We start from the raw sequence: 40454 nt of genomic DNA on the forward strand, positions 1-40454 counted from the left end.
CACGCCGCTGCTGGTGCGCTGGGGCGGACGCGGCGAAGTCAAAACGCTGCGCAACGCCGAAGCGGTATCGCTGGCGCTGCCGCTGAGCGGCATTACGCTCTACTGCGGGCTCTACGTTAACGAACTGCTCTCACGCGTGCTGGAGCAGGAGATCCCTTTCTCCGAACTCTTCTTTGATTACCTCAACTGTATCCAGACGCTGGCAGCGGGCAGCGGCTCGCCGGAGCCGGCGCTGCGCCGTTTTGAGCTGGCGCTGCTCGGGCATCTGGGTTACGGCGTTGATTTCCTGCACTGTGCCGGCAGCGGTGAGGAGATCGATGACGCGATGACCTACAGCTACCGCGAAGAGAAAGGTTTTATCGCCAGCCTGGTGGTGAATCAGCGCAGCTTTACCGGCCGTGAGTTACGCGCCTTGTGGGAGCGTGATTTTCCCGATGTGGAGAGCCTGCGCGCCGCCAAACGCTTTACCCGCATCGCGCTCAAACCTTATCTTGGCGGGAAGCCTCTCAAGAGCCAGGAGCTGTTTCGCCAGTTTATCCCTAAAAAGCGGCCGGATGTGGCAAACGACTAGCGCTGGTCGTACCGCCTGATATGCTCATCGCGGTAAACTGCAAACCCACTGAACACATTTAAGGATTGTCATGGCTGAGTTGCTGTTAGGGGTCAATATCGACCACATCGCCACCGTGCGGAATGCGCGTGGCACACACTATCCCGATCCGGTGCAGGCAGCCTTTGTGGCTGAGCAGGCGGGCGCGGATGGCATCACCGTGCATTTACGTGAAGATCGCCGCCATATTACCGATCGCGACGTCCGTATCCTGCGTGACACCATCCAAACGCGCATGAATCTGGAGATGGCAGTCACGGAGGAGATGATCGCCATCGCCTGCGAGATCAAACCGCAGTTCGTGTGCCTGGTGCCGGAAAAGCGTCAGGAGGTGACCACCGAGGGCGGGCTGGATGTGGCCGGGCAGCAGGAGAAGCTCAACGCGGCAGTGAAGCAGCTGAGCGAAGCCGGCATTCTGGTCTCGCTGTTTATTGATGCCGACCACCGCCAGATTGAAGCGGCGGTTGCCAGCGGCGCGCCTTATATCGAAATTCATACCGGTGCCTATGCCGAAGCCCCGGAAGGGCTGGCGCGTGAGGCGGAGCTGGCGCGTATTCGCACGGCGGCGACCTTTGCGGCCAGCCTCGGTTTGAAAGTGAACGCCGGACACGGCCTGACCTACCATAACGTGCAGCCGATTGCGGCGCTGCCAGAGATTTACGAGCTGAATATCGGGCACGCCATTATTGGTCGCGCGCTGTTTAGCGGGCTGGCCGATGCAGTGACGGAGATGAAGCTGCTCATGCGGGAAGCGCGTCGCTAATGGCGATTCTCGGGCTTGGCAGCGATATCGTTGAAATTGAACGTATTGCCGGCGTGATTGCGCGCTCCGGCGATCGTCTGGCCCGCCGCGTGCTGAGCGCAGCCGAGTGGCAGCAGTACCAGGCGCATCAGCAGCCGGTGCGCTTTCTGGCCAAGCGCTTTGCCGTCAAAGAGGCGGCGGCAAAAGCCTTCGGCACCGGCATTCGCGGCGGCTTAGCGTTTAATCAGTTTGAAGTGTACAACGATGCGCTCGGTAAACCCGGCTTACGCTTTTTTGAACAGGCCAGCGTGATTGCCGATAAGCTGGGCGTCAGGCATGTGCACGTTACGCTGGCCGATGAGCGCCATTACGCCTGTGCAACCGTGATCATCGAAGATTAAGGGTGCAACACCACAAATTTCTCCCACAGTGCGTCGCGGCTCTCTGCGTGCTGTGGGTCTGAAATAATGGTGTTATCAATCGGGCAGACGCTTTGGCAGGTCGGCTCATCATAGTGACCCACGCATTCGGTGCAGCGGTTAACATCAATTTCATAAATTGCGTCTCCCATGCTGATTGCCTGATTCGGGCATTCCGGTTCGCACATATCGCAATTAATGCATTTCGCAGTGATCAGTAAAGCCATGGTTGCCGTTAGCGTGGTGAGTGAAGGCGCGCACCTTATCATAAAATGGCCGGCTGCGTCTGGCGGGTTTACTGTGCTGGATCAAACAACATCCAGAACGCGCTCATACACGGATGTAACTCTTTGGGGATAGGTTTTAGGATTAATCTGAGTTATCATTTTGTGCGGTAATGATGAACCTGAATACGTGTCCTAAGCAGCATGAAAATCAATAATCGATTAAAACAACGCTTACTCAATCAGCGCTGCATCGCATGCGGCAACCGGCGCAGCTTATGGGCGCGCTTTATCTCTGCTGATGCATGCCTGTGCGATGAGTGCCTGCACAAGCTGCAGCACAGCAGCCGTACCGCCTGTCGCCAGGACGATGCGTCGCGCCCGGAAACGCACCCTTCACTAACGCGGTGATTCTGGCCTTAAATCAGCTTTTTCACCAGCGCTTCGCTGTGACGAATATGGCTGGAGGCACGCTCCGGATCGTTCTGCACCAGCGCCATGAACAGCATATCCGTCAGTGCCAGCTGCGCGCTGGTAGAGGAGATAGCGGCGCTGCGTGTGCTCTGCTCTTCCGCCACGGTATACAGACACAGCGAAGCACACTGTTGCAGCGAGTTAGGCGTAAAGCCGGTAAACGCCAGCACATCGGCACCGATCGCTGCGGCTTCCTGAGCAGCCAGGTTAATTTCACGCCGCTCGCCGGTATAGGAGATCGCCAGCAGCACATCGCCCGGCGCCATAGCCTGAACGCTGGCTAACAGCGCGTGCATATCCTGCTCGGCCACGGCATTGATGCCAATCTTCATCAGCTTCCACGAGAAATCTTTCGCCACCAGCCCGGATGCACCGATGCCCACCAGCAAAATGCGGTTGGCATTCTTAAGCAGGTGCAGCGTCTCCAGCAGTTTCTCTTCACTATTAATATCCAGCGTGGCGCGAATCGCAGAAATTTTCTCCGCCAGCAGCTTCTCACCCACCACTTTTAGCGGGTCGTCACTAAGAATGTGATTATGGACGGTAATCGCATCGCGATCGGCCAGCGATTCGCTCAGCGCCAGCTTCAGCGCCGGAAAGCCTTTATACCCCAGCTTCTGGGCAAACTTGACCACGCTCGACTGGCTAACGCCAGACTCTTCCGCCAGCTTTTGTGAACTCAAATGCCGCGCCCGATCAGGCTGCGACAGCAAAAAATCCGCCAGCCGGCGCTCATTTAACGCCAGGCGAGGGTAGAGCTGGCGAATTCGCAGCAGTGAACTCATGTTCGGATCCTTAATCCACATTTCCGCAGCGGGCAGCGCCGCGCGAAGTGAAATCTCTGGTCAGGCCTGTCAGATGACAGCATATGGGCCAAGAGAATAAACTATTCAGCTGGCATTGTAGTCACCGGAATTAAAAATGACAGCTTTCTCCCTGGCTACACTGTAAGAGCAGGTACGGTTCGGTAAATAAAAGGAGCAAGGTTTGACTAAGGGTTCGCATCGTCGCGTAGTGTTTTTTGACCTCGATGGCACGCTGCATCAGCAGGATATGTTTGGCACGTTCATGCGCTACCTGCTGCGCCGCCAGCCGCTTAATCTACTGCTGGTCATTCCGCTGCTGCCGGTCATTGGCCTCGGCATGCTGATCAAAGGCCGTGCGGCGCGCTGGCCGATGAGTCTGCTGCTGTGGGCGATTACCTTTGGCCACAGCGAAGAGACGTTACGTCAGCGTGAAGCCGAATTTGCCAGCTGGTTTCGTGAGCGGGTGACGGCCTTCCCGGTAGTGCAGCAGCGCCTGACCGACTATCTCAGCAGCGAGGACGCGGATGTCTGGCTGATCACCGGCTCGCCGCAATCGCTGGTGGAGCAGGTCTACTTTGATTCGGCTTTTTTACCGCGCGTAAAGCTGATTGCCAGCCAGATGGCGCCAGGTCGCGGCGGGCGCGTGCTGTCAATGCGCTGTCTGGGCCATGAAAAAGTGGCCCAGCTGGAGGAGAAGATCGGCACGCCGTTACATCTCTATAGCGGCTACAGCGACAGCAAGCAGGATAACCCGCTACTGTTTTTCTGCCAGCACCGCTGGCGCGTCACGCCGCGCGGAGAACTGCAACAGCTGGAGTGAATCGCGTTACGATTCAGTCTATAATGCGCCGCCTTTTAATCCGCAGGAGCTGCCCGTTGAACCCACAAACTGATGAATACTGGATGCGTCATGCGCTGGTGCTGGCGCAACGCGCGTGGGAGCAGGGCGAAGTACCGGTTGGCGCGGTGCTGGTGCAGGGCGATAAAGTCATAGGAGAGGGCTGGAACCGGCCGATAGGGCAGTGCGATCCCACGGCGCACGCCGAGATCATGGCGCTGCGTCAGGGAGGGAAGATCCTTGAGAACTATCGCCTGCTCGATACCACGCTCTATGTCACGCTGGAGCCGTGTGTAATGTGTGCCGGTGCAATGGTGCACAGCCGCATTACCCGGCTGGTCTATGGCGCGAAAGATGAGAAAACCGGCGCGGCCGGTTCCCTGCTGGATGTGATTGGACACCCGGGCATGAATCATCAGATTGAGATAGCCAGCGGCGTGCTGGCAGAGGCGTGCGCTACCATGCTGAGTGACTTCTTCCGCATGCGTCGCGAAGAGAAGCGAGCGCTGCGTCAGACGCAGCGCGCAGGTTAATTCATCGCAATTTTAGGTTCGACCGCCGGGTAACCGGCACCCAGCTCGGCCTCCAGCGCCGACTGACGCGCTAAACGCTTCTCCTGCTCCTGCAGATAGCCCACCAGACTGATTTGATACTTTCTGATGTTCTCCACATAGTTATAGGCTTCATGGCCGCGCGCATAGCCATAGGTGGTTTGCGTGTAGTAGCGCTTCTGGCTCAACATAGGCAGGCGCAGCTTCACATCCGCCCAGCTATCCGGATTGCCGCCCTGTTTTTGCGTCAGCTTGCGGACATCCAGCATATGCGCGTAGCCCATGTTATAAGCTGCCAGCGCAAACCAGATGCGCTCATCCTCGGGAATGGTCTCCGGCACTTTCTCCATCATACGCTGCAGATACTCGCTGCCACCGCGAATGCTCTGCTCCGGGTCAAGGCGATCGTTAACATCCAGACTATCGGCGGTATTGCGCGTCAGCATCATCATGCCGCGCACGCCGGTCGGGGAGGTTGCCTGCGGATTCCAGTGCGACTCCTGATAGGAGATCGCCGCCAGCAGTCGCCAGTCCATGCTGGCGGAGTACTTCTCAAACAGCGGCTTGATGTCCGGCAGCGTATTATCGATCGCGCGCAGGAAGGTGCGGGTATCAACATAATCGAAGGTACCCACATGGCCGAGATACTTCTCCTCCAGCCGCGCCATCGCGCCCTCTTCACCCATCTGGCTGTAGAAGTCGAGCATCGCAGCGTTCAGGCTGTCATCCTCATTGCGCGGCAGATACCAGGTCACCGGCTCTTCGTCGGTGATATCAAACGCGACCGCCAGCTGCGGATGGATACGCTGCAGCAGGCCGATAGTGACGGAGTCGCCCACGGTGTAATCGAGCTTGCCGTCAGCCACCGCTTCCAGCAGCGCTTTTTGCCCCTGATCGGTCGAGATCGCCCAGTCAAGATCCGGATAACTGTCCGCTTTGGCGGAACGTAACGTTGACAGATAAGCGGAACCGGACTGCACAATCAGGCGGCCTTTCAGATCGCCAAGGTTCTTCGGCCGTGGCTTATCAATGCGGTAGACCAGCTGCTGTGACACCGAGTAGTAGCTTGGGCCACTCTGATAGTGGGCGAGGCGTTCGCCGTTGTATATCAGGCCAGCAGCCAGCAGGTCCGCTTTGCCGTCGTCGAGGTCATCAAACAGGTCACCGAGGTTAGGGCGCACCGTTACCTCGAGTTTGACGCCCAGATAATCGGCGAAGCGTTTCGCCAGCTCGTAGTCCATACCGGCTGGTGCATTATTGATGGTGTAGTAAGTCAGCGGTGAATTGACCGTACTGATGCGCAACACACCGCGTGATTTAATCTGTGATAACGCGTCTTTTCCGCCCCCGTACCAGGGGATGGAAGGCCACAGCGCCAGCGCAAGCAGCACGGTAACCAGACCGATAAACAGATAGTTTATTTTCAGGCGTTTCAAATAGTTGTCTCTTAATGGCTCACAGGCCTCTGTCTTTTAAAGGCAGTATTTATGTTGTTTTGCACTCCCAGAGCGAGGGGCATTTTGCGCAACAAAGCGGAGCAGGGCAACTTATATAGCAAGTTTTGCGCAAAATTCAGGCAAATCCTGAGGCTCAGATTTTCTGCGCAAACGGTTTCGTAACCGGTGCTGTTTCTCTATAATACCGCCCGTTTTCCCTGTTGCGCCCAATGAAGCGTCGCCCGGCGCTTCGAAGACGAGAGATCTTTAATGATGGAAATTCTGCGTGGTTCGCCCGCTCTGTCGGCATTTCGTGTAAACAAACTGCTGACCCGCTTTCAGGACGCTCACCTGCCGGTGAGTGATATTTACGCCGAGTACGTCCATTTCGCCGATGTCAGCGCACCGCTCAGTGCGGATGAACATGCCCGCCTGCAACGTCTGCTGAAGTACGGCCCTTCTCTCGCCGAGCACGCGCCACAAGGGCGTCTGTTGCTGGTTACACCGCGTCCCGGCACCATCTCGCCGTGGTCCTCTAAAGCCACCGACATCGCGCATAACTGCGATCTGCCGCAGGTACTGCGTCTGGAGCGCGGCATGGCGTTCTACGTGCAGGCGCCGCAGCTGAGCGAAGCGCAGTGGCAGCAGCTGGCAAGCCTGCTGCATGACCGCATGATGGAAACCGTCTTTACCGATCTTGATGCGGCGCAGCAGCTGTTCGCGCACCATGAGCCGCAGCCGCTGAAAAGCGTTGATGTGCTGGGCAGTGGCCGTCAGGCGCTGGAGCAGGCCAACAGCACGCTGGGCCTGGCGCTGGCCGATGACGAGATCGACTACCTGCTGGATGCCTTTACCAAACTGGGCCGCAATCCTAACGACATCGAGCTCTACATGTTTGCTCAGGCGAACTCAGAGCACTGCCGTCACAAGATCTTCAACGCCGACTGGATCATCGATGGCGAAAAACAGCCGAAGTCGCTGTTCAAAATGATCAAAAACACCTTCGAACATAATCCTGAGCACGTGCTGTCGGCCTATAAAGACAACGCTGCAGTAATGGAAGGTTCGGAGGTTGGCCGTTTTTACGCTGACGCGCAGCAGGGCGAATACGATTACCATCAGGAAGCGGCGCATATCCTGATGAAAGTCGAAACCCATAACCACCCGACGGCGATTTCACCGTGGCCGGGTGCCGCGACCGGCTCAGGCGGCGAAATCCGTGATGAGGGCGCAACCGGCCGCGGTGCCAAGCCGAAAGCTGGCCTGGTCGGATTCTCCGTATCCAACCTGCGTATTCCGGGCTTTGAACAGCCGTGGGAAGAGGATTTCGGCAAGCCGGATCGCATCGTTACCGCACTGGATATCATGACCGAAGGCCCGCTGGGCGGCGCTGCATTCAATAACGAATTTGGTCGTCCGGCGCTGAATGGCTACTTCCGTACCTATGAAGAACAGGTCAACAGCCATAACGGTGTTGAGCTGCGTGGCTACCACAAGCCGATCATGCTGGCCGGCGGCATCGGTAATATCCGTGCCGATCACGTGCAAAAAGGCGAGATCGTGGTCGGTGCCAAACTGATTGTGCTGGGCGGTCCGGCGATGAATATCGGCCTGGGCGGTGGCGCGGCGTCGTCGATGGCATCGGGCCAGTCGGATGCCGATCTCGATTTCGCCTCCGTACAGCGTGACAACCCGGAGATGGAGCGCCGCTGTCAGGAAGTGATTGACCGCTGCTGGCAGCTGGGTGAAGAGAACCCGATTCTGTTTATCCACGATGTGGGGGCGGGCGGTCTCTCCAACGCCATGCCAGAGCTGGTGAGCGACGGCGGCCGTGGCGGTAACTTTAACCTGCGCGATATCCTCAGCGACGAGCCGGGCATGAGCCCGCTGGAAGTGTGGTGTAACGAATCGCAGGAGCGCTATGTGCTGGCGGTTGCGCCAGAGAAGCTGGCGCTGTTTGATGCCCTGTGCCAGCGCGAGCGTGCACCTTATGCGGTGATTGGTGAAGCCACAGAAGAGCAGCACCTTAATCTGGCCGATACTCACTTCGACAACAAACCGATCGACATGCCGCTGGATGTGCTGCTGGGCAAAACGCCGAAGATGACGCGTGACGTTGCCAGCCAGCAGGCGAAAGGCGATGCGCTGCAGCGTGACGGCATAACCGTGGCTGACGCGATCAAACGTGTTCTGCATCTGCCAACCGTGGCAGAGAAAACTTTCCTGATCACCATTGGCGACCGTAGCGTTACCGGTATGGTCGCGCGCGATCAAATGGTCGGCCCCTGGCAGATCCCGGTGGCTAACTGCGCCGTGACCACGGCCAGCCTTGACAGCTATCACGGTGAAGCCTTTGCACTGGGCGAACGTGCGCCGGTGGCGCTGCTCGACTTCGCAGCGTCCGGCCGCCTGGCGGTAGGTGAAGCCCTGACCAACCTGGCGGCTACCGCGATTGGCTCGCTGCAGCGCGTGAAGCTCTCTGCCAACTGGATGGCCGCAGCCGGGCATCCGGGTGAAGATGCCGGTCTCTATGCTGCCGTCAAAGCGGTGGGTGAAGAGCTGTGTCCGGCGCTGGGTATCACCATTCCGGTAGGTAAAGACTCTATGTCGATGAAGACCCGCTGGCAGCAGGGCAGTGAGCAGCGCGAGATGACCTCGCCGCTGTCGCTGGTGATTACCGCTTTTGCGCGCGTTGAAGATGTGCGCCGCACCGTAACGCCACAGCTGCAGCCCGATGAGGATAACCTGCTGCTGCTGGTGGATCTGGGCAATGGCGCAAATACGCTGGGCGCAACGGCGCTGTCGCAGGTTTACCGTCAGCTGGGCGACAAACCTGCCGACGTGCGCGATGCCGCGCAGCTGGCGGGCTTCTTCAATGCCATTCAGGCGCTGGTGAGCGAGCAGAAACTGCTGGCCTACCATGACCGTTCGGACGGTGGTTTGCTGGTGACGCTGGCCGAAATGGCCTTTACCGGGCACTGCGGTATTGAGGTTGATATCGCCGCACTGGGCAACGATGCGCTGGCGGCGCTGTTTACCGAAGAGCTGGGCGCGGTGATACAGATCAAGGCTGCCGATCGTGCAGCGGTTGAGCAAGTGTTTGCTGACCACGGCCTGAGCAATGCGGTTCACGCAATCGGTCAGGCGCTGCCGGGCGATCGCTTTGTCATCCGTTCAGGTGATAGCGCGGTGTACAGCGAAAGCCGTACCACGCTGCGTACCTGGTGGGCGGAAACCACCTGGCAGATGCAGCGCCTGCGTGATAACCCAGCCTGTGCCGATCAGGAACATGAAGCGAAGAAAAATGACAACGATCCGGGCCTGAATGTGCATCTGACCTTCCGTCCGGAAGAGGACGTTGCTGCGCCAATGATCGCGACCGGAGCGCGACCACGTGTGGCGGTACTGCGTGAGCAGGGCGTTAACTCCCACGTTGAAATGGCGGCCGCGTTCCACCGTGCCGGCTTTACCGCTGTCGACGTACACATGAGCGACTTGCTGGCGGGCCGTCGCGGTCTGGACGAGTTCCAGGCGCTGGTGGCGTGCGGCGGCTTCTCTTACGGTGATGTGCTGGGTGCCGGTGAAGGCTGGGCGAAATCGATCCTGTTCAACGGCCGGGTGCGCGATGAGTTTGAGAACTTCTTCCACCGTCCGCAGACGCTGGCGCTGGGCGTGTGCAATGGCTGCCAGATGATGTCGAACCTGCGCGAGCTGATTCCGGGAAGTGAACTGTGGCCGCGCTTTGTGCGTAACCAATCCGAGCGTTTTGAAGCACGTTTCAGCCTGGTCGAAGTGGCGGCCAGCCCGTCACTGCTGCTGGATGGCATGGCCGGTTCGCATATGCCGATTGCCGTATCGCACGGTGAAGGTTTCGTGGAGGTGCGTGATGGTGCGCATCTGGCGAACCTGGAAGCGAAAGGGTTGGTGGCGCTGCGCTTTGTTGATAACTTTGGCAAGGTGACAGAGCGCTATCCGGCTAACCCGAACGGCTCGCCAAACGGTATTACGGCGGTTACCAACGAAAGCGGCCGCGTGACTATCATGATGCCGCATCCGGAGCGCGTGTTCCGCACTGTCAGCAACTCGTGGCATCCGGCGGAGTGGGGCGAAGACAGTCCGTGGATGCGCATCTTCCGTAACGCGCGTAAACAGCTGGGTTAACTCTGTGACAAGGGCGGCTTGCGCGCCGCTCAGCGTGTCATGAAAGTTCCTGCAAAAGCGGCCCCGGAGGCCGCTTTTTTTATCGCCCGGGAATGGTCGATGACCGCTTCAGACGGCGCTGTCGGAAAATGACGACAGCAGCGCACTTCTGGTGTCGCTAAAATGAGACACTTAACTTATTGAAAGATAAGGAGTAATGAAATTGTCTTACTGGGTGTTGTTAATTAGCGACACCTTAACCGACCGCAATGAGCGGTTTTCACCTTTTTGAAGATATTAACTCTGCTATTTGTCTGATAATTATCGCTATTTCAATTCTGGCACGATATTTGCTACACTTAGTGCGTTGCTCATTCACCTGTTTATGATTGCCCCGTGTTACGGTTGAGCTCATAAAACCCGAATGACGCACCAAACGGAGCCTGCCGTCCACCCAACCGATAATCGCTTGCCCTGCAACGTTATCAAGCATCGGACGCAACGTTGAGTTAGGCTCCACCTATTTTGCAGGCGATGCTGCGGCGTCGTTCTCACGGCAGGCCAAAAGGCCTGCCGTTTTCGTTTTCCGCCTTCCTAACCCGATAATACTTCGCTAGCATGCCAGCAACTCACCTTGAAGGAAGCGCGGTTGTGAAGAAATGGCGTCTGTTCCCCCGATCCCTGCGACAGCTGGTTCTTATGGCCTTCTTGCTGGTGCTGCTGCCGCTGCTGGTGCTGGCATGGCAAGCGTGGGAGAGCCTGGCGGCACTTAGCGAACAGGCGGCGGATACCAACCGTAATACCTTTACCGATGTCCGCCGCAGCGAAGCGATGGCGCGAACGGCGCTGGAGCTGGAGCGCAGCTATCGCCAGTTCTGCGTGTTGGGCGATGCCAGCCTTGCCCGGCTCTATCAAACCCAATGGACTCGCTACGGCCAGATGCTGAGCAGCCATGCCGCCAGTATGCCGGTGCTGCCCTCATTCCGGGCGCTGCAAAGCGCACTGCCGCAGCTGCAGAGTGCCCGGTGTGATAACGGCAACCCGGTGGCACAGGCGGCAAGCGCACTGGATACATTCTCCAGTGCGAATGCGCAACTGGTGCAGGCCACACGCGAAGTGGTGTTCTCACGCGGTTTGCAGCTGCAGCGAGAGATCGCTGAGCGCGGCCAGTTCTTTGGCTGGCAGGCACTGCTGCTATTTTTAATCAGCCTGGCGCTGGTTTTGCTGTTCACCGGCATGATTATCGGCCCGGTCAAACGCGTTGAGCGGATGATAAACCGGCTGGGGGAGGGAAAAACGCTGGGTAACAGCGTAAGCTTCCGTGGCCCGCGTGAGATTCGTTCGCTGGGGCAGCGCATTGTCTGGCTCAGCGAGCGTCTGAGCTGGCTGGAGGCGCAGCGGCACGAGTTCCTGCGCCACTTATCGCATGAGTTGAAAACCCCTTTAGCCAGCCTGCGGGAAGGGACTGAACTGCTGGCCGATCAGGTGGCCGGCCCACTGAATGCCGAGCAGCAGGAGGTGGTGGCGATTCTCGATACCAGTAGCCGCCACCTGCAGCGCCTGATTGAGCAGCTGCTGGAGTATAACCGTAAGCTGGCGGATAGCCCGCTGCAGCTACAGCCGGTGGCGCTCAGTGACATCATCAATGCGGTCGTCAAAGTGCACTCGTTGCCCGCGACCGCACGACAGATACAGACGCACATCAACCTGCAGGTTGAATATTGCATGGCAGAGGCGACGCTGTTGCAGCGCGTGATTGATAACCTCTATTCGAACGCCGTGAACTACGGCAGTGAATCCGGTAACATCTGGCTGCATAGCCAGCAGCAGGGTAACCAGGTGTGGATTGAGGTGGCAAACACCGGCACACCGATCCCGGCTGCAGAGCAGGCCATGATTTTTGAGCCCTTTTATCAGGGCAGCCAGCAGCGCAAAGGGCCGGTCAAAGGCAGCGGGCTGGGCTTAAGCATTGCCAAAGATTGCCTGCGCAGGATGCAGGGCGATTTGCAGTTGGTGACGCGCAAGGATGCGGATGTCTGTTTTCGAATCATTTTGACGACCAGCGCCGGGAATGCCTGATTAATGAAACGCACTTTTTCCAGATTTCTCTCCTGCGCCCTGGTGGCGCTGGGGCTTACGGCCTGCCAGACGCCCACGCAAACGCATGCGCCGCGCGGCGTTAGCAGTCAGCCGGAACCTGATGTCCGCCTGCCTGATTACCTGGCGACTGACTGCCAGAACGTGTGGCAGATCGAAACACCGACTGCGCTGAGTAATCCGCTTTACTGGCAGCGCGCCATTGACTGCGGCGAGCGTCTGTCCGCCGCCGATGCTCGTGCTGAAGCACGGCGCTGGCCGGTTCAGGGTTGGGCGCGCGCTTTTAAGCAGGGCATTTTGCTGGCGAACGGGAACGTGACGCCGGTCGAGCGCCGTCAGTTTGTCGAAACCCTCGACAGCTATAGCGCGACCTACCCGGCAGCGGTACGCCCGCTGTTGCAGCTGTGGCGTAGCAACCAGGCAGCGCAGCTGGAGCTGAGTGAAGCGCGTGGCCGCTATGCTGCGCTGCAGCAAAGTAATGACGCCGAACTCGATAGCCTGCGCCAGCAGCAGACCAGACTGCGTAAATCCCTGGACGAGACCCAGCGTAAACTGGATCGCTTAACCGACATTGAACGCCAGCTGTCGTCACGTAAAGCGCCCGACAGCAGCGATACATCGCACAGTACCAGCGATGCGCAAAGTGAGGAGCAGTAACCATGAGACAGGCCGCCCGTTTACTGCTGGTGGACGACGATCCGGGCTTGCTTAAGCTACTGGGCATGCGCCTGAGCAGCGAAGGCTATCAGGTGGCGACTGCGGCCAGCGGACCGGAAGCGTTACGCCACTTACAAAAAGAGAAAGTGGATTTGGTGATAAGCGATCTGCGCATGGATGAGATGGACGGTCTGGCGCTGTTTGGCGAAATCCAGAAACGTCACGCCGGGCTACCGGTAATCATCCTCACGGCGCACGGTTCGATCCCGGAAGCGGTGGCGGCGACGCAGCAGGGCGTGTTTAGCTTTCTGACCAAACCGGTCGATCGCGATGCGCTGTATAAAGCAATTGATGAAGCGCTGGCGCAGCGCGCCCCGGTGAGTGATGACGGCTGGCGCGAAGCGATTGTCACGCGCAATCCGCTAATGCTGCGCCTGCTGGAGCAGGCGCACATGGTGGCGCAATCGGATGTCAGCGTACTGATTAACGGGCAGAGCGGCACCGGCAAAGAGGTGCTGGCACAGGCGATTCATGCCGCCAGCCCGCGCGCCAGCAAACCCTTTATTGCCATCAACTGCGGTGCGCTGCCGGAGCAGCTGCTGGAGTCAGAGCTTTTTGGTCATGCCAAAGGCGCCTTTACCGGCGCAGTGAGCGCGCGCGAAGGGCTTTTTCAGGCGGCAGAAGGGGGCACGCTGTTCCTGGATGAGATTGGTGATATGCCGCAGGCGCTACAGGTGAAGCTGCTGCGTGTGCTGCAGGAGCGTAAAGTGCGCCCGCTTGGCAGCAACCGTGACCTTGATATCAACGTACGTATTCTCTCTGCTACTCACCGCGATCTGCCGAAAGCGATGGAGAAGAAAAGCTTCCGCGAAGATCTCTACTACCGCCTTAATGTGGTCAACCTGAAGATCCCGGCGCTGCATGAGCGTGCCGAGGATATTCCGCTGCTGGCCAATCATCTGTTGCGCCAGTCTGCCGATCGCCATAAACCCTTTGTGCGCAGCTTCTCAGTGGATGCGATGAAACGTCTGGTCGGTGCCAGCTGGCCAGGCAACGTGCGTCAACTGGTGAATGTGATTGAGCAGTGCGTGGCGCTCACCACATCACCGGTGATCGGTGATGCGCTGGTGGAGCAGGCGCTGGCAGGGGAGAACACCGCCTTGCCGACCTTTGTTGAAGCGCGTAACCAGTTTGAACTCAACTATCTGCGCAAGCTGCTGCAGATGACCAAAGGAAATGTCACCAACGCTGCGCGTCTGGCTGGACGTAACCGCACGGAGTTTTATAAGCTGCTGTCGCGCCATGAACTGGACGCCAGCGAATTTAAAGAGTAGCTTGCTGCGGCAGCGTCAGGAACACTTATACTCATAGTTACCCGTCCGTCATGGAGGGAGCGAAAAAAGGATCTGTGATGAAAAAGATCGATGCAATTATCAAACCATTCAAACTCGATGATGTGCGTGAAGCGCTGGCAGAAGTGGGCATCACCGGGATGACGGTCAGCGAAGTCAAAGGCTTCGGACGTCAGAAGGGGCACACTGAGCTCTATCGCGGTGCTGAATATATGGTCGATTTTCTGCCGAAAGTGAAAATCGAAATGGTGGTGGGCGACGATATCGTTGATACCTGCGTGGAAACCATCATGAAAACGGCACAGACCGGCAAAATCGGCGACGGTAAAATCTTTGTCTTTGATGTGGCTCGCGTGGTGCGTATTCGTACCGGTGAAGAGGACGAAGAGGCTATCTGAGCCTCCTCAGCCGTCACTCTGCCAAAAAAAGCCTGCGTTGCGCAGGCTTTTTCGTTTACAGCACCTTGTGCGGACCAAAGACCTCATAATGAATGCGATCGGCATGGATGCCGGCATCCACCAGTTGCCGGGCCACAAACTGCATAAACGGCAGCGGGCCACAGATCCAGAACTGGCGATCGGGCTGATTCAGCCCGGCAGAAACCGCAGCTAAATCCATTAAACCTCGTGCGGTAAAACGCCCGGCGTCTGTAGATTCCGGCTGACGGTACCAGACGTGGCGGCGAAAGTTTGGCAGACGCGCACCCAGCTCTACAACCTCATCCGCAAATGCATGCTGCGCACCGTTTTCCGCTGCGTGCAGCCAGGTCACTGCCGCCGGATGCTGTTGATCGGCAAGGGCCGCCAGCATTGCCAGCATCGGCGTCTGTCCAACACCCGCAGAGATCAATGTTACCGGTGTGGTCGGTTCTGCCTGCAGGAAGAAATCGCCGGCGGGCGCCGTGCACTGCACAATATCGCCTACTTTTGCATGCTGGTGCAGCCAGCCAGAGACGCTGCCATGCGCTTCACGTTTCACCGCAATACGGTAGGATTTACCGTTCGGCAGATGCGTCAGCGAGTACTGGCGGTGCTGAATATGTTCGCTGTCCTGCGGGCGCAGGCTCAGCGCCAGATATTGGCCCGGCAGGAAATCAGCAATCGGCTGACCATCCTCAGGGATCAGTTCAATGCTTTTGATTACCGCACTCTGCTGCTCAATAGCACGAATGCGAAAATCCCGCGCGCCGCGCCAGCCACCCACTTTCTCCTCCGACGCACGGTAGATCGCCTCTTCCCGCTGAATAAACACATTCGCCAGAACGCCGTACGCTTTACCCCAGGCATCCAGCACTTCATCGCCCGGATTCATCAGCTCTTTGATGGTTGCCAGCAGGTTTTCACCGACAATCGCATACTGCTCCGGCTGAATGTTCAGACTGGTATGCTTCTGCGCGATTTTCTCAACCGCCGGCAGCAGTACTTCCAGATTTTCCAGGTTACTGCCGTAGGCGCAGATGGCGTTAAACAGCGCTTCACGCTGATTGCCGCTGCGCTGGTTATTCATGTTGAACACGTTTTTCAGTTCCGGATGCTGGCTCAGCATACGCTGATAAAAATGGCCGGTGAGCTGCGGGCCGAGCTTCGCAATGGCGGGCAGGGTGGCTTTGACGGTTGCGATGGTTTGGGCGTCGAGCATGGTGAAATCCTCAGGGTGATTTTAAACATGTATTTTAAATGCATCTTATGCCCGTTAAGTCTGGCTGTAAATCCCCCGTTTTGCCTGAGGGTTTCTCACTCAGGATGGAATCTGGCTCGCAAACCAGAAATTTTCAGACCCCTCAGACAGGTAATCAGCAGGCATTTTTGCCTGAATCAGGGGCGTAAAAATCCCGTGCCAGCGCCTTGCCAATCGTTTGCGTAAAAAGAGGGGATTGGCGCTACCGTCCCCTGGCAAAACCGTTTACACTGTTGGCCTTCGCCCCTTTGCCGGGGCTTAAACTGCCGTTAAAAAGTTGCTGAGTCAGGAGATGCGGATGTTAAAGCGTGATATGAACATTGCCGATTATGATGCCGAGTTGTGGCAGGCTATGGAGCAGGAGAAGGTGCGTCAGGAAGAGCACATTGAACTGATTGCTTCTGAAAACTACACCAGCCCACGCGTTATGCAGGCGCAAGGTTCACAGCTCACTAACAAATACGCCGAGGCTATCCGGGCAAACGTTACTACGGCGGATGTGAATATGTAGATATCGTTGAGCAGCTGGCGATCGACCGCGCTAAAGCGCTGTTCGGTGCCGATTACGCCAACGTGCAGCCGCACTCCGGTTCACAGGCGAACTTTGCCGTCTACACCGCGCTGCTGCAGCCGGGCGATACCATCCTCGGGATGAACCTGGCGCACGGTGGTCACCTGACCCACGGCTCACCGGTTAACCTCTCAGGTAAGCTGTACAACGTTATCCCTTACGGCATCGACGAAAGCGGCAAGATTGACTACGAAGAGCTGGCACAGCTGGCGCAAACGCATAAGCCAAAAATGATTGTGGGTGGCTTCTCCGCCTACTCCGGCGTGTGCGACTGGGCAAAAATGCGTGAAATCGCCGATAGCATCGGTGCCTGGCTGTTCGTTGATATGGCGCACGTGGCTGGCCTGATCGCGGCTGATGTCTATCCTAACCCGGTGCCGCACGCGCACATCGTCACCTCTACCACCCATAAAACCCTGGCGGGTCCGCGCGGCGGCCTGATCCTGGCGAAAAACGGTGATGAAGAGCTGTATAAAAAACTGAACTCTGCGGTCTTCCCCGGCGGCCAGGGCGGCCCGCTGATGCACGTCATCGCCGGTAAAGCCGTTGCCTTTAAAGAGGCGATGGAGCCTGAGTTCAAGGCTTACCAGCAGCAGGTGGCTAAAAACGCTAAAGCGATGGTAGAAGTGCTACTGGAGCGTGGCTACAACATCGTTTCTGGCGGAACCTATAACCACCTGTTCCTGATCGATCTGGTCAGCAAAAACCTGACCGGTAAAGAAGCGGATGCCGCACTTGGACGCGCTAACATCACCGTCAACAAAAACAGCGTACCTAACGATCCGAAGAGCCCGTTCGTGACCTCTGGCGTGCGTATCGGTACACCGGCTGTTACCCGTCGCGGCTTTAAAGAGGCGGAAGTTCGTGAGCTGGCTGGCTGGATTGCTGATGTGCTTGATAACATCAACGATGAAGCGACCATTGAGCGCACTAAACAGAAAGTACTGGATATCTGTGCGCGTCTGCCGGTCTATGCCTGATAAGGCGTAAGCGAGCAGTAATGAAAAAGGATGGCGCAAGCCATCCTTTTTTTATTCCTTTTTCTGACCCACTTTGAGAAAGTACTGCCCTTACTGGCAGTGGACGCCGCTGCACTTTCAGAGGAAGAAAAATGACTATCGCATCAGCCAGGTGGCTGGGACTCAGCTACTTTACCTACTTTTTTTGTTATGGCATCTATTTACCGTTCTGGAGCGTGTGGCTCAAAGGCAGCGGACTGGAGGCTGAAAAGATAGGCTTGTTGCTGGGTTGCGGTATGGTGGCGCGTTTCCTTGGCAGCCTGCTGATTGCCTCACAGGTTAAAAATCCCTCGCAGTTAATTCTCGCGTTGCGCCTGCTGGCGCTGATGACCTGCCTGTTCGCGCTGGGGTTCTGGCTGGGTGGCCAGTGGTTGTGGCTGCTGCTGGTGATGGTGGGCTTTAACCTGTTCTTCTCGCCGCTGGTGCCGCTCAGCGATGCGCTGGCAGCAACCTGGACGCAGCAGATTGGTCTGGCTTATGGTCCGGTGCGTTTATGGGGATCGCTGGCGTTCGTCATCAGCTCAGCGCTGACCGGCATGCTGGTTAGCGCTTACTCTGCACAGGCGATATTACTGCTTCTTACCTTTGGTGTGCTGGCGATGCTAACAGGCATGCTGCTTCCGCCGCACACTAAACCTCAGGGCGATGCTCGTCAGGTTGCAAGCGGTGGCTGGTCGGCGTGGCGCGATCTGCTGCGAGAGAACAGCGTCTGGCGCTTCATGCTGTGCGTCACCCTGATGCAGGGCGCGCACGCCGCCTATTACAGCTTCAGCGCCATCTGGTGGCAGGAAGCGGGCTACTCCGCCACGGTGATTGGCTACCTCTGGTCGCTGGGTGTGGTAGCGGAAATTATCATTTTTGCCTGAGCAACCGGCTGTTCCGCCGCTGGAGCGCGCGCGATCTGCTGCTGTTATCTGGCGTATGCGCGCTGGTGCGCTGGACGCTGTTGGGATCAAGTACGGCACTGCCTGTGCTGATCGTGGCGCAGATTCTGCACTGCGGCAGCTTTACCGTCTGCCATCTGGCAGCGATGCGTTTTATTGCCGCACGGAAAGGGGCAGAGGTGATTCGCCTGCAGTCGCTCTATTCGGCGCTGGCGATGGGGGGCGGCATCGCAGTAATGACCATGATTTGCGGCGTGTTGTTTGCCCATTTGCACGGTCATCTGTTCTGGGTTATGGCGCTGGTGGCGCTACCGGCACTGTTCCTGCGCCCGCGGGCGGTTCAGGACTCCAGCAGCTGACGGATGCGCTGCTGCTGGTGATCGCTCAGCGGCAGCTCGGCGTGAATCAGCGGCGGTGAAAACAGCGGCAGCGCCGTGGCGTAAGGGGTAATCACCAGCGCCACATCACGCGGCGCGCCTTCACGCTGGAAGTGCAGCATATCCTGATAGGTAATATTAATGGGCAGCAGCGTCATTTCACGCAGCTGCTGCTCCAGTAACTGCTCAACAGCCGCATCTGCCCCGGTCAGCAGCAGCACCTGCTTCTCCTGAAGCGCGCTCTCCTGCATCAGCCAGGCGCCAAACAGTACGGCCACCAGGCTCACCTCTTCAGCGCTAAAGCGGGTATCAAAATCACTGCCAAAATAGTGTAACGCCCGCTCGGTGGTGCGGAGTAAACGTGGATAGAGGCGCGCCACATCCAGCGCCACGCTGTTATCGATGCCAATGGCGAAGTGGCTGCGATCCAGTGCCTGCGCGAGATGGGTAAACAGCTGCAGTTTAAGCTCCTGCTGATTTTTGATGCGCGTATTGGCCAGCTGTTCAAACCGGGCAATCAGCGCTTCAACCGCCGTCATCAGTTTTTGCGCAGGGAGATCGTCCAGCCGGTTGCCATCGGGGGCATTCATCAGGCTAAACAGCAACGTCCAGAAGTCGGTTTCGCTGACGTGCGGTGCTAAGTGGCAGCGCTTCTGCCAGTGGTGAATAACGTCATCCGCCGCGCTGCGTTCGATTTTGCCCGAGAGCCACGCCCGCTGCCGGTCGTTAAACAGGGCGTTTTGCCGCTGGCAGAGCGCATACTTCATGAAAATCTGCAGGAAGAGCCGATCGCGTGGGGTGAAATTGCGCGCCAGCCGCAGACTACAGTGCTGAATTAACGCCTGCAGGTTCGTCTCATCCCACAACGCTTTTTCAATCCGCAGCACTTTCAGCCGCTGGCGCAGCGGCAGCGCGAAATGCTCGCAGACAAACTCCTGCGACAGGCGCAGCGCACGGCGCAGCCAGAGCAGCAGGCAGAGCCGCCGATCCAGCTCCGTGCCGTGGATGCGAAAGCTGCCATCCACCATCTGATGCAGTTCCAGTTGGTGAAAGCGCTGTATCTCATCACCCACATCCGCGATATCCTGTCGGGCAACAGCAGGATCGACGCCATTTAGCTGGCACAGTTTTTCGAGCGTTAACGCGGGAGCAGGCAGAAACAGCAGCAGTAGCAGGTGGCAACGGCGCTGGGCGCGGCTGAAGAGAGGTGCAGTTAAAGGCGCAGAACTCATCAATCGTGTTATCCGCAGGTCATTTTTTGCTAAGAATAGCTAACTCCCGGCGTTAACCCTGCTGTCTGTCGTGACTTTTCTCAGAGCTTCAGGGCGGGTCACAGTTTTTTCGGGCCGGCAGTCTCTTATTTAAAATTTTGTTACTTTATAACATATGAAAATTGCGCTCATAATCTCTACGCTGTTGTTCTCCACTATTGCCTGGTCGCATCCGCATAGCTTCATTGATATGAAAACCACGTTTGTCAGCGAGAATCAGCAACTCAGCGGTATGAAGATGATTTGGACCATGGACGAGATCACCTCGGCGGATCTGCTCTACGATGCCGGTAAAGCCAAACCGGGTGATGTGGTGTGGAAAAAGCTGGCGGCGCAGGTGATGGCGAATGTACTGGGCCAGCACTACTTCACTGAAGTGTGGCAGAGCGGGCAGCGGGTGAAGTTCCTGAATCTGCCAAAAGAGTACAACCTGTCGCGCCAGGGCAATAAAGCGGTGCTGGAGTTCATTGTGCCCTTTGGTGAGCCGCAGCAGCTTAGCGCCAGGCAATACCGTATTCAAACCTTTGATCCGAGCTATTTTGTTGATATGTATTACGATAACCCGCAAGCGATAACCCTGGATGACACGGTAAAAGCCCACTGCCAGGTTGCGTTACACACGCCCAAACCTGATGATTCGCTGCGGCAATATGCGCTTTCGCTGGATAAAGCCGACGCGCCGCCAGAGGATATGGACCTCGGCCAGCAATTTGCGCAGACGGTAACGCTCACATGTCACTGATCTCGCTTCCGTCCACCTCCCGCCGGCTGTGGCCGCTGTGGCTACTGGTCGCCATCCTGATGCTGGCCGGTGCGCTGCTCTGGCATCACTGGTCACAGATCCTGTTACAGAGCGTGCTGTGGCAGAAAGGGTTGCACCGCGAAATGACGCAGTTGCTACAGCAGGTTGCTGCGCAGCCCCATCAGGCAGGCGTGACGCTGCTGCTGTTCAGCCTCGCATACGGTGTGCTGCATGCGCTGGGGCCGGGCCACGGTAAAGTGGTTATCAGCACCTTCCTGGCCACGCATCCGGCAAAGCTCAAAACCAGTATGAAACTGACGCTGCTGGCGGCGCTGCTGCAGGGCGGCGTCGCGATTGGTCTGGTTACGCTGCTGCTGGTGGTTCTGCAAACGTCATCGCGGCAACTCCATCTCAGCAGTTACTGGCTGGAGAAAGGCAGCTATCTGCTGGTGATTGCGCTGGGCGTGTGGATTGGCTGGCGTGCGTTGCGCGCGTTATGGCATGGGTTGCGGCCGGCGGCCAAACGTCGCATTTATGCCATTCGTCCGCATCATCAGCATGACGAGCACTGCGGCTGCGGCCATGCGCATCTGCCGAGCGCGCAGCAGATGGAGCAGGCCGTCAGCGGCAAAACCCAGGCGCTGGTGGTCTTCTCCATGGGGCTGCGCCCCTGTTCAGGCGCGATTATGATGCTGCTCTTCGCCAAAGTTATTGATGTGTATGCATGGGGCGTCGCTTCTGCGCTGGCCATGGCGCTGGGTACGGCGCTGACCGTTTCGACGCTTGGCCTGATCGTGCAGCGTTCACGCAGGCTGGCGGAGCGCCTGGGCCGCTCGGCAGGCACGCACGGCAGACTATTGATGCCGTGGCTGGCGCTGGCCGGCGCGTGCGTATTGATCGTGGCGGGCATCGCCTTATGGCAAAGTGCGGTACCCGCGGCCAGCGGTATCAGGCCATTCTGATCGATTAATCCATTAATATGGCGGCTCGCTTTATTTCCGCCATTTTTGTTTCCCGCCTCGTATAAATAAATATCCTGCTGCTTATGACTGGTGGAAATAAGGTTCTGTGTCTACGATAAATAATGTCAGCTGACACATCACTTTTAAATTCACTGTAGAGTTCGCTATTTTCTGCGAGGGGAATACTATGCCTGAAATCCGGACGCATAATGGCATTACTGAGACCGTTTCTGAAACGTATACGGGATTGCCGTTGAAACGCATTTCATGGAGTGCGGTATTTGCGGGGGTTATTGCCGCATTAATCGTGCATATATTGTTAGGGCTGCTGGGCACTGCCATTGGTGCAACCACAATTGACCCGCAACAGGAGCAAAATCCGTTAGAACATCTTGGTACAGGTGCACTGATCTGGTCCGGCGCCAGCATGCTGATTGCCATGGCCGTGGGGAGTTATGTGGCCGGACGTCTGGCGCAGCGCGAAGGGGCGCTACACGGTTTATTAATGTTCGGCGTTAGCACCATCATCACCTTATGGCTGGCGATATCACTGGCCAGCGGCATTATCGGCGGCGCCTTTAATATATTAGGTTCTGGCGTAAATGCGCTGGGGAATGGTATTTCTGCCGTTGCGCCGTCCGTTACCAATATGGCGAAGGAAAAATTGCAGGAAAATAATATCAACCTGAATGATTTGCAGAATGAACTGGAGACGACGCTGCGTCAGACAGGTAAAAGCGAATTGCAGCCAGAGAATTTACAGCAGGACGCGAACAGCGAAGCCAATAATGCTGAAAATCAGGCGAAGCAAACGGCGCAAAATCCACAGAACGCGGACGATGATATCGCCGGCTGGATTCGCGGCGTGCTTAACCGTCACAGTGATACGCTGCAGGCTGCCGATCGCGATGCGCTGAAGAACATCATCAAAGCGCGTACCGGCAAAAGCGATCAGGAAGTGGAGCAGATTGTCACGCAGACTGAACAGAGCTATCAGAAAGCGGTACAGCAGTTCCAGCAGCTGAAACAGGAAGCAGAACAGAAAGCGCGTGAAGCGGCGGAGAAAGCCGCAGCAGCAACGGCGAAAGCCAGCTGGTTCGCGTTCTTTATGATGTTGATTGAAGCGGTACTGGCTGCCGTGATGGGCGGTGTAGGCCGCCGTACGCAACCGAAACAGGTGCTCAGTCACGAACGTCGGTAATAAAAAAGGCGGCTGAATCAGCCGCCTTTTTCCTGCTTAGCGCTTCAGCGCTTCACTCAACTCTTCGCGCATGCTGGCCAGCATCGCTTTTACCACACGTGGGTTACCGGCAACGAGGTTGCCTGACAGCATATAGCCATGGTTACCGGTGAAGTCCGTTACCAGGCCGCCCGCTTCACGCACCAGCAGTTCGCCCGCAGCGAAATCCCACGGCTTCAGGCCGATCTCAAAGTAACCGTCGACGCGACCAGCGGCCACGTACGCCAGATCCAGCGCGGCTGAACCGGTGCGGCGGAAGTCGGCACACTGGGTGAACAGCTTCGCGACGATATTGATGTAAGGGGTCGCGTGCTGCTTAAGTTTGAACGGGAAACCGGTGGCAAGAATGGTGCCATCCAGATCGCGCGCGGTGCTGCCGCGCAGACGATAGCCGTTAAGCTGTGCGCCCTGACCGCGTACGGCGGTAAACAGTTCGTTGCGCATGGGATCGTAAACCACAGCCACTTCAGTACGGCCTTTGACGCGTACGGCGATGGAGACAGAGAAGTGTGGCAGACGTTTGATGAAGTTGGTGGTGCCATCCAGCGGATCGATTACCCATTGAATGTCCTGATCATCGCCCGCCAGTTCACCACTCTCTTCGGTGATGATGGTGTGTTGCGGGTAGGATTTGCGAATCACTTCGATAATCAGACGTTCTGCGTCACGGTCAACATTGGTAACGAAGTCGTTGCTGCCTTTCTGGCTGGCTTCGACAGCGTCCGGGGTTTCATAATTTTTGGCAATTAAATTTCCGGCCTTGCGCGCTGCGCGCACGGCGATGTTGAGCATCGGATGCATCGGTATCTCTCGCTGGATGTTAAAGAACGGGGAAAACGGCGCGGAGTATAACAGCGTGTTCAGCAAATGTCCTGCATTTATGTTAGGATGCGCGCCATCATTTTCTTACCGCACTCAATTATGCTGCAAAATATCCGAATCGTACTGGTAGAAACCTCGCACACCGGCAACATGGGCTCGGTTGCCCGCGCCATGAAAACCATGGGCTTAAGCAACCTGTATCTGGTCAATCCGCTGGTCAGGCCGGACTCACAGGCTATCTCGCTGGCTGCCGGTGCCAGCGACGTGATTGGCGATGCCAAAATCGTGGATACGCTGGATGAAGCGATTGCCGGCTGCAGTCTGGTCGTAGGCACCAGCGCGCGCTCCCGTTCGCTGCCGTGGCCGATGCTGAACTCGCGTGAGTGCGGTATTAAAAGCGTTGAGGAGGGGCAGCAGGCGCCCGTGGCGCTGGTCTTTGGCCGCGAGCGCGTAGGGCTGACCAACGAAGAGTTGCAGAAGTGCCACTACCATGTGGCAATTCAGGCCAACCCGGAGTACAGCTCGCTCAACCTGGCGATGGCGGTGCAGATTATTGCGTATGAGGTGCGCATGGCGTGGCTGGAAGTGCAGGAAAAAGCACAGCCGCAGCCGCAGCATGAGGAGTCGCCTTACCCGCTGGTTGACGATCTGGAGCGCTTCTATCAGCACATCGAACAGATGATGATGAACAGCGGCTTCATTCGCCCGGGCACGCCAAGCCAGGTGATGAGTAAGCTGCGCCGTCTCTATACGCGCGCCCGTCCGGAGCGTGATGAGCTCAATATTCTGCGCGGAATGCTCTCTTCCTTTGAAAAACCCAAAGGTGAAAAGGGTAATAGTTGAGTAAAACACCAGGTTAAATAGTTGAGCGAAATACTCGGTTAAATAGTTGACCAAAATACTCGGGAATGTCAGACTGGCCTCCATTCTTCAGATAACCCGCCGATATTCGGGCGATGCTTACGAGGTTGTATGCTATGAGACTGACATCCAAAGGACGTTATGCCGTAACCGCTATGCTGGACGTTGCACTGCACTCCCACGAGGGCCCGGTGCCACTGGCTGACATTTCTGAGCGTCAGGGCATTTCGCTCTCCTACCTGGAGCAGTTATTCTCGCGTCTGCGTAAGCACGGTTTAGTCGCCAGCGTACGCGGTCCGGGCGGCGGTTATCTGTTAGGCAAAGATGCCGGTGCGATTGCGGTGGGCGCGGTCATTACCGCCGTTGACGAATCGGTTGACGCCACCAAGTGCCAGGGTAAAGAGGGGTGCCAGGGCGGCGAGCGTTGTCTGACGCACGTGCTGTGGCGCGATCTCAGCGAGCGCATTAGCGAGTTCCTCAACAACATCACGCTGGCAGAACTGGTTAACAACCAGGAGATCCTCGACGTGGCCGATCGCCAGAACAGCGTGGATAACCGTCGCTTCCAGCAGCATCGCGTGCAGGAAACCATCAACGTTAACCTGCGTGCCTGATCCGCTCCCATTCAGCCTCTGCTGTTAACCCGGAAGAGGCTGAATCGTGCTATAAAGACGTATGATTTTTTATACGGAGTTTTAGCGCAATGAAATTACCGATCTACCTGGATTACGCAGCGACAACGCCTGCCGATCCGCGTGTCGCCAGCAAAATGATGCAGTTCCTCACTTTGGATGGCACTTTCGGTAACCCCGCTTCCCGTTCCCACCGTTTTGGCTGGCAGGCTGAAGAGGCCGTCGATGTGGCACGCAACCAGATTGCTGCCCTGGTCAACGCCGATCCGCGCGAAATCGTCTTTACCTCCGGCGCCACCGAGGCCGATAACCTGGCCATCAAAGGCGCAGCGCATTTTCATCAGGCGCGCGGCAAACACATTATTACCAGCCAGACCGAACACAAAGCGGTGCTTGATAGCTGTTTACAGCTGGAGCGTGAAGGCTTTGAGGTCACTTACCTGCAACCCGGCAGCGATGGCATTGTGACACCGCAGATGCTGGCGGCGTCGCTGCGCGATGACACCGTGCTGGTGTCGCTGATGCACGTTAATAATGAAACCGGCGTCATTCAGGATATCGCGGCACTGGGCGCACTCTGCCACGCGCGCGATATTCTGTTCCACGTGGACGCCACCCAAAGCGTCGGCAAACTGCCGATTGACGTCAGCCAGCTGCCAGCAGACTTCATCTCCTTCTCCGCCCATAAGCTCTACGGCCCGAAAGGCATTGGCGCGCTGTGGGTGCGGCGTAAGCCAAAACGCGAAATTGATGCCCAGATGCACGGCGGCGGTCACGAACGCGGCATGCGTTCCGGCACCTTGCCGGTCCATCAGATTGTCGGGATGGGTGAAGCGTACCGTATCGCGCAGGAGGAGATGCACACGGAAATGGCGCGTCTGGCGGGACTGCGCCAGCGGCTGTGGCAGGGCATCAGCGCCCTGAGCGATGTGCAGATCAATGGATCGCTGGCCGACGGCGCACCCAATATCCTCAATATCAGTTTTGCCCACGTTGATGGCGAATCGCTGATTATGGCGCTGAAAGATCTGGCGCTCTCTTCCGGTTCCGCCTGTACTTCAGCCAGTCTCGAACCCTCGTATGTGTTGCGCGCCATGGGCGTTGAGCAGGAGCTGGCCTACAGCTCGCTGCGTTTTTCGCTTGGGCGTTTTACCACCGAAGAGGAAATTGAGTACGCGATTGAGCTGGTCAATAAAGCGGTCAGCCGTTTACGGGCCTTAACGCCTGCAACCTCCCGCTGATTTACGCAGCCCTGCGCCGGTCTGGCAGCAGGGTGATACCAAACGCAAACGGAGCCACGCGATGACAACACAACCGATGACTATTACGCTCAGTTCCCAGGCCGCCGACGCGCGCTGGGGTGACAAAGCGTTACTGAGCAGCAATGAAAGTGGCATGACCGTACACCTGACCGGCGCGGATGCGCTGCTGAGCATTCAGCGCGCCGGCCGTAAGCTGGACAGCCAGGGCATTCGCCACGTGGCTCTGCGCGGCGAAGGCTGGGATCTGGAGAAGTGCTGGGCCTTCTGGCAGGGCTACCGCAGCCCGAAAGGCCAGCGTCAGGTGGAGTGGCCGGAGCTGAATGAGAGCGATCGCGCTGAGTTTGATCGCCGCCTGAAGATCGTCGACTGGGTGCGCGACACCATCAATCTGCCGGCAGAAGATCTCAGCCCGGAGCAGCTGGCACACAGCGCGATCGACCTGATCAATGAGGTTGGCGGCGACGCGGTGAGCTACCGCATTACCAAAGGCGAAGATCTGCGTGAGCAGGGTTACGCAGGTATCCATACCGTTGGCCGCGGCTCAACCCGTGCGCCGGTTCTGCTGGCGCTGGATTTCAACCCGACCGGTGACGTTAACGCGCCGGTCTATGCGTGTCTGGTGGGTAAGGGCATCACCTTTGATACCGGCGGCTATAGCCTGAAGCAGAGCGCGTTTATGGATTCAATGAAATCCGACATGGGCGGTGCGGCGACGGTGACCGGTGCGCTGGCGCTGGCGATTTCGCGCGGGCTGGATAAGCGCGTGAAACTGTTCCTCTGCTGCGCTGATAACATGGTGAGCGGCAACGCCTTCCGCCTGGGCGATATCATCCGCTACCGCAATGGTAAATCGGTTGAAGTGATGAACACCGACGCCGAGGGGCGCCTGGTGCTGGCCGATGGTCTGATTGATGCCAGCGAGCATAATCCGCAGCTGCTGATTGATGCCGCCACCCTGACCGGTGCAGCGAAAACGGCGCTGGGCAATGATTATCACGCGCTGTTTACCTTCGACGATGTGCTGGCGGAGTCGCTGCTTGGCAGCGCCACCGGTGAGAACGAAGCGTTCTGGCGGTTACCGCTGGCCGAGTTCCATCGCAGCCATCTGCCGTCGAACTTTGCCGATCTGAACAACATCGCCAGCCCGGCGCATGCTGCCGGCGCCAGCAGCGCCGCCGCGTTCCTTTCGCACTTCGTCAGCAAATATCAGCAGGGCTGGTTGCACATTGACTGCTCCGCGACCTACCGCAAAAGCGCGGTGGATCAGTGGTCAGCCGGCGCGACAGGCCTTGGCGTTCGGACCATTGCCAACCTGTTACTGAAATAATCCTGCCGACGGCAGAGAAGCCTCTGCCGTCTTTTTCTGGAGGCAACCATTATGAGTAATCGTCTGGAAGAGGTATTAGCGCTGGCGGCAACCGAGCCGGCGCACCGTCCGGAATTTTTCCAGCTGCTGCTGGAAGCGGATGTTTGGGTGCCGGGCGAAAGCCCCGCTGAGCAGTTTGATGCCACATCGCCGGTCGAGTTGCAGCACTGGGAGAAGGAGGGAGGCGGCAGCGTGATCCCGTTCTTTACCTCGGAAGAGGCCATGGGCGAGGCGATCAAAGCGGAGCAGCCCTATCTGCGTTTACCCACGCGCACGCTGTTTGAGATGACGCTGGGTGAGACGCTGTTCCTCAATCCCAAGCTGCCGGCCGGTAAGGAGTTTTCACCGGGTGAAATTGCGCATCTGATGGGCGAAGAGGGCAGCGCGCTGAGTCAGCAAACCATTCTGGAGGGCGGCCACGCGCTGCTGCTTTCGGAAGTGGCTGAGCCGCCCGCGCAGATGATCGATTCGCTGACGCAGCTGTTTGCCAAATATAAGCAGGTGCGCCGTGCCTATGTTGCCAGCATTCGCGAAAGCGCCGATGACGCGCCGAATTTGCTGATAGGAATTGAAGCTGATAGCCATATCGATGAGATCATTCAGGCGGCAGGCAGCGTGGCGACCGATACGCTGGCTGATGATGCGCCTGTGGATATCTGCGAAGTGGTGGGCGAAGAGAAGGGCGTCAGCCACTTCTTTACCGCGCATATCACGCCATTCTATGAGCGTCGCTGGGGCAGTTTCCTGCGCGATTTCAAAGGCAGTCAGCGGATCATTTAATCCGCTGCGTAAATGCGTCATTGAAAGCGGTGCGGATAGTGGCCAGGTGCGCATAAATGCGCACCTTACGCCCGGAATCGCCATTTATGGCGCTCGGGTCGCACGCCTTTCCGTTCACGCCTTAACGCTTATTTCTCAATCGGCAGATCGTCGCGGCTGCCCCATTCGCCCCATGAACCGTCATACAGCGTTACATCGCGTACGCCCAGGGCGGTCAGCGCCAGAATAACGACGACCGCGGTCACGCCAGAGCCGCAGCTGGCCACAATCGGCTGGTCCAGCTTAATGCCGGCCTTCTCAAACAGTTCGCGCAGCTCCGCTGCCGGTTTCAACTCCCCGTTCACCACCAGATTACTCCACGGCATATTCAGGCTATGAGGAATATGTCCGCGCAGCAGGCCAGGGCGAGGCTCATCCACCTCGGCATTAAAGCGGTTTGCCGCACGCGCATCGACAATCTGCGCACCGCCTTCATGGCTGATCAGCAGCACATCGGTCAGGCGTTTCACCTGGCTGCTATCGTAATGCGCCTCGAACTCGCCCTCTGGCAGGCTCACCGGGCCGCTGGCAAGCGGGAAGCCCGCAGCTTTCCAGCCCTGCAGGCCGCCGGCCAGAATCGACACCTGCTCACAGCCAAACGCACGCAGCATCCACCAGGCGCGCGGCGCTGAAAACAGATTGCCCTCATCATAAACAATCAGATGCTTATCCTGACTGATGCCCAGCTCGCGCATCGCCACGGCAAAGGTTTCAGCGCGCGGCATCATATGCGGATAAGGGCTGGTGTGATCGGACAACGCTTCGATATTAAAGAAAGGGGCGTCGGGCAGATGGCCCGCCAGGTACTCTGCCTGAATATCCCGCACCGCTTCCTGACCGGGCGGCAACATGCGTGCGTCTAAAACCTGCAGCGTCTCCTCAGTGTAATGCTCATTCAACCAGTCAGCGGATACAAACATGGCCGTCATCGCAACCTCTTCTCAATCAGCGGGAAAGGTCCAGTGTCCGGGAATGTGAAGGCTATCTCAAGGGTATCATTGCTAAAGTTAGCGGCTTGATGTGAAATTGCGCAGCACAACACTTTTACTCTTTGGGGCTGGTGAGGGAATTACCATGGCAAGACGTGTCAATCGACTGCTGCTCAGCGTGCTGATCGGCGGGGCGTTACTGGGTGGCGGTATGCCGCTTATACAGGCGGCGGATGCGCCAGCAGAGCAGGCTGCGGAACGGGCGCTCACCGTTATCGATCTCTCGGAGTTGCAGCTCGACGGCGCTGCTGCGCTGGTGCTGACCTTCAATACGCCACTCGATAACCGGCAGGATTTCAGCCAGCTCCTGCATATCCGCGATGACGCCAGCGGCAAGGTGGATGGCGGCTGGGAGCTGGCGCAGAACGGTAAAGCGCTGCGCTTTCGCCATCCTGAACCGGCACGTAAGCTCACCGTCAGCGTTGATGCCGGACTAAAAGCCGCCGATGGTACCACCCTCACCAGCCCCTTTAGCCAGGTGCTCACGACGCGCGATATCCAGCCGATGGTCGGCTTTGCCAGCCGCGGCTCGCTGCTGCCGCTGCGTCTGACGCAGGGGTTACCGGTGCTGGCGCTCAACGTTAACCAGATCGACGTCGATTTTTTCCGCGTTAAGAGCGCCACGCTGGCTGATTTTCTGGCCCAGTGGAACTACGGCAATAACCTGTCGTACTGGGAGTCCCGCGATCTGCTAAAAAACGCTGACCTGATCTACAGCGGACGTTTCGATCTCAACCCCGCGCGCAATACGCGTGAAAAGATGCAGCTGCCGCTGGATGATGTGAAGGCGCTGCAGCAGCCTGGCGTCTATCTGGCGGTGATGAAGCAGGCCGGCACCTACAACTATACTCAGCCCGCGACGCTGTTTACGCTCAGCGATATCGGTCTCTCGCTGCACCGGTTCCCGACGCAGCTGGAGTTGTTTGCCCAAAGCCTGGCGAACGGCAAGCCGCTTGAGCGTGTCCATGTGCAGCTGCTGGATGAGAAAGGGCAGCCGCTGGCGAGCGGCGACAGTGACGGAAACGGCCACCTGCGCCTGCCCGCCAGCGAGAAGGGCAAACTGCTGCTGGCAACGCAGCAGGGCCAGACATCAATTATCGATCTCAACCGCCCGGCGCTGGATCTGGCAGAGTTCCCCATCGATGGGCCGCAGGGGTATGACAAACAGCTGTTTATCTTCGGGCCGCGCGATCTCTATCGTCCGGGCGAAACGGTGATTGCCAATGCGCTGCTGTGCGACGCGGATGGCCAGCCGTTAGCGGCCCAGCCGGTGAAAGCCGACGTGGTACAGCCAAATGGTGAAGTGCTGCAAACCTTTGTCTGGAAACCTGAAAACGGTATCTGGCAGACACGCTTTGCATTACCCACCGGGGCGATGACCGGCACCTGGACGCTGCGGGTGAACACCGGCGACAACCAGCCGCGCAGCTGGCCGTTCCACGTTGAAGATTTTCTGCCGGAGCGCATGGCGCTGACGCTGAAAAACAGCGAGCAGCCGGTGGCGCCGGATAGCGATGTGCTGTTTGCTATCGAAGGGCGCTACCTGTACGGCGCACCGGCAGCAGGGAATGAACTACAGGGCCAGCTGTTCCTGCGCCCGGCCCGTGAAGCCGTGGCTGCGCTACCGGGCTATCAGTTTGGCGACATCCTTGAAGCTCGAACCGCACGCTGGAAGAAGTTAATGACAAGCTGGATGCCAGCGGCAAGCTGCAGCTGAAAGTAGAGAGCAGCTGGGCGGAGAGCCATTCACCGCTCAACCTGATTCTGCAGGCCAGCCTGCTGGAGACCGGTGGCCGGCCGGTAACGCGCCGGGCGACGCAGACCATCTGGCCCGCCGATACGCTGCCGGGCATTCGTCCGCTGTTCAACAGCGAATCGGTTTATGACTACCGTACCGATCGCTATCACGACGAGCCGACCGTGGCGGAGAACAGCCTCGCTGAGTTTGATGTGGTCTACGCCAATGCGCAGGGTGAAAAGCAGGCGGCGCAGGATCTTGATGTCCGCCTGATCCACGAGCGGCGCGACTACTACTGGAGCTTCTCTGACAGCGAAGGCTGGCAGTCGCGCTATGACCAGAAAGATCTGCAGGAGGAGGAGCAGCGCATCAGCATTGCCGCCGGCGGCAGCCAGAAAGTCAGCTTCCCGGTGGAGTGGGGCACTTACCGCCTTGAAGTGCATGCGGGCGACAACATCGTGAGCAGTGTACGTTTCAATGCCGGTTACTGGTGGCAGGACAACACCGATGGCACCGGCGCGCTACGTCCGGATCAGGTCAAACTGAAAATTGACAAAAGTGCTTATCAGCCGGGCGATACCGCACGCGTGCAGGTGGAGTCACCGGCGGCGGGTAAAGGGTATCTGATGGTGGAGTCCAGCAGCGGCACCTTATGGTGGCAGCCGCTGGCGGTACCTGCCGGCGGCACCACGGTCGATCTGCCCATCGACAAAAGCTGGCAGCGACACGATCTCTGGCTCAGCGCGATTGTGGTACGCGACGGCGACAAAGCCAGCGGTAGCACGCCAAAACGCGCCGTCGGCTTGCTGCACTTACCGATGGCCACCGCCGCGCGCCGTCTCAGCCTGACGCTGGACGCGCCGGAGAAGATCCGCCCGGAGCAGACGCTCAAGGTAAAAGTTAAAGCCACGCGTGCCGGTGGCCCGCTGCCGCAGCAGGTACAGGTGCTGCTCTCGGCGGTGGATAGCGGCGTGCTGAATATCACCGACTACAAACACCAAATCCGTGGGAGGCCTTCTTTGGCCGCAAACGCTACAACGCCGATCAATACGATGTGTTCGGTCAGCTGATTGAAGGCGGCGGCAAACTGGCGGCGCTGCGTTTTGGCGGTGACGGCGATGAGAGCGATGCGCTATCACGCGGCGGTAAAAAGCCGGTAACGGATGTGCAGATCGTTGCGCAGCAGCTCCAGCCGGTTACGCTGGATGCCAACGGCGAAGGCACGATTGCGCTGCCGATCCCCGCCTTTAACGGTGAACTGCGGCTCATGGCGCAGGTGTGGAGCGCTGACAGCTTCGGCGCGGCCGATCGCAAACTGGTGGTGGCCGCTCCGTTGATCAGTGAATTGGCCACGCCGCGCTTCCTCGCCAGCGGCGACCAGGCCACGCTGGCGCTTGACCTCACTAACCTCACCAGCCAGCCGCAGACGCTGCAGGTCGCCGTCTCCACGACGGGTCTGCTGGCCTTAAACGGTCAGCTGCCAGCCAGCGTGCAGCTGGCACAGGCGCCCGCACTACACTGCAGATTCCGGTTAAGGCGCTGAGCGGCTTTGGTGAAGGCAACGTGCAGGTGAAGATTACCGGGATGCACCTGCCAGGCGAGACGCTGACGGCCAGCGAGCGCAGCTGGAAGATCGGTGTGCGCCCGGCTTACCCGGCGCAGACCCTGAGTTTTGATAATGTGCTGCAAACCGGCCAGAGCTGGCAGGTGATGGCAAGCGCCTTTACGGGCCTGCAGCAGGACACGCTGAGCGGGCAGCTGTCGCTCAGTAACCGTCCACCGCTCAATATCGCCAGCTTTATCCAGTCACTTTATGCCTATCCGTATGGCTGTCTGGAGCAGACGGCCAGCGGCGTCTGGCCATCAATCTTCACCAGTCACGCCCAACTGACGGCGATGGGGATCAAAACCAGCAGCGATGAGGCGCGTCGCGCCTCCATCGATACCGGCATTGCACGCCTGGCAGGCATGCAGCGCGGCAATGGCAGCTTTGGTCTGTGGAGTAAAGAGAGCCAGGAGGAGTTCTGGCTCACCGCGTACGTGACTGACTTCCTGCTGCGCGCCAGCGAAGCGGGCTACAGCGTGCCGGAAGCGGTGATCGGCCGGGCCGATGAGCGTTTACTGCGCTATCTGCAAGACCCGGCTCAGATCGAAACCAGCTGGAGCAGCGATGCTGAGGCGCTGCGTTTCAGCGTGCAGGCCTACGCCGGGCTGGTGCTGGCGCGTCAGCAGCAGGCACCGCTTGGTGCACTGCGCGCACTGTATGAAAAGCGCGAGCAGGCCAAATCCGGACTGGCGCTAGTGCAGCTTGGCGTTGCCCTGAAGCTGATGGGCGATCAGCCGCGCGCGCAGCTGGCACTGGTACAGGGGATTGGCCTGGATCGTCCGCAGCAGGGCTGGCTGGGCGACTACGGCAGCCCGGTGCGCGACCGTGCACTGATACTGTCACTGCTGACGGAAAATCAGCTGCTGCCAGATATGCAGGGGCCGCTGTTGATTGAGCTGGCAAAAGCCGTTCACGGTCAGCGCTGGTTCTCCACCCAGGAGAACAATGCGCTGTTCCTCGCCGCGCGGACACTGCAGCAGCATAAAGGTGAAAGCTGGCAGGCAAGGCTGCAGGGGGAGGCAGCGCCGCTGCGCAGCGAGGGGCCGCTGAATCTCGGTCTCAGCGAACAGCAGCTGCGCCAGGGGCTGTCGTTAACCAGCGACAACGCCTCGCCGCTCTACGGCACGCTGAATGTGGTGGGATATCCGCGTACCGCGCCGTCGCCAATGAACAACGTCCTCAACATCCAGCGTGAATATTTTACGCTGGATGGCAAACCAGCCGATCTGGCGCATCTGAAGAGCGGTGAGCTGCTGGTAGTACGGCTGAAGGTCTCCGCCAGCGAACGCGTCAGCGATGCGCTGGTGGTGGATCTGCTGCCGGCGGGCCTGGAGCTGGAGAACCAGAACCTGAGCGACAGCAGCGCCAGTCTGGGTGAGAGCGCCGATGCGCTGAAAGAGAGCATGCTGGATATGCAGCAGGCCAACATTAAGCACATTGAGTTCCGCGATGATCGCTTTGTCGCCGCGTTGGCGCTGGATGGTTACACGCCGGGCACGCTGCTGTATCTGGCGCGCGCCGTGACGCCGGGCAGCTATCGCCTGCCACCGCCGCAGGTAGAGTCCATGTATGTGCCGGCATGGCGCGCAGTGGGCAGTACGCCAGAAAAAGTCAATGTACGTTAAGTGTTGAGATTCATGCGCGCACAACTGAAGCGGTGGCGCTGGCTACCGCTTTTTTTACTGCTGCCGTTAGCGGGCGTGTGGCTGCTGGATCGGCTTGATCCGCTGCCGTTGCGTGAACAGCAGCCGGCGCGCGTGGTGGTGGCTGAGGACGGTACGCCGTTATGGCGCTTCGCCGATAAGCAGGGCGTCTGGCGTTATCCGGTGACGCCGGATGAGGTGTCGCCAGCGTATATTCAGGCGCTGCTAACCTATGAAGATCGCTGGTTCTGGCACCATCCCGGTATCAACCCGATGGCGATAGTGCGCGCGTTCGGGCAAAACCTGCTGCACCACGGCATAGTGTCGGGCGGCAGTACGCTGACGATGCAGGTGGCGCGACTGATTGATCCACAACCGCGTACGCTGCGTGGCAAGATAGTCCAGGCCTGGCGTGCGCTACAGCTGGAGTGGCATCTGTCGAAACAGCAGATTCTGACGCTGTATCTCAATCGCGCGCCGTTTGGCGGCACGGTTGAGGGCATTGGCGCAGCCAGCTGGATGTGGCTCGGCAAGCCGCCGTCACAGCTCACCAAAGGTGAAGCCGCACTGCTGGCAGTATTGCCGCAGGCGCCGAGCCGGCTGCGTCCGGATCGCTGGCCACAGCGGGCCGAAGCGGCGCGCAATAAAGTCCTGGAGCGTCTGGCGCACTATCAGGTGTGGTCCGCGCAAGATGTCGCCGATATCAAACAGGAGCCGGTATGGCTGCCGCCGCGCCAGATGCCGCAGCTGGCGCCGCTGCTGGCACGACGTCTGCTGTCGCTGTCACCCGACAATAAAATCACCTCTACCCTGGATGTGTCGCTGCAGCGTGAGCTGGAGAACCTGGCAACGTCGCTGAAGATACAGCTGCCGCCGCGTACCTCACTGGCACTGCTGGTGGTGGATCATCACACCATGAAGGTGCGAGGCTACGTGGGATCGGTCTCGTTTACGGATGACAGCCGCTTTGGCCACGTTGACATGATCGCCAGCGTTCGCTCGCCGGGCTCACTGCTGAAACCTTTTGTCTATGGCATGGCGCTGGATGACGGGCTGATCCATGGCGAGTCGCTGCTGCAGGATGTGCCGCGCCGCTTTGGTGACTATCGCCCGGGTAACTTTGATAGCGGCTTTCATGGGCCGGTCAGCGCCAGCGACGCCCTGCAGCGCTCGCTGAATCTGCCGGCGGTGCAGCTGCTGGAAGCGCTCGGCCCTAAACGCGTGGCGGCAGGGTTAGGCAATGTCGGGCTCAATCTGCGTTTTCCGGCGGGTGCGCAGCCTAATCTCTCACTGGTGTTGGGCGGCACGGGCGCACGGCTGGATGATATCGTGGCCGCTTACAGCGCCTTCGCCCGGCACGGCAGGGCGGCGCAGCTGCGCTGGCTGGCACAACAGCCCCTGCGCGAGAGGCCGCTGCTGTCACCCGGGGCCGCGTGGATTGTCCGGCGTATTCTGGCCGGTGAAGCACAACCCTCAGTCAGCGGTGCCGCGGCGGATATTGTGCCGCTGGCGTGGAAAACCGGCACCAGCTATGGCTACCGCGATGCCTGGTCCGTCGGCATTACGCCGCGCTACCTGATTGGCGTCTGGGTCGGCCGTCCGGATGCGACGCCGGTGGCCGGTCAGTTCGGGTTTGCTTCGGCGGTGCCGGTGATGAATCAGGTCAATAACCTGCTGGCCGGGCACATCGCGCCGGGCGGTATTGTGCGCGATCCGCGCCCCGCATCCGTCAGCACGCTCAGCATCTGCTGGCCGGGTGGTCAGCCTCTGCCGGCTGGGGATGAAAACTGCCGCCAGCGGCGACAGAGCTGGGTACTCAATCAAACCGTGCCGCCTACGCTGCTGGCGCCAGGTCAGGAGAGCCTGAACGGCTTGCGTCAGCGATACTGGCAGAATCACCAGGGGCTGCGCGTGGCGCCAGATTGCCCCGATGCGCAGAGCCGGGAGCGCCTGCTGTGGCCGCTTCCGCTCGAACCCTGCTACCGGCGGAAGAGCGTCGCGCTCAGCGCCTGCCACCCATCGATCCTGCCTGCCCGCCCCTGACGCAGGGCAACGCCGCGCCGATGGTGGTGACCGGCATCATCAATGGTCAACGCGTACAGCCGCTGCCCGGTAAGGTGGTGCTGGTGTTGCCGGTGGCGGTGCAGGGCGGCCAGGGCGTGCAGCGCTGGTGGTTCCTCAACGGGCAGCCGGTTGAACAGCCGGCGGATAACCAGCACGCTTCGCTGGTGCTGAGCGAACCGGGGGCATATCAGCTGGTGGTGATGGATGAAGCGGGGCAGCTGGCCTCGGTCTCTTTTATACGCGGCTAAGCGCAGCGCTGGCACATTTTTTGCGTGCCTGCCCCGACAGAAATCAATTATTTTCAATAATTCCACCAATCACTCATAGGCAAGGCGCGACGATCTCCCTATAATCGGCGCGTTTTCTTACCGGGAGCGGACTTCCGGTTTCTACAGGATGCTAAATCAGAGGTAATCATGGCAATCGAACGTACTTTCTCCATCGTTAAACCAAACGCCGTCGCTAAGAACGTGATTGGTGCTATCTACAACCGTTTTGAGAGCGCAGGCTTCAAAATCGTTGGCGCGAAAATGCTGCACCTGACCAAAGAGCAGGCTGAAGGCTTCTACGCGGAGCATAAAGGTCGTCCGTTCTTTGATGGTCTGGTTGAGTTCATGACGTCTGGCCCGGTTGTGGTTTCTGTATTGGAAGGCGAAAACGCTATCCAGCGTCACCGTGACCTGATGGGCGCAACTAACCCGGACAACGCGCTGGCCGGTACCCTGCGTGCTGACTACGCTGACAGCTTCACCGAAAACGCCACCCACGGTTCTGACTCTGCAGAATCCGCCGCGCGTGAAATCGCCTACTTCTTCGCTGAAAACGAAGTCTGCCCGCGCACCCGCTAAGTGTGGCGCGACTTTTCCGCTTTTAAGGCAGGATAACGTCGTTCCCCCTGGCATCATGCCGCAGATGTAGTACAATAATGCGCCCTTGTTGAGCCTGGCTCTGCAAGGGCGCTGTTTTTTTCTTATTCTTAACCAGAGCCGTAACGTGTAACAACGAGGCCAGAGATCATTATGTCCGAACAGATTGTGACGCCAGCGTCCGCTTCCCCCGTGGTTATTTCCCCCAAAAATGAAAAAATTAACCTGCTGGATCTTAACCGTCAGCAGATGCGTGAATTCTTTATTGAGATGGGTGAAAAACCGTTCCGTGCCGATCAGGTCATGAAGTGGATGTACCACTACTGCTGCGATGACTTTGAGCAGATGACCGACATCAACAAAGTGCTGCGCGGTAAGCTGATGCAGCGTGCTGAAATCCGTGCACCGGAAGTGGCGGAAGAGATGCGTTCCAGCGATGGCACCATCAAGTGGGCTATCCGCGTGGGCGACCAGCTGGTTGAAACCGTGTACATTCCGGAGGCCGATCGCGCCACGCTGTGCGTCTCCTCACAGGTAGGGTGCGCGCTGGAGTGCAAATTCTGTTCGACGGCGCAGCAGGGCTTTAACCGTAACCTGCGCGTCTCTGAAATTATCGGCCAGGTGTGGCGCGCGGCGAAGATTATCGGCGCCGCCAAAGTCACCGGTCAGCGTCCCATCACCAATGTGGTGATGATGGGCATGGGTGAGCCGCTGCTCAACCTCAACAATGTGGTGCCGGCAATGGACATCATGCTGGATGACTTCGGCTTTGGCCTGTCTAAACGCCGCGTGACGCTCTCGACGTCAGGCGTGGTGCCGGCGCTGGATAAACTCGGCGATATGATTGACGTTGCGCTGGCGATTTCGCTGCACGCGCCTAACGACACCATTCGTGACGAGATCGTCCCGATCAACAAAAAGTACAACATCGAAACCTTCCTCGCGGCGGTGAAGCGCTATATCGGGAAGTCCAACGCCAATCAGGGACGCGTAACTATTGAATACGTGATGCTGGATCACATCAATGACAGCACGGATAACGCCCATGAACTGGCGGCACTGCTGAAAGAGACGCCGTGCAAAATCAACCTGATTCCATGGAACCCGTTCCCCGGCGCACCTTATGGCCGCAGTTCTAACAGCCGCATTGATCGCTTCTCTAAAGTGCTGATGGATTACGGATTCACCACCATTGTGCGTAAAACCCGTGGCGACGATATTGATGCCGCCTGCGGTCAGCTGGCCGGTGATGTTATCGACCGCACCAAGCGCACGCTGCGTAAGAAAATGGCCGGTGAGACCATCTCTGTGAAGGCGCTCTGAAAGATCGCGCCTGGCGTTAGGTGCCGGGCGTAAGGCATGGCAGTCTCTGCGCTGAACTTTCAGGGAGAGACCGCCATGCGTAAAGGATTACCCGCCGTACTTCTGGCTGGCTTTGTTGTAACCGGGTGTGTCAGTGAGCCATCGCATACCCGGAGCGCCGCCGATATTCGTCTGCAGCTGGGGTTGCACTATCTGGCCGTTAAGGATTTCACGGCTGCACAACGTAATCTGCTACGGGCGCAGCAGGATGCGCCAGATGATTACCGTGTCCCGCTCGCGCTTGCACGGGTGGCGCAGGCGCAGCAGAATAGCGCGCAGACACGGCGCTACTATCAGCGTGCACAGCAGTTAGCCCCGGCTAATGGCTATGTCGCTAACAATTACGGTGCGTTTCTCTGCGGATTAAGGCAGTATGGCGAAGCGCATCAACAGTTTAAGCTGGCGATTGAGGCGCAGGAAAACGATGCCCGGCAGGATGCATTTCTGTTTTCAGGCTATTGTTACCTGCAGGCTGACGAGAGTCGCGCCGCGCGCGAGCAGTTAGGTCACGCGCTGGATACCGCACCGGAGCAGGGTAAAACACTGCTTGGCGAAGCGCAGCGGCGGCTTGATCAGCAGGAGCGAACTGCAGTACCACTGCTTTTAGAAGTTTACCACCAGCACCTGCCCGCAACGGCAGAGAGCCTGTGGTTACAGATACGTTTCGCCGCGCAACAGGGAAACGCTGCTGACGTTACACGTTATGGCGACCGGTTGGCGCGAAGTTTTCCACAATCGATACAGTACCAGCGTTATTTAGCTAATGAATACTGAAGCCACTCAAGATAAATCTGCAGTACACTCCACAGGTGAACGCCTGCGTCTGGCCCGTGAGCAGATGGGGCTGACCCAGCAAAACGTCGCTGAGCGCCTGTGCCTGAAACTCTCTACCGTGCGTGATATTGAAGAGGACAAATCCCCGGCGGATTTAGCCTCTACTTTCCTGCGCGGCTACATTCGTTCCTATGCCCGTTTGGTGCATGTGCCGGAAGATGACCTGCTGCCGATGATGGCGAAACAGGCTCCGGTGCGCGCGGCAAAAATCGAGCCGATGCAGAGCTTCTCCCTGGGCAAGCGCCGTAAAAAGCGCGATGGCTGGTTAATGATTTTCACCTGGCTGGTGATCTTCGTGGTAGTCGGCCTGACCGGCGCCTGGTGGTGGCAGAACCATAAAGCCTCGCAGGCGGACCTGGTTTCCATGGCCGACCAGAACGGCAGCAGCAGCGACAACAGCCAGTCGATACCCCTGGGTGACGGCACTGACAGCGACAGCGATAGCAACGCCGCCGGTACGCCAATCGATACCGGGGCAGGCGCCGTCGCCACGCCGGATAC

General features: G+C 58.4%; 29 protein-coding genes and 4 pseudogenes. 26 read left to right on the plus strand and 7 right to left on the minus strand.

Annotation, left to right across the window (positions count from 1 at the left end; all coding sequences use genetic code 11):
* The 3 genes from recO to acpS all read left to right on the plus strand — a co-directional run.
* Window positions 1-571 (plus strand): DNA repair protein RecO (recO, locus tag HA48_RS16395; RefSeq protein ID WP_128602278.1); only part of this gene is annotated, 571 nt, incomplete at its 5' end.
* A 70-nt stretch (window positions 572-641) separates the two neighbouring features.
* The gene (pdxJ, locus tag HA48_RS16400) at window positions 642-1373 is read left to right on the plus strand and encodes a pyridoxine 5'-phosphate synthase (RefSeq protein ID WP_128602279.1); all 732 of its coding nucleotides are present in this window, start codon (window positions 642-644) and stop codon (window positions 1371-1373) included.
* A complete protein-coding gene (gene acpS / locus HA48_RS16405) occupies window positions 1373-1753 on the plus strand; it encodes a holo-ACP synthase (RefSeq protein WP_128602280.1) in 381 nt (126 codons plus the stop codon). The genes pdxJ and acpS overlap by 1 nt, the downstream gene beginning before the upstream one ends.
* On the opposite strand, the gene HA48_RS16410 is transcribed toward acpS, so the two are convergent.
* Together HA48_RS16410 and HA48_RS16415 are read right to left on the minus strand one after the other, a co-directional pair.
* The gene (locus HA48_RS16410) at window positions 1750-1998 is read right to left on the minus strand and encodes a YfhL family 4Fe-4S dicluster ferredoxin (RefSeq protein ID WP_128602281.1); all 249 of its coding nucleotides are present in this window, start codon (window positions 1996-1998) and stop codon (window positions 1750-1752) included. The two genes, acpS and HA48_RS16410, sit on opposite strands and share 4 nt — an antisense overlap.
* A 416-nt stretch (window positions 1999-2414) precedes the next feature.
* Entirely contained in the window at window positions 2415-3254 is an 840-nt protein-coding gene (locus tag HA48_RS16415) for a MurR/RpiR family transcriptional regulator (protein ID WP_128602282.1), read from the minus strand.
* A 202-nt stretch (window positions 3255-3456) separates the two neighbouring features.
* Between HA48_RS16415 and yfhb the strand changes: the two genes are divergently transcribed.
* Entirely contained in the window at window positions 3457-4095 is a 639-nt protein-coding gene (gene yfhb, locus HA48_RS16420; protein WP_128602283.1) for a phosphatidylglycerophosphatase C, read from the plus strand.
* Window positions 4096-4151: 56 nt separating this feature from the next.
* The gene (gene tadA / locus HA48_RS16425) at window positions 4152-4646 is read left to right on the plus strand and encodes a tRNA adenosine(34) deaminase TadA (RefSeq protein ID WP_244182887.1); all 495 of its coding nucleotides are present in this window, start codon (window positions 4152-4154) and stop codon (window positions 4644-4646) included.
* Here the strand turns inward: tadA and mltF are convergent.
* Window positions 4643-6100, minus strand: coding sequence for a membrane-bound lytic murein transglycosylase MltF (mltF, locus tag HA48_RS16430; RefSeq protein WP_128602285.1), 1458 nt, complete (start codon window positions 6098-6100; stop codon window positions 4643-4645). The genes tadA and mltF overlap by 4 nt on opposite strands.
* Window positions 6101-6370: 270 nt before the next feature.
* Between mltF and purL the strand changes: the two genes are divergently transcribed.
* From purL to glnB, 5 genes are all read left to right on the plus strand, one after another.
* A complete protein-coding gene (gene purL / locus HA48_RS16435; RefSeq protein WP_128602286.1) occupies window positions 6371-10261 on the plus strand; it encodes a phosphoribosylformylglycinamidine synthase in 3891 nt (1296 codons plus the stop codon).
* A 630-nt stretch (window positions 10262-10891) separates the two neighbouring features.
* Window positions 10892-12319 carry a sensor histidine kinase gene (locus tag HA48_RS16440; protein ID WP_128602287.1) on the plus strand — a complete coding sequence of 476 codons (1428 nt, stop codon included), beginning with the start codon at window positions 10892-10894 and terminating at the stop codon, window positions 12317-12319.
* A 3-nt stretch (window positions 12320-12322) separates the two neighbouring features.
* Window positions 12323-12994, plus strand: coding sequence for a two-component system QseEF-associated lipoprotein QseG (gene qseG / locus HA48_RS16445; RefSeq protein ID WP_128602288.1), 672 nt, complete (start codon window positions 12323-12325; stop codon window positions 12992-12994).
* Between the two features lie 2 nt (window positions 12995-12996).
* Entirely contained in the window at window positions 12997-14328 is a 1332-nt protein-coding gene (gene glrR / locus HA48_RS16450) for a two-component system response regulator GlrR (RefSeq protein ID WP_128602289.1), read from the plus strand.
* A 77-nt stretch (window positions 14329-14405) separates the two neighbouring features.
* Complete coding sequence (glnB, locus tag HA48_RS16455) at window positions 14406-14744, plus strand: nitrogen regulatory protein P-II (protein ID WP_007886217.1); 339 nt, start codon at window positions 14406-14408, stop codon at window positions 14742-14744.
* Between the two features lie 55 nt (window positions 14745-14799).
* Here glnB and hmpA read toward each other — a convergent pair whose 3' ends face one another.
* Window positions 14800-15984: an NO-inducible flavohemoprotein gene (gene hmpA / locus HA48_RS16460; protein WP_128602290.1), complete on the minus strand. Its 1185-nt coding sequence runs from the start codon at window positions 15982-15984 to the stop codon at window positions 14800-14802.
* Between the two features lie 337 nt (window positions 15985-16321).
* Between hmpA and glyA the strand changes: the two are divergent.
* Window positions 16322-17574: pseudogene (gene glyA, locus HA48_RS16465) on the plus strand (serine hydroxymethyltransferase).
* A gap of 131 nt (window positions 17575-17705) precedes the next feature.
* Window positions 17706-18856: pseudogene (locus tag HA48_RS16470) on the plus strand (3-phenylpropionate MFS transporter).
* On the opposite strand, the gene csiE reads toward HA48_RS16470, so the two are convergent.
* Window positions 18838-20106, minus strand: coding sequence for a stationary phase inducible protein CsiE (csiE, locus tag HA48_RS16475; protein ID WP_128602291.1), 1269 nt, complete (start codon window positions 20104-20106; stop codon window positions 18838-18840). The pseudogene HA48_RS16470 and the gene csiE overlap by 19 nt on opposite strands.
* A 154-nt stretch (window positions 20107-20260) precedes the next feature.
* Here csiE and HA48_RS16480 point away from each other — a divergent pair, with 154 nt between their 5' ends.
* The 3 genes from HA48_RS16480 (at window position 20261) to HA48_RS16490 (ending at window position 23050) form a co-directional block, all read left to right on the plus strand.
* On the plus strand, window positions 20261-20887 hold the full coding sequence (locus HA48_RS16480) for a DUF1007 family protein (protein WP_128602292.1): 627 nt from the start codon (window positions 20261-20263) through the stop codon (window positions 20885-20887).
* Window positions 20878-21849, plus strand: a complete 972-nt coding sequence (locus tag HA48_RS16485) for a nickel/cobalt transporter (RefSeq protein WP_128602293.1) — start codon at window positions 20878-20880, stop codon at window positions 21847-21849. The genes HA48_RS16480 and HA48_RS16485 overlap by 10 nt, the downstream gene beginning before the upstream one ends.
* Before the next feature lie 187 nt (window positions 21850-22036).
* Window positions 22037-23050: a TIGR04086 family membrane protein gene (locus HA48_RS16490; protein ID WP_128602294.1), complete on the plus strand. Its 1014-nt coding sequence runs from the start codon at window positions 22037-22039 to the stop codon at window positions 23048-23050.
* Between the two features lie 36 nt (window positions 23051-23086).
* On the opposite strand, the gene suhB is transcribed toward HA48_RS16490, so the two are convergent.
* Window positions 23087-23890: an inositol-1-monophosphatase gene (suhB, locus tag HA48_RS16495; protein ID WP_128602295.1), complete on the minus strand. Its 804-nt coding sequence runs from the start codon at window positions 23888-23890 to the stop codon at window positions 23087-23089.
* Between the two features lie 120 nt (window positions 23891-24010).
* Here suhB and trmJ point away from each other — a divergent pair, with 120 nt between their 5' ends.
* The 5 genes from trmJ to sseB all read left to right on the plus strand — a co-directional run bounded on the left by trmJ (window position 24011) and on the right by sseB (window position 28812).
* Window positions 24011-24754, plus strand: coding sequence for a tRNA (cytosine(32)/uridine(32)-2'-O)-methyltransferase TrmJ (gene trmJ / locus HA48_RS16500; RefSeq protein WP_128602296.1), 744 nt, complete (start codon window positions 24011-24013; stop codon window positions 24752-24754).
* Window positions 24755-24888: 134 nt separating this feature from the next.
* Window positions 24889-25386, plus strand: a complete 498-nt coding sequence (gene iscR, locus HA48_RS16505) for a Fe-S cluster assembly transcriptional regulator IscR (protein WP_128602297.1) — start codon at window positions 24889-24891, stop codon at window positions 25384-25386.
* An 89-nt stretch (window positions 25387-25475) separates the two neighbouring features.
* Window positions 25476-26645 carry an IscS subfamily cysteine desulfurase gene (locus HA48_RS16510; protein ID WP_128602298.1) on the plus strand — a complete coding sequence of 390 codons (1170 nt, stop codon included), beginning with the start codon at window positions 25476-25478 and terminating at the stop codon, window positions 26643-26645.
* 61 nt (window positions 26646-26706) lie between these two features.
* Entirely contained in the window at window positions 26707-27993 is a 1287-nt protein-coding gene (pepB, locus tag HA48_RS16515) for an aminopeptidase PepB (protein ID WP_128602299.1), read from the plus strand.
* Window positions 27994-28044: 51 nt separating this feature from the next.
* Window positions 28045-28812: an enhanced serine sensitivity protein SseB gene (sseB, locus tag HA48_RS16520; RefSeq protein WP_128602300.1), complete on the plus strand. Its 768-nt coding sequence runs from the start codon at window positions 28045-28047 to the stop codon at window positions 28810-28812.
* A 128-nt stretch (window positions 28813-28940) separates the two neighbouring features.
* Here the strand turns inward: sseB and sseA are convergent, their stop codons facing one another.
* On the minus strand, window positions 28941-29780 hold the full coding sequence (sseA, locus tag HA48_RS16525) for a 3-mercaptopyruvate sulfurtransferase (RefSeq protein WP_128602301.1): 840 nt from the start codon (window positions 29778-29780) through the stop codon (window positions 28941-28943).
* Window positions 29781-29925: 145 nt separating this feature from the next.
* Here sseA and HA48_RS16530 point away from each other — a divergent pair.
* The 6 genes and pseudogenes from HA48_RS16530 to rodZ all read left to right on the plus strand — a co-directional run.
* Window positions 29926-34809: pseudogene (locus tag HA48_RS16530) on the plus strand (alpha-2-macroglobulin family protein).
* A 3-nt stretch (window positions 34810-34812) separates the two neighbouring features.
* Window positions 34813-37139 (plus strand): annotated as a pseudogene (gene pbpC / locus HA48_RS16535) (peptidoglycan glycosyltransferase PbpC).
* Between the two features lie 168 nt (window positions 37140-37307).
* Window positions 37308-37739 (plus strand): nucleoside-diphosphate kinase, encoded by a 432-nt coding sequence (gene ndk / locus HA48_RS16540; RefSeq protein WP_128602302.1) that lies wholly within the window; start codon window positions 37308-37310, stop codon window positions 37737-37739.
* Window positions 37740-37910: 171 nt separating this feature from the next.
* Window positions 37911-39080, plus strand: coding sequence for a dual-specificity RNA methyltransferase RlmN (gene rlmN / locus HA48_RS16545; protein ID WP_128602303.1), 1170 nt, complete (start codon window positions 37911-37913; stop codon window positions 39078-39080).
* Window positions 39081-39155: 75 nt separating this feature from the next.
* Window positions 39156-39893 carry a type IV pilus biogenesis/stability protein PilW gene (gene pilW, locus HA48_RS16550; protein ID WP_128602305.1) on the plus strand — a complete coding sequence of 246 codons (738 nt, stop codon included), beginning with the start codon at window positions 39156-39158 and terminating at the stop codon, window positions 39891-39893.
* The coding region (gene rodZ / locus HA48_RS16555) for a cytoskeleton protein RodZ (RefSeq protein ID WP_128602304.1) at window positions 39883-40454 on the plus strand (572 nt) is incomplete at its 3' end. The genes pilW and rodZ, both read left to right, overlap by 11 nt.

The organism is Pantoea wallisii (genome assembly GCF_002095485.1).
Classification (GTDB): Bacteria; Pseudomonadota; Gammaproteobacteria; order Enterobacterales; family Enterobacteriaceae; genus Pantoea; species Pantoea wallisii.

Excerpts from the sequence above, each read along its gene's own strand:
- pdxJ (WP_128602279.1), top strand. The coding sequence starts at position 642 with ATGGCTGAGTTGCTGTTAGGGGTCAATATCGACCACATCGCCACCGTG.
- acpS (WP_128602280.1), top strand. The coding sequence starts at position 1,373 with ATGGCGATTCTCGGGCTTGGCAGCGATATCGTTGAAATTGAACGTATT.
- HA48_RS16410 (WP_128602281.1), bottom strand. The coding sequence starts at position 1,998 with ATGGCTTTACTGATCACTGCGAAATGCATTAATTGCGATATGTGCGAA.
- HA48_RS16415 (WP_128602282.1), bottom strand. The coding sequence starts at position 3,254 with ATGAGTTCACTGCTGCGAATTCGCCAGCTCTACCCTCGCCTGGCGTTA.
- purL (WP_128602286.1), top strand. The coding sequence starts at position 6,371 with ATGATGGAAATTCTGCGTGGTTCGCCCGCTCTGTCGGCATTTCGTGTA.
- qseG (WP_128602288.1), top strand. The coding sequence starts at position 12,323 with ATGAAACGCACTTTTTCCAGATTTCTCTCCTGCGCCCTGGTGGCGCTG.
- glrR (WP_128602289.1), top strand. The coding sequence starts at position 12,997 with ATGAGACAGGCCGCCCGTTTACTGCTGGTGGACGACGATCCGGGCTTG.
- glnB (WP_007886217.1), top strand. The coding sequence starts at position 14,406 with ATGAAAAAGATCGATGCAATTATCAAACCATTCAAACTCGATGATGTG.
- hmpA (WP_128602290.1), bottom strand. The coding sequence starts at position 15,984 with ATGCTCGACGCCCAAACCATCGCAACCGTCAAAGCCACCCTGCCCGCC.
- csiE (WP_128602291.1), bottom strand. The coding sequence starts at position 20,106 with ATGAGTTCTGCGCCTTTAACTGCACCTCTCTTCAGCCGCGCCCAGCGC.
- HA48_RS16480 (WP_128602292.1), top strand. The coding sequence starts at position 20,261 with ATGAAAATTGCGCTCATAATCTCTACGCTGTTGTTCTCCACTATTGCC.
- HA48_RS16485 (WP_128602293.1), top strand. The coding sequence starts at position 20,878 with ATGTCACTGATCTCGCTTCCGTCCACCTCCCGCCGGCTGTGGCCGCTG.
- HA48_RS16490 (WP_128602294.1), top strand. The coding sequence starts at position 22,037 with ATGCCTGAAATCCGGACGCATAATGGCATTACTGAGACCGTTTCTGAA.
- suhB (WP_128602295.1), bottom strand. The coding sequence starts at position 23,890 with ATGCATCCGATGCTCAACATCGCCGTGCGCGCAGCGCGCAAGGCCGGA.
- trmJ (WP_128602296.1), top strand. The coding sequence starts at position 24,011 with ATGCTGCAAAATATCCGAATCGTACTGGTAGAAACCTCGCACACCGGC.
- iscR (WP_128602297.1), top strand. The coding sequence starts at position 24,889 with ATGAGACTGACATCCAAAGGACGTTATGCCGTAACCGCTATGCTGGAC.
- HA48_RS16510 (WP_128602298.1), top strand. The coding sequence starts at position 25,476 with ATGAAATTACCGATCTACCTGGATTACGCAGCGACAACGCCTGCCGAT.
- pepB (WP_128602299.1), top strand. The coding sequence starts at position 26,707 with ATGACAACACAACCGATGACTATTACGCTCAGTTCCCAGGCCGCCGAC.
- sseB (WP_128602300.1), top strand. The coding sequence starts at position 28,045 with ATGAGTAATCGTCTGGAAGAGGTATTAGCGCTGGCGGCAACCGAGCCG.
- sseA (WP_128602301.1), bottom strand. The coding sequence starts at position 29,780 with ATGACGGCCATGTTTGTATCCGCTGACTGGTTGAATGAGCATTACACT.
- ndk (WP_128602302.1), top strand. The coding sequence starts at position 37,308 with ATGGCAATCGAACGTACTTTCTCCATCGTTAAACCAAACGCCGTCGCT.
- rlmN (WP_128602303.1), top strand. The coding sequence starts at position 37,911 with ATGTCCGAACAGATTGTGACGCCAGCGTCCGCTTCCCCCGTGGTTATT.
- pilW (WP_128602305.1), top strand. The coding sequence starts at position 39,156 with ATGCGTAAAGGATTACCCGCCGTACTTCTGGCTGGCTTTGTTGTAACC.